Annotated in this window: 57 protein-coding genes and 1 tRNA gene (2 of these 58 only partly in view); 11 read left to right on the top strand and 47 right to left on the bottom strand. The window is 42.6% G+C overall.

The genetic code is table 11. The annotated features are described in order from the left end of the window. The 3 genes in view from C6W21_RS13010 to C6W21_RS13000 are tightly spaced (at most 17 nt apart) and all read right to left on the bottom strand, a layout consistent with a single transcriptional unit that may run on beyond the window. Positions 1–43, bottom strand: the start of a protein-coding gene (locus tag C6W21_RS13010) for an iron-hydroxamate ABC transporter substrate-binding protein (protein ID WP_189318200.1). 863 nt of this gene lie to the left of the window's left edge; 43 of the gene's 906 nt are visible here — the first part of the coding sequence; the start codon lies at positions 41–43; its stop codon lies beyond the left edge, outside the window. Between the two features lie 17 nt (positions 44–60). Next, positions 61–1062: a FecCD family ABC transporter permease gene (locus C6W21_RS13005; RefSeq protein ID WP_106050701.1), complete on the bottom strand. Its 1002-nt coding sequence runs from the start codon at positions 1060–1062 to the stop codon at positions 61–63. Continuing rightward, a complete protein-coding gene (locus C6W21_RS13000) occupies positions 1059–2087 on the bottom strand; it encodes a FecCD family ABC transporter permease (RefSeq protein ID WP_189318191.1) in 1029 nt (342 codons plus the stop codon). The genes C6W21_RS13005 and C6W21_RS13000 overlap by 4 nt, the downstream gene beginning before the upstream one ends. A gap of 322 nt (positions 2088–2409) precedes the next feature. On the opposite strand from C6W21_RS13000, the gene C6W21_RS12995 reads away from it, so the two are divergent. Further along, positions 2410–3819, top strand: coding sequence for a polysaccharide deacetylase family protein (locus C6W21_RS12995; RefSeq protein WP_106050699.1), 1410 nt, complete (start codon positions 2410–2412; stop codon positions 3817–3819). A gap of 15 nt (positions 3820–3834) precedes the next feature. Here the strand turns inward: C6W21_RS12995 and abc-f are convergent, their stop codons facing one another. From abc-f to C6W21_RS12950, 9 genes are all read right to left on the bottom strand, one after another. Then, a complete protein-coding gene (gene abc-f / locus C6W21_RS12990; RefSeq protein WP_106050698.1) occupies positions 3835–5424 on the bottom strand; it encodes a ribosomal protection-like ABC-F family protein in 1590 nt (529 codons plus the stop codon). A gap of 302 nt (positions 5425–5726) precedes the next feature. Beyond that, positions 5727–6497, bottom strand: a complete 771-nt coding sequence (locus C6W21_RS12985; RefSeq protein WP_106050697.1) for an ABC transporter ATP-binding protein — start codon at positions 6495–6497, stop codon at positions 5727–5729. Then, the gene (locus C6W21_RS12980) at positions 6491–7309 is read right to left on the bottom strand and encodes an ABC transporter ATP-binding protein (protein ID WP_106050696.1); all 819 of its coding nucleotides are present in this window, start codon (positions 7307–7309) and stop codon (positions 6491–6493) included. The genes C6W21_RS12985 and C6W21_RS12980 overlap by 7 nt, the downstream gene beginning before the upstream one ends. Further along, complete coding sequence (opp1C, locus tag C6W21_RS12975; RefSeq protein WP_106050975.1) at positions 7272–8159, bottom strand: nickel/cobalt ABC transporter permease; 888 nt, start codon at positions 8157–8159, stop codon at positions 7272–7274. The genes C6W21_RS12980 and opp1C overlap by 38 nt, the downstream gene beginning before the upstream one ends. A gap of 5 nt (positions 8160–8164) precedes the next feature. Further along, positions 8165–9094: a nickel/cobalt ABC transporter permease gene (gene opp1B, locus C6W21_RS12970; protein WP_106050695.1), complete on the bottom strand. Its 930-nt coding sequence runs from the start codon at positions 9092–9094 to the stop codon at positions 8165–8167. A 15-nt stretch (positions 9095–9109) separates the two neighbouring features. After that, positions 9110–10741, bottom strand: a complete 1632-nt coding sequence (nikA, locus tag C6W21_RS12965) for a nickel ABC transporter substrate-binding protein (RefSeq protein ID WP_106056413.1) — start codon at positions 10739–10741, stop codon at positions 9110–9112. A gap of 323 nt (positions 10742–11064) precedes the next feature. Continuing rightward, positions 11065–12234: a macrolide family glycosyltransferase gene (locus C6W21_RS12960; RefSeq protein WP_106050693.1), complete on the bottom strand. Its 1170-nt coding sequence runs from the start codon at positions 12232–12234 to the stop codon at positions 11065–11067. A gap of 264 nt (positions 12235–12498) precedes the next feature. After that, positions 12499–12963, bottom strand: a complete 465-nt coding sequence (locus tag C6W21_RS12955; RefSeq protein WP_106050692.1) for a DinB family protein — start codon at positions 12961–12963, stop codon at positions 12499–12501. A gap of 317 nt (positions 12964–13280) precedes the next feature. Beyond that, positions 13281–13356, bottom strand: a tRNA-Arg gene (locus C6W21_RS12950). Between the two features lie 252 nt (positions 13357–13608). Here C6W21_RS12950 and clpP point away from each other — a divergent pair. Continuing rightward, positions 13609–14205 (top strand): ATP-dependent Clp endopeptidase proteolytic subunit ClpP, encoded by a 597-nt coding sequence (gene clpP / locus C6W21_RS12945; RefSeq protein WP_003212962.1) that lies wholly within the window; start codon positions 13609–13611, stop codon positions 14203–14205. 58 nt (positions 14206–14263) lie between these two features. Here clpP and C6W21_RS12940 read toward each other — a convergent pair whose 3' ends face one another. Further along, entirely contained in the window at positions 14264–14842 is a 579-nt protein-coding gene (locus tag C6W21_RS12940; RefSeq protein ID WP_106050691.1) for an LOG family protein, read from the bottom strand. Positions 14843–14979: 137 nt separating this feature from the next. Here C6W21_RS12940 and C6W21_RS12935 point away from each other — a divergent pair, with 137 nt between their 5' ends. After that, positions 14980–15321 carry a MazG nucleotide pyrophosphohydrolase domain-containing protein gene (locus tag C6W21_RS12935; protein ID WP_106050690.1) on the top strand — a complete coding sequence of 114 codons (342 nt, stop codon included), beginning with the start codon at positions 14980–14982 and terminating at the stop codon, positions 15319–15321. A 29-nt stretch (positions 15322–15350) separates the two neighbouring features. Here C6W21_RS12935 and C6W21_RS12930 read toward each other — a convergent pair whose 3' ends face one another. After that, on the bottom strand, positions 15351–16973 hold the full coding sequence (locus tag C6W21_RS12930; protein ID WP_106056411.1) for a SulP family inorganic anion transporter: 1623 nt from the start codon (positions 16971–16973) through the stop codon (positions 15351–15353). 37 nt (positions 16974–17010) lie between these two features. Further along, the gene (locus C6W21_RS12925; RefSeq protein ID WP_106050974.1) at positions 17011–17592 is read right to left on the bottom strand and encodes a beta-class carbonic anhydrase; all 582 of its coding nucleotides are present in this window, start codon (positions 17590–17592) and stop codon (positions 17011–17013) included. Positions 17593–18145: 553 nt separating this feature from the next. Here C6W21_RS12925 and C6W21_RS12920 point away from each other — a divergent pair. Both C6W21_RS12920 and C6W21_RS12915 read left to right on the top strand, forming a co-directional pair. Further along, positions 18146–19123, top strand: coding sequence for a 2-hydroxyacid dehydrogenase (locus C6W21_RS12920; RefSeq protein ID WP_106056409.1), 978 nt, complete (start codon positions 18146–18148; stop codon positions 19121–19123). Positions 19124–19307: 184 nt separating this feature from the next. Continuing rightward, positions 19308–19796 carry a ribonuclease gene (locus C6W21_RS12915; RefSeq protein WP_106056407.1) on the top strand — a complete coding sequence of 163 codons (489 nt, stop codon included), beginning with the start codon at positions 19308–19310 and terminating at the stop codon, positions 19794–19796. Between the two features lie 51 nt (positions 19797–19847). On the opposite strand, the gene C6W21_RS12910 is transcribed toward C6W21_RS12915, so the two are convergent. From C6W21_RS12910 to C6W21_RS12830, 17 genes are all read right to left on the bottom strand, one after another. Next, entirely contained in the window at positions 19848–20591 is a 744-nt protein-coding gene (locus C6W21_RS12910) for an arylamine N-acetyltransferase family protein (RefSeq protein WP_106050686.1), read from the bottom strand. Between the two features lie 39 nt (positions 20592–20630). Further along, positions 20631–20888, bottom strand: a complete 258-nt coding sequence (locus C6W21_RS12905) for an HPr family phosphocarrier protein (protein WP_106043544.1) — start codon at positions 20886–20888, stop codon at positions 20631–20633. A 26-nt stretch (positions 20889–20914) separates the two neighbouring features. Beyond that, the gene (gene whiA, locus C6W21_RS12900; protein WP_106050685.1) at positions 20915–21865 is read right to left on the bottom strand and encodes a DNA-binding protein WhiA; all 951 of its coding nucleotides are present in this window, start codon (positions 21863–21865) and stop codon (positions 20915–20917) included. A 17-nt stretch (positions 21866–21882) separates the two neighbouring features. After that, entirely contained in the window at positions 21883–22842 is a 960-nt protein-coding gene (locus C6W21_RS12895; protein WP_106050684.1) for a gluconeogenesis factor YvcK family protein, read from the bottom strand. Then, the gene (gene rapZ, locus C6W21_RS12890) at positions 22843–23730 is read right to left on the bottom strand and encodes an RNase adapter RapZ (protein WP_106050973.1); all 888 of its coding nucleotides are present in this window, start codon (positions 23728–23730) and stop codon (positions 22843–22845) included. 39 nt (positions 23731–23769) lie between these two features. After that, the gene (locus C6W21_RS12885; protein ID WP_106056405.1) at positions 23770–24234 is read right to left on the bottom strand and encodes an 8-oxo-dGTP diphosphatase; all 465 of its coding nucleotides are present in this window, start codon (positions 24232–24234) and stop codon (positions 23770–23772) included. 356 nt (positions 24235–24590) lie between these two features. Continuing rightward, a complete protein-coding gene (trxB, locus tag C6W21_RS12880; RefSeq protein WP_106050972.1) occupies positions 24591–25541 on the bottom strand; it encodes a thioredoxin-disulfide reductase in 951 nt (316 codons plus the stop codon). A gap of 233 nt (positions 25542–25774) precedes the next feature. Then, positions 25775–27157 (bottom strand): C40 family peptidase, encoded by a 1383-nt coding sequence (locus C6W21_RS12875; RefSeq protein ID WP_106056403.1) that lies wholly within the window; start codon positions 27155–27157, stop codon positions 25775–25777. Between the two features lie 363 nt (positions 27158–27520). After that, positions 27521–28981, bottom strand: a complete 1461-nt coding sequence (locus C6W21_RS12870; RefSeq protein WP_106050681.1) for a tetratricopeptide repeat protein — start codon at positions 28979–28981, stop codon at positions 27521–27523. A gap of 130 nt (positions 28982–29111) precedes the next feature. Further along, positions 29112–29741, bottom strand: a complete 630-nt coding sequence (gene hisIE, locus C6W21_RS12865; protein ID WP_106050680.1) for a bifunctional phosphoribosyl-AMP cyclohydrolase/phosphoribosyl-ATP diphosphatase HisIE — start codon at positions 29739–29741, stop codon at positions 29112–29114. Next, positions 29738–30496, bottom strand: coding sequence for an imidazole glycerol phosphate synthase subunit HisF (gene hisF, locus C6W21_RS12860; RefSeq protein ID WP_106050679.1), 759 nt, complete (start codon positions 30494–30496; stop codon positions 29738–29740). The genes hisIE and hisF overlap by 4 nt, the downstream gene beginning before the upstream one ends. Beyond that, positions 30493–31230, bottom strand: coding sequence for a 1-(5-phosphoribosyl)-5-[(5-phosphoribosylamino)methylideneamino]imidazole-4-carboxamide isomerase (gene hisA, locus C6W21_RS12855; RefSeq protein ID WP_106056402.1), 738 nt, complete (start codon positions 31228–31230; stop codon positions 30493–30495). The genes hisF and hisA overlap by 4 nt, the downstream gene beginning before the upstream one ends. Beyond that, a complete protein-coding gene (hisH, locus tag C6W21_RS12850; RefSeq protein ID WP_106050677.1) occupies positions 31227–31865 on the bottom strand; it encodes an imidazole glycerol phosphate synthase subunit HisH in 639 nt (212 codons plus the stop codon). Before hisH ends, hisA begins: the two co-directional genes overlap by 4 nt. Further along, positions 31865–32449, bottom strand: a complete 585-nt coding sequence (hisB, locus tag C6W21_RS12845) for an imidazoleglycerol-phosphate dehydratase HisB (RefSeq protein WP_034316598.1) — start codon at positions 32447–32449, stop codon at positions 31865–31867. The genes hisH and hisB overlap by 1 nt, the downstream gene beginning before the upstream one ends. Next, entirely contained in the window at positions 32446–33735 is a 1290-nt protein-coding gene (gene hisD, locus C6W21_RS12840; RefSeq protein ID WP_106056400.1) for a histidinol dehydrogenase, read from the bottom strand. The genes hisB and hisD overlap by 4 nt, the downstream gene beginning before the upstream one ends. After that, positions 33732–34373, bottom strand: coding sequence for an ATP phosphoribosyltransferase (hisG, locus tag C6W21_RS12835; RefSeq protein WP_003213329.1), 642 nt, complete (start codon positions 34371–34373; stop codon positions 33732–33734). The genes hisD and hisG overlap by 4 nt, the downstream gene beginning before the upstream one ends. Beyond that, positions 34366–35541, bottom strand: coding sequence for an ATP phosphoribosyltransferase regulatory subunit (locus tag C6W21_RS12830; protein WP_106056398.1), 1176 nt, complete (start codon positions 35539–35541; stop codon positions 34366–34368). Before C6W21_RS12830 ends, hisG begins: the two co-directional genes overlap by 8 nt. A 233-nt stretch (positions 35542–35774) precedes the next feature. Between C6W21_RS12830 and C6W21_RS12825 the strand changes: the two genes are divergently transcribed. Next, positions 35775–36569, top strand: coding sequence for a C39 family peptidase (locus C6W21_RS12825; RefSeq protein ID WP_106050674.1), 795 nt, complete (start codon positions 35775–35777; stop codon positions 36567–36569). A gap of 223 nt (positions 36570–36792) precedes the next feature. Here C6W21_RS12825 and C6W21_RS12815 read toward each other — a convergent pair whose 3' ends face one another. The 7 genes from C6W21_RS12815 to hprK all read right to left on the bottom strand — a co-directional run bounded on the left by C6W21_RS12815 (position 36793) and on the right by hprK (position 41919). After that, on the bottom strand, positions 36793–37434 hold the full coding sequence (locus C6W21_RS12815; RefSeq protein WP_106050673.1) for an NAD(P)-dependent oxidoreductase: 642 nt from the start codon (positions 37432–37434) through the stop codon (positions 36793–36795). A gap of 86 nt (positions 37435–37520) precedes the next feature. Continuing rightward, complete coding sequence (locus tag C6W21_RS12810; RefSeq protein ID WP_003213266.1) at positions 37521–37949, bottom strand: Rrf2 family transcriptional regulator; 429 nt, start codon at positions 37947–37949, stop codon at positions 37521–37523. Between the two features lie 69 nt (positions 37950–38018). Beyond that, positions 38019–38537 (bottom strand): acyltransferase, encoded by a 519-nt coding sequence (locus tag C6W21_RS12805; RefSeq protein WP_106050672.1) that lies wholly within the window; start codon positions 38535–38537, stop codon positions 38019–38021. Between the two features lies 1 nt (position 38538). Beyond that, positions 38539–39189 (bottom strand): pyrophosphatase PpaX, encoded by a 651-nt coding sequence (gene ppaX / locus C6W21_RS12800; protein ID WP_106050671.1) that lies wholly within the window; start codon positions 39187–39189, stop codon positions 38539–38541. Beyond that, positions 39186–40130: a nucleoside recognition domain-containing protein gene (locus C6W21_RS12795; protein WP_106050670.1), complete on the bottom strand. Its 945-nt coding sequence runs from the start codon at positions 40128–40130 to the stop codon at positions 39186–39188. The genes ppaX and C6W21_RS12795 overlap by 4 nt, the downstream gene beginning before the upstream one ends. A gap of 20 nt (positions 40131–40150) precedes the next feature. Then, positions 40151–40975, bottom strand: a complete 825-nt coding sequence (lgt, locus tag C6W21_RS12790) for a prolipoprotein diacylglyceryl transferase (protein ID WP_106050669.1) — start codon at positions 40973–40975, stop codon at positions 40151–40153. 11 nt (positions 40976–40986) lie between these two features. Next, positions 40987–41919: an HPr(Ser) kinase/phosphatase gene (gene hprK, locus C6W21_RS12785; protein ID WP_003212943.1), complete on the bottom strand. Its 933-nt coding sequence runs from the start codon at positions 41917–41919 to the stop codon at positions 40987–40989. A 177-nt stretch (positions 41920–42096) separates the two neighbouring features. Here hprK and nagA point away from each other — a divergent pair, with 177 nt between their 5' ends. The 3 genes from nagA to C6W21_RS12770 are packed head-to-tail and all read left to right on the top strand — an operon-like array spanning position 42097 to position 44756. Then, positions 42097–43287, top strand: coding sequence for an N-acetylglucosamine-6-phosphate deacetylase (nagA, locus tag C6W21_RS12780; RefSeq protein ID WP_106050668.1), 1191 nt, complete (start codon positions 42097–42099; stop codon positions 43285–43287). Continuing rightward, positions 43287–44012 (top strand): glucosamine-6-phosphate deaminase, encoded by a 726-nt coding sequence (gene nagB / locus C6W21_RS12775; RefSeq protein WP_106050667.1) that lies wholly within the window; start codon positions 43287–43289, stop codon positions 44010–44012. Before nagA ends, nagB begins: the two co-directional genes overlap by 1 nt. A gap of 18 nt (positions 44013–44030) precedes the next feature. Then, the gene (locus tag C6W21_RS12770) at positions 44031–44756 is read left to right on the top strand and encodes a GntR family transcriptional regulator (protein ID WP_106050666.1); all 726 of its coding nucleotides are present in this window, start codon (positions 44031–44033) and stop codon (positions 44754–44756) included. Positions 44757–44813: 57 nt separating this feature from the next. On the opposite strand, the gene C6W21_RS12765 is transcribed toward C6W21_RS12770, so the two are convergent. The 5 genes from C6W21_RS12765 to C6W21_RS12745 all read right to left on the bottom strand — a co-directional run bounded on the left by C6W21_RS12765 (position 44814) and on the right by C6W21_RS12745 (position 50765). Then, positions 44814–48644, bottom strand: a complete 3831-nt coding sequence (locus C6W21_RS12765) for a lamin tail domain-containing metallophosphoesterase family protein (protein ID WP_106050665.1) — start codon at positions 48642–48644, stop codon at positions 44814–44816. Positions 48645–48738: 94 nt separating this feature from the next. Further along, entirely contained in the window at positions 48739–49125 is a 387-nt protein-coding gene (locus C6W21_RS12760; RefSeq protein ID WP_024423577.1) for a phage holin family protein, read from the bottom strand. After that, the gene (locus C6W21_RS12755; RefSeq protein WP_060597366.1) at positions 49126–49320 is read right to left on the bottom strand and encodes a PspC domain-containing protein; all 195 of its coding nucleotides are present in this window, start codon (positions 49318–49320) and stop codon (positions 49126–49128) included. It abuts the gene before it with no gap. Between the two features lie 6 nt (positions 49321–49326). Continuing rightward, on the bottom strand, positions 49327–50418 hold the full coding sequence (locus C6W21_RS12750) for a DUF4097 family beta strand repeat-containing protein (protein ID WP_106050664.1): 1092 nt from the start codon (positions 50416–50418) through the stop codon (positions 49327–49329). 11 nt (positions 50419–50429) lie between these two features. After that, complete coding sequence (locus C6W21_RS12745) at positions 50430–50765, bottom strand: DUF4870 domain-containing protein (protein ID WP_106050663.1); 336 nt, start codon at positions 50763–50765, stop codon at positions 50430–50432. 197 nt (positions 50766–50962) lie between these two features. Here C6W21_RS12745 and C6W21_RS12740 point away from each other — a divergent pair, with 197 nt between their 5' ends. Then, positions 50963–51193: a hypothetical protein gene (locus C6W21_RS12740; protein ID WP_034660106.1), complete on the top strand. Its 231-nt coding sequence runs from the start codon at positions 50963–50965 to the stop codon at positions 51191–51193. A 30-nt stretch (positions 51194–51223) separates the two neighbouring features. Here the strand turns inward: C6W21_RS12740 and uvrA are convergent, their stop codons facing one another. From uvrA to C6W21_RS12725, 3 genes are all read right to left on the bottom strand, one after another. Next, entirely contained in the window at positions 51224–54100 is a 2877-nt protein-coding gene (gene uvrA, locus C6W21_RS12735) for an excinuclease ABC subunit UvrA (RefSeq protein ID WP_106050662.1), read from the bottom strand. Between the two features lie 7 nt (positions 54101–54107). Continuing rightward, on the bottom strand, positions 54108–56093 hold the full coding sequence (gene uvrB / locus C6W21_RS12730) for an excinuclease ABC subunit UvrB (RefSeq protein ID WP_034660110.1): 1986 nt from the start codon (positions 56091–56093) through the stop codon (positions 54108–54110). A 294-nt stretch (positions 56094–56387) separates the two neighbouring features. Then, entirely contained in the window at positions 56388–56633 is a 246-nt protein-coding gene (locus C6W21_RS12725) for a CsbA family protein (protein WP_012011392.1), read from the bottom strand. Positions 56634–56917: 284 nt separating this feature from the next. Here C6W21_RS12725 and C6W21_RS12715 point away from each other — a divergent pair, with 284 nt between their 5' ends. Then, positions 56918–57671, top strand: partial view of a PEP/pyruvate-binding domain-containing protein gene (locus tag C6W21_RS12715; RefSeq protein WP_106050660.1) — the beginning only. 1778 nt of this gene lie beyond the right edge of the window; only the first 754 of its 2532 coding nucleotides appear in the window; the start codon lies at positions 56918–56920; its stop codon lies beyond the right edge, outside the window.

The following is a 57671-nucleotide window of genomic DNA, read 5'->3' as shown; positions in this document are numbered from 1 at the left end:
TGAAACAGAACGTTAAACCAAGCACAAGTAATTTTTTCATGATGAGTTCCTCTTTCACGTTTATTTCGTTTTTGTTAATAAATAGAGAAAATAAGGTGCCCCAATAAAAGCCACAACTACACCCGCTGGTATGGTATTTGGGGCAAAGATGGAACGTCCGATTGTATCGGCACTGACCAAAATCAACAAGCCAAGCAGCGCACTAACCGGTAAAAAATACTGATGCAGCGAGCCGACAAGCCGCCTTGCCAAATGCGGGGCGACAAGACCAATAAAACCAATACCGCCTGTCATCGAAACACTTGCACTCGCCAAACCAACAGCCAAGGTCAGCAAAAGGAGACGCTGACGCTGGACACGTACACCTACACTTGAGGCGACAGCATCTCCTAATGTCAATGCATTGAGCGTGCTTGACAGCATCAGCGTAAGCGGCACAAGGCATACAATCCAAGGCAGAAGCGCTAACACATGAATCCAGTCTCTCCCCCAGACATTACCGACAAGCCATCTTGAAGCAAATGTGTAAGTATCTTCATCTAGCTTCAATGACAAATATAACGTCAAAGCACTGAAGCCCGCCGCAACCGCAATTCCTACCAGAATCAGCCGGATGGGAACAAGCCCTTCATGCCGGTCATACGCCAGAAGCACGATGACCGCTGCCGCAAGAAGCCCGCCGCCAAATGTAAAGAGCGGAATAAGAAGAGATGGATTGCCTTCTAGTGCATGGAAATACGTCACAAACACGATTAAGCCAAATGCTGCCCCTGCATTCAGTCCAATAATCCCTGGATCGGCCAGCGGGTTACGGGATAAGCTCTGCAAAATGCCGCCCGCAATGCCAAGACCAATTCCCGCCAGCATCGTCACCACGATTCGAGGCAGACGATAGTCAAACAGCACCGTTTCACTTTGAAAATCTCCAAAGCCGAATAACGTTTTGATGACCACAAGAGGACTTAGTTTCAGCGTGCCGGTATTTAAGCTATACAGCACAACAGCCGCACTTAGACTAAGCAAAACGACTGTCACGACAAGAGCCCGCTGTTTCTCTCTCATGACAGGTTCCTCCCTTCTTTTCTGGCAATATACAAGAAGAAAGGAACACCGACAAGTGCCACCATCACGCCAATGGCAAGCTCTCGGGGCGGATTAACTGTGCGGCTGGCAAGGTCAGCAAAAACAAGCAGCACCGCGCCTAATATCGCTGACATCGGAATGACGAAACGATAGTTTACACCAACCAGCTTTCTTGCGATATGCGGGATGACAAGACCGACAAACCCAATCGACCCGACAGCTGATACAGAAACCCCTGCTAATAACACAGCAGCTGCCATTCCTAGTATTCGCACTTGTCGTGTTTTCACCCCTAAATTTGCCGCTACATCTTCACCGAGCGACAGTAGCGACAATGACCGCCCTAATAGCATCGCCCATACGATCACCAACAGAATGACTGGGGCAAGAATCGTCAGCTGCGGCCATTTCACACCAGCCACCCCGCCTGCATACCAAAATGCAAGGTCCTGACTCAAGTCAAAATAAATCGCGATCCCAGAGCTAAGTGCATGAAGCAAGGCAGCCACAACGGCTCCTGCTACAGTTAAGCGCAGCGGTGTCAAAACGCCACCAGCCGCCCCAATCGCAAAGATAAGCAGCGTACTAAGCACTGCACCAATAAAGGAAAAAAACATCAGTGCCGAATAAGGCATTCCTGGGAAAAAAGCAAAACAGAGAGCGACCACAAACATCGCACCGCCATTAATGCCCAAAATTCCCGCATCGGCCAGCGGGTTTCTTGTGATGCCCTGCATGAGCGCACCCGCTACGGCAAATGCCGCTCCAACAAGAGCTGCTCCTAAAACACGAGGAAGTCTTAATTCATGGATGATCTGCTGCTCTGTGACATCTGACTGATAGTCAAATACAGCTGTCCAAACCGTTTGCAGAGACAATGTTTTGGCACCATATGACACAGCCAAAAACATGGCAGCCGCCAAACCCATGACGGCGAGAAAAAATATCAAAAAGAACAGAATATGTGATGATCGTTTTTGTTGAGGTGTTCGCTTATCCTGCAAAATCGGTGTCATCCTTTTCTTCATTAAAAGTCAGTTTGAAAATGAGAATCATAATCATCAAAATTATAGCCGTCTGCCTCTGAAAAATCAATGTACGCCTTATTTTTTAATTAATGAAGGTATGTGCGTGGCAGCGAGGGTGAGGTGTCTTTTGCTTGTTTAGAATGGACTATCATTTTTTTCATAGTTTAATAGGAAAATAGTTGACATTCCGCCTGAACATCCTCTAAAATTACAAAAGTAAGTCAAATGTTATAAAAATATTACAAACAGATGTCAAACTAATAAAGAATGGCCCGTCATGAGAGGAGATTTGAACGTTGTGTCATTAAAGGGAAAATGGAGTATCGGCCTATTTGCACTTGCGATCATCATTGGAGTCGTTGCTTTCTTTCAAAATCAACAAGCAAGCGGTACAGAGAAGAAAAATGTAAAGCAGGATACGAACTATAAAAACGTGGAAATCGTCACTCTCGTAAATGACGGGAAATTTATGAGATATGCAGTCAACTATCCTCTTTTTCATCAAAAAGAGCTAGATGACAAGATTCAAAGCTACGCCAATTCAGCATTAGAGCATTTCAAAAAGACGTTTAGTGAAGCCAAGGACGTCGATGAAAACAAACGTTTTGAACTGAATATTGATTATGATATGGTGCATTATGCGAAGCAGTCTGCTGCTATTCGCTTTACGACTTATACCTACACAGGTCAGCAAAATGGGACCACCAATCATCTCACAATCAACTATGATTTTCAGAAAAAAACCTTTCTTGACACAAATGATTTATTTCTGCCTAAAACCAACTTTTTGAAGAAATTATCCTACATTACATATTCAGAGCTTCTAAAGGACAAAACCTTATCTAAGGATCAGACTCTCCTTCAGAAGGGAACAGCCCCTACTGCTCAAAACTTCAGTCAATTTGCCTTGAAAGAGAAATATGTAGAATTTTATTTCCCAGCATCTCAAGTAGCCGACGAGGATCTTGGTCCGCAAACACTCGCGATTAAAAAGACGCTGCTGAAAGATATATTAAAGCCAGAATATATGAATAAAACCAAAAACCAAAATGAAATGAAAGAACCGAATCCGAAAAGAAAAGCCGTCAAGCTGCCGCAAAAATCAAAGCTTGATCCAAATAAAAAAGCCATTGCTCTTACATTTGATGATGGTCCAAACCCAGCGACAACCTCAAGAATTTTAGATGCACTGAAGGCAAATAAAGGGCATGCGACCTTTTTCGTATTAGGCAGCAGGGTGCAGTATTATCCTAGTATGCTTGCAGATATTCTAAAAGGCGGGAATGAAATCGGAAACCATTCTTACAGTCATCCTTTATTAACAAGACTGCCTCTAAAGGAGGCGATGAAACAAGTGAAGGACACCCAGCTGCTGATTGAGAAAGCGAGCGGGTATACACCTACGCACTTTAGACCGCCATATGGCGGAACAAATCAAGACATCAATCAAGCGGTTGGGATGAAGGTTTCTTTATGGGATGTTGATCCCGAGGATTGGAAAATTCGCAACAGCCAGCAGATCACAAGCCACGTTCTCTCACATGCAGCAGACGGCAGAACGGTGTTAATGCACGATATTTATGACAGCTCGGCTCAAGCAGCAGTGAAGATCATCCATGAGCTCACCAAACAAGGCTATCAGCTCGTCACAGTCAGTGAACTTGATCAATTAAAAAAAGAACGGCATGAACAAACCCCTGTGCAATAAACACAGGGGTTTTCTTTATGACTCCAAAGACTTCTTTTGTTTCAATAATGCTTGAAATGTCTCTTCCAGCTCCTGAGACGGCTCAATACTTAAACGGCTGAGCACTTCAGACAGCTGCAAATCAATTAACAGAAGCTCCTCTTCTCTTTTTGTAACAGCTGGTTTGTCGTCCTTTTGTTTATACGCTTCATATGTTCCGTCAAATGCTTCAATTCGTTTTTCGTGAACATGGAAAATGCGAGTAGCCACCTTCTCAATCAGTCTGCGATCATGGGATACAAACACAACGGTACCCGGGTAATCCTTCAATAGACCTTCAAGCGCTTCAACTGCCGCCAGATCTAGAAAGTTCGTCGGTTCATCCAGCATGAGAACATTGGCATCACTGACAAGTAAGGACGCAAGCATAGTCTTCACCCGTTCTCCCCCGCTTAACACCCCAACAGGTTTATGCACATCTTCCCCTCGAAATCCAAGTCTCGCTAAAACCGTTCGTACCACTGTCTCATCTTGAACAGCCTCTTTCAGCGCATTTTGTAAAATAGATTCATCTACCTTCAATCCTGAAAGATCCTGACGAAAATAGCCGAGCTTGACCGCTTCTGAGCGAAAAACTCCGGGATGCTCCTTCACAAGCATTCGCAGAAATGTCGTTTTGCCGCTCCCATTCTTGCCGATAATGGCGACTTTGTCTCCGCCTCTCACTTCCACATTTGCCTGCTTCCAAAGCAATTGATCGCCCGCCTTGCCATCTACATTTTTCACTCGCAAAATGGTACGGCTCGCTACTTCCTTCATTGTATGCTGAGTCATTTGAATAGGCTGAATGTCTTTTACTTTCTCAACCTTTTCTAATTTCTCCATCCTTGTCTCAATGGATTTGGCTGTTTTTTGCAGCTTTTTTTGCTTATTTGCATAGTAGGGCTTTGCAATTTTTGGCCCTGAGGATTTCAGCTTTTGGGATGGCTTTGTTGCTTTGTCAGCTTTTTTCTTTTTCTTTTCCAGCGCTTGCTCTAACTGTTTTTTCTTTTGTGTATAAGCTTCGTACGCTTCCTTCTGCTGACGATGTGCCAGCTCTTTTTGCTGTGCAAAATACGTGTAGTTGCCTTTGTATTGATTAAGCCGTCCATGATCCAGCTCCCAAATCTCCGTACATACCGCATCTAAAAAAGCACGATCATGTGAAACGACAATAAGGGCTCCTTGATAATTGTGAAGCTTCTCTTCCAGCCACTCAATGTGCTCTGTATCTAAATGAGTCGTCGGTTCATCTGCTAATAAAAGAGCTGACGGACGGTTTAGCGCGCTTTCAATATAAGTCTGGGTCATCTCACCACCGCTCTGCGTGCCATCCGCTTGTTTCAGCTGAGGAAGCAGTGTGCATGTCGTTGTGGCAGCAAACGTGCCACTGTCTGGTTTCTCTTGCCCAGCCAGCACATGCAATAAAGTCGTTTTCCCGCTGCCATTTGTCCCCACAAGGCCGATGCGGTCACCTTGATGGATGGCAAGCTCTTCAATCTCAAATAACAATCGATCTTTTCGAAAAACCTTTAACTGATTGGCTTTTACTAACATCCAACCCTCTCCTTTCGTATCAGGAGACATGAAAAAGCCTCCCATTCTCAGAATAGGAGGCAAAATGGTGTACAAAAATAAGCGGATCAATTCAGGATGACGTGTCGTTCATATCTGAACACACACATCCCCCGTATCAATCACCTCATTGTTTGATTCCCAAGCTGTACCATCCTATTCCGAAGCTAAAAAATGAAAACGCAGCAAACATGGCAAACCAATCGTTTGCTCACTGCTTTCGTTTTTTCATTTTGCTTACAGGTCATAGGATTAGTACTTCATTGCATTGGGTCACCCTTCCGTCGTTTGTTACGTATACGATAAAAGATTGGTTATTTTTTGTCAAGCTGAAATGGCATAAGTGAGTTCATTAATTTCAGCGTAAATGGATGGACCGCATCAAGCAGATCATCCTTTTTGCATTCTTCTACTATGCATCCTTCATGTAAAAAAAGGAGACGATCACATAGATACACTGCCGCTTCTATATCATGAGTAATCATAAGGATGGTCATGTCTAGCTCTTGTTTTAATGTCTCAAGCAGCTCCAATATTTGCACCTGTACAGAGACATCTAGTGAGCTCAGGACTTCGTCTAGTATGAGAATGGATGGATGCGTTGATATGGCTCGGGCGATGCACACTCGCTGGAGCTGACCGCCGCTTAGCTGATGAGCATAATGATTCAGCAAAGAAGAGGGCAGTCTGACTTGTTCAAGCAACGATAAAACCCTCTGATCCACATTTTTTTCCTGCTTTAACAATCGCATAGGCTCAGCAACGATCTCTTTCACCGTAAAGGAGGGGTGAACAGAAGATCGATAATCCTGAAAGACAACACTCATTTTTCCTCGGTTCACCTTCCGCCATGTATCAGCTGACTTCCCATCAATCTGTACCTTGCCGCCATCTAGTTTTTCTAAACCGAGCAGGATTCGTGCCAATGTACTTTTACCGCTGCCGCTTTCACCGACTAACCCGGCACATTGTCCTTTTTCGATTTCAAACGAGACGTTTGATATGCGTGGTTTTGACCGCATTTGACGAGAGAAGAAACCTTTCTTCTCTCCAAGTTTGATGAGGCTATCAGCTGTGATCAACATGGAAATGCCCTCACTCTCTGCTGTTGCCGCAGTGCTTCAAGGGGTGCAGATAATCGGCGCCTCGTCTCAAGTAAATGCTTTGTTTGAGGATGCTCGGGCGATTTGAATACCTTCTCAGCTGGGCGATGCTCAAGCATCTCCCCTTGATGCATCACCAACACCTCGTCAGCGATCGCCTGAACGACGCCTAAATCATGCGAAATGATGATCAAGGCCGCGCCTGTTTCTTCTTTCAGCCTCTGTAATTGCATGATGACTTCACGCCGATTATATGCATCAAGCGACGCAGTTGGCTCATCGGCAATGATCACATCAGGAGAAAGCATCATCGTGATCGCAATCATCACACGCTGAAGCATACCGCCAGACAGTTCATAAGGGTATTGTTTCAACAATTCATATGGATTTTTTAAATGAACACGCTTCAGCCCAGTGATGGCATGTTCTTTCCCTTCTTTACCGCGTAAGCCCAAATGCTGCTGGAACGTTTCCAGCATTTGATGACCAATGGTTTCGATGGGATTGAACGCATTCATCGCATCCTGTGAGATGAAGCCAATTTGTTTGCCTCGCCACTGCTCAGCTGCTTGAGTTGTCAATGGCTCGCCGTCAAACATGATCACTCCCTCCACTTCTAGCGAAGAAGGAATCAAGCCAATTAGCGCTTTTGCGACGGTTGATTTTCCGCTTCCACTTTCTCCAATAACAGCTAAACAACGTTGTTGCTGTAGGGAGAACGTTATGTTCGCCACTAAATCCTTTTGCTGCACTGGATCATGTACGGACAGATTTTTTACGTCGATGAAAGGCAAATGGTCTCCCTCCCTTTTGATTGTTATGATGCATGGCAGGGGTCGTGGCCTGCTGAAGGCTGTCTCCTAAAAAGTTCAGCGCCATGACCACAAATAAGATGGCGAGTCCAGGCGCAAGCATATGGGCTGGATGTGTCACCATGACATTCTTCGCTTCGTTGAGCATCATCCCCCATTCCGGATTAGGTGCGCTCACGCCTAATCCAAGAAAAGACAGAGCAGATATATTTAAGATGACCCAGCCCGCATCAAGAGTCGAAAAGACAGCAATTTCTCCTGAAATGCGAGGGAATAGATGCTTCCTCAGTATGTAAATGGGGGACCCGCCAGATACTTTTGCAAACTGAACAGATGGTTCATTCGCATATTGCAGAACAGACGAACGAATCATTCTTGTATACCAGGCCCATTTCGCTAGGACATTCGCCAAAATAATATTGAATAATCCAGGCCCCAGTATCCCCACAACAGCTAGAATCATCACTTCTGCTGGAAAGGAGAGCATGACATCACACAGTCTCATCAACAAGCCATCCACCTTGCCTCGGAAAAAGCCCGCCATGAGTCCAAGTGTGCTGCCAATGAGCATCGTGATACACATCGTCAGCATGGCCGCAAGCATCGTAGTCCGAATGCCATATAAAAGCCGTGACAATACGCATCTCCCGAGCTGATCTGTTCCGAGCGGATAAGTCAGGCTGATGCCGGCATATTTTTGAAGAATGTTCGTTTCTGTTGGATCATGTGGTGCTAACACTGGTGCAAGCAGTCCTGCTAGAGCGATAAGTGCTAACAGCCAGATAGAAAGAACCGCCATACGGTCTTTTCTTAATTGATGCCATCCTATCATCATTCTCAGACCTCCTTTCGCAGCTGCGGATTCATGGTCATTTGCACAACATCAGCCATGAGGTTACACACAACAAATAGGAACCCCATCACAAATAAATAGGCTTGAATTATAGGGAAATCGGCATGGAAAATAGCTGTTACACACAAACGGCCAACCCCTGGCCAAGCAAATAAATTTTCAATAATCACTGTGCCAGCAATAAGCTTTGGAATAGACATACCAAGTGCTGTCACCGCTAATTGAAGCGCATGTCTCATCACTTTCAGTTGGACAGCCCGTTCCTTTAAACCGCGAGCTCTTGCATAAAAAACAAAAGGCTCGTGCTGAAATTTTAGGATTTGATTGCGGATCAGTCTCACATAGGTCGATAAGTAGCCAAGTGATAGTGTGAGAGCTGGGAGAAGAATCGATTTGAATCCTTCCATTCCACTCGTATTGACCCAATTGAATTTGACAGAAAAAAGCCAAATAAACAAAATCCCTAACCAAAAACTAGGCATAGAAGCAGCGATAAACACAAAGGCTCTCAGTACTCGATCCATCCAGGTATGAGCAGCATATGCACAGATCACTCCGAATAACAAACTCAATACAATGATGAAAAAGAGCGCTGCTCCTGCAAGCTGCAATGTGGCAGGCAGCGCCTCCATGATGAGATCAAAAACCGGCTCCTGTGTGACATAGCTCCTGCCAAAATCACCTGATAATCCATTTTTAAGCCATGTGGCATAGCGTATAAGAAATGGCTGATCTAAGCCTAGCTCCTGTCGCATTGATTCAATCATGTCTTCTGTTGGAGTGACTTGATTCACCCGCAAAGCGACCTCAGCTGGATCACTTGCCCGCATTGTCAGCAGTACAAAGGCAAAGAAGGTGATGAACATCATGAGCGGGATAAGCAGCAATATTCGTTTTAAGAGATAGCGTGTCATGTTTCCGCCCCCTCGTTATGACGAAAAATACATGCGGTCAAAGGGAATTTCATACTGTGACACATGAAAACCAATGCCTTTCAGGCGTTTATTATAAACGGCCTTTGTCACAGAATAAGAGATTGGGATGTAGACATTTTCATCATGAATATACGTCAAGATGTCTCGATACATTTGTTTCCGCTTTTGCTCATCTGGTTCTACCAATACTTTCGTTATCGTCTCGTCCAGCCATTTTTTCTTCTTCAACCCTAATTGGGCTTGATAATCAGCATGCGATGCTACGCGGAACGAAGAAACATAGGTTTGTGGATCATAAGGAAGTCCCCATGATAGTGAGTACATCAGATCGAATTTCCCTGTTTTTTGACGATCTAAAAATGCCTGTTTTTCTTCTCCTCTAATATCCAGTTTGACCCCAACCTGCTTAAAATCTTGTTGAATTGATTCACTTATTGTTCTTTCTCCTGCATTATCGGAATTATAGTAAATGGCGACACTCAGCCTTTTGCCATTTTGATAGCGGTAGCCGTCTTCTTTCAGCTTCCAGCCAGCCTCATCCAGTAATGCTTCTGCTTTCTTTTTTTGATAGGTTTTCTTTTTCAGCGGGATATCTGCGTAAGGAACTGACGGGGCAAGCAGCGTATGTGCCACCTGTTCCGTTCCATTTAAAATGCCTTTTGTGATCATCTCTTTTTGAATGGCATATTGAAACGCTTCTCTGACTTTCGGATCTTTTGTCATTGGCTGATTTGAATTGATGACGATCGATCTTGAACCAACTGGTGGACTCACGGTCACACCGTATTGACCTGCTTCTTTTAAAGCCTGGAATGAGTCTCCGTCGATCATGTCACCATCTGCTCCAAATAAGAGATCAATTTCTCCTTTTTGCAGGGCAAGTAAAATCGTTTGATGATCCGGCATGACTTTCCATTTCACTGTTGAAATGTTTGGCTTTTTCCCCCAGTAGTGGTCATTCGCTTTAAAAACGGCATATTGATTTTTTTTATGTTCCTTTAGCACATAAGGACCTGTGCCTGCATAGCTTTGAACTCCTTTTGCAGTCGTTCCATCTTTGAAGCTTTTTGGAGAAATAAAACGGAAGGGACGTGTTAAGCCCAGCTCTTCTAACGTAGGATAATAAGGCTCTTTTAACGTGAGAACAAAAGTATCTTCATCCACCGCCTTTGTGGATTTGATTTCGGATACGAGATTCAGCCAAGCGTTTTTTTCAATATTTTTAACGACAGCATCCACGTTCATTTTCACTGCCTTTGCATTAAAGGGCTCGCCATCTGAAAAAGTCACGCCTTTTCGAAGGTGAAAGGTGTAGGTCCTTCCATCCTTTGAAATGTCCCAGCTTTTCGCTAAGGCAGGCTGAACGCCTTTCTCTGTATTGACGACAAGCGATTCAAACACCATATTTTGAGCCGCCATCTCTCCGCCATATAAATGGGGATTGATGTCCCTTATATCTTTTGTACTTGCATACACCAGCTCATCTTCTTCTCTGTCATTCATGCTGGAAGATGCTTTATTTTCAGAGCATGATGCCAATAAAAAACAAGCCATGACTGAAAACAGCATCAAGGTGTATGTCACATAGGATTGCTTTTTCTTTATGTAAACAGGCTGATCACTCATATGTACGTCCCCCAAATTTTATATTATCGTAATCATTACGATTATTAATCGAAATGATTACGAATTGAATAATAGCATACAGAAATGAGGAATACAATCACTTTTTTTCATCAAAAAAACAGACTCATGATTGAGTCTGTTACAGATTGTTGACAAAGGGCTAAAATGATCTAGGTTTTAGCCCTTTGTCTTCTTTTCAGCGTGATAGAAAACCTTTGAAGTCTAGGAATGTCGAGTACTGGCGCGGAGGGAATTTGACATTCGTGAGCACCAGCACGCAGGACTGACACCGAATGCAAGGGTTTGCCTACACGCTGACCAACTCATGATTGAGTCTGTTTCGCTTGCAACAATTGATCAATTACCCGCAATGCTTTTTCTGTTCCACCTGCTGTTTGGAAGCTTTCCTCAATTTTTTCAATTCCAGCACGGTACGTGTCACTTCCAAGAACAGATTCCACGGTTTCTCTTAGCTGCTTTGCTGTCAGCTGATCTTTATCAAGTGCACGGGCAGCAGATAACTCTGTCAGTCTTTGTGCGACCATCGGCTGATCTTTGTCGACCGGAATGACGACCATCGGAACGTGATAATGAATGCCTTCATTGACACTGTTCATTCCGCCATGTGTCACAAACACATCTGTCAGCTCGAGCACTTCAAGCTGCGGTACATAAGGCTCGATCAGAAAATGAGAAGGCGCCTCTTTCAAGAGAGACCGATCCACTTTTTCACCTGTTGCAAGCACCACTTTTCCGTTAAAGTCAGCAAAGGCATCGATACACATATTAAAAAATGCTTCTGTATCTCCAAGAACGGTGCCCATCGAAATAAAGACGACCTTTTCTTGCTCAAGTGCTTCCAGCGGGAAATCATGCTGATCTGCCCTTTTTAGAAAGCTCGGTCCAATGAAAACAAACGAGTCGTTCACAGCATCGACAGACGGCTGAAAATATTCACTTGTATACACGATATTCAGTTCTCCGCGATTTTTCATGAATTGCATCAAACGCGTTGGCTGAACGCCAAAACGCTCTTGTATGCTTTCTAACAGATGATCGGCTTTCTCATCCTTTCTGTATAGAGGTGTATCAAAATGCGCCTCTTGCAGCACAAAAGATGGGTTTGAACCGATCCCTGGAATTTGTAAGTAATCTCGAACAAGCTCCCCTGCCCCAAACATATCAAAATAGACAAAATCAAATGAATGCTGCTGAGAAAGTGTTTCCACCACCTCTAAAATATCAAATGATGTTTGCAGCATGGCATGAAAGAACGGCTGCATGGAATCGAGATTTCCTTCATCCACATGTAATGTACGAATATAGTCTGGATGTTTATGTACGTGAGCGCCTAAGCGTTTGATTCGTTCCTCATAATGTACAGTTGTGACCGCATGCACTTCATCTCCTCGATCCGCCCATGCTTTGATGATCCCTAACATAGGATTCACATGCCCTTCAGCGGGAAATGTAATCAATAAAATCTTCGCCACAAAAAATCCCTCCTCATTGTCAATTCTCTTCCATGTTAATCATATACAGCCAGCATGCTCAACAAATACGCCTATAAAGGAAAGAAATGAGTCTTATGGCTAGTAATTTTAAGAAGATATCAAAAAAAAGACAAAGCCCCCTGTTCAGTGCTTTGTCTTTTTTCTATTATTTTTTTTGATCAGTATTTGTTTAAACGCAGCAGACTGTTTTTCAATAGAGATCGGATCAGCATAGATAAATTCATTGATTGAAGTTGAAGAACATTATTCAAACATTAAAATTTTGAGGTCTTTATTGTAACAGTGAACAAGCATAGCATGTAATTGTCCCCTATGATGATATACATGTGTTAATATTTCTAACAACCATTCATACCTTGTATATGTCACACCCCAATATGAAGTGGTACGAGACAGTAGTTCTGTGTCCGATAATTTCATATAATTATTTTTTAATGAATGAAAATTAGTCATTAAGCCTTTTTCTATCGACTTTAAAGTTTTATATGATACATTAGCATAAAACTTTTCCATCTCTTCTTGGGTAGCCTCATTAGCAATACGCCAGTCCGCTTCACAAATGATCGCAATGTGTTCCAGCAACTCTCCGATAGACTGCTTATGAGGTGTTGGTCTTTTTTGTAAATCATCTTCTTCTAATTGACTTACTATTTTTATTAATGTTTTAACAGCTACTTCAATTTGATGTAAAACACTTTCACAATTCATGAGTGCCTCCTTATTAAAGGATTCTGCCCTTTTAGTTGAACAAGCTTTGAGAATATTGTTGAATCAATGATTTTAGACTCCAATTATAGATTAACTTTACTTAATCACTAATCATAAAGAAAATTTGTCTTTTTAACAATTTTAATCTGTGCTTTTTGGTACAAAATGAACTCCTTCACTTAAACGATGATAAATAGTGAAGTTCCTCTCAATTTACTCACACAATACCACTCATAAAAAAACAAAAAACCCTTTATTTCAAAGGGTTTTCAGCTTTTTTCATAAATTATAAAACGAATCCTATCGGATACTATAGACGCGCTCGGAGGGATTCGAACCCCCGGCAGACGTGGTACCGGAAACCACCGCTCTATCCAACTGAGCTACGAGCGCACGATATGTTTTTGAACGTCAGCATATCAAATTATAAGGGAAATGCTGCAAGAAAGCAATGATTAATCATCAGTCCTGAACATGTATTTTCTTCTTTTGGAACCATAGACTAATATGATGGTTTGAAGTGGAATGATTTTGGGGAAAATGGATAGGGGTATTTGAATTTAGGTCAGCGTTTTGTTTGACCTTTATTGACCAAAAATGTATCATTGAATTACATACTTACCTAAAAGGTGAAGGAGGAACATTATGAATTTAATACCTACAGTCATTGAGCAAACAAATCGTGGGGAAAGAGCTTACGACATTTATTCTCGTCTTTTAAAAGACCGTATTATCATGCTTGGTTCTGCGATCGATGACAATGTTGCCAACTCCATCGTGTCACAGCTGCTTTTCTTAGAAGCTGAAGATCCAGAAAAAGATATTTCTATCTACATTAACAGCCCTGGCGGTTCGATCACAGCTGGTATGGCCATTTATGATACGATGCAATTTATTAAACCAAAAGTATCAACTATTTGTATTGGTATGGCTGCATCTATGGGTGCGTTCCTGCTTGCTGCTGGTGAAAAAGGTAAGCGTTATGCCCTTCCAAACAGTGAAGTCATGATTCACCAACCACTAGGTGGTGCCCAAGGTCAGGCAACAGAAATTGAAATTGCGGCAAAACGAATCCTTTCTTTACGCGATAAACTGAACCAAGTACTTGCTGAACGTACTGGTCAGCCAATTGAAGTGATTGAGCGCGATACAGATCGTGACAACTTCAAAACAGCGGAAGAAGCACTTCAATACGGACTCATTGACAAAGTCTTGACCCGTAATGCAGAAGAACAAAAATAATATGACAAAACAAACCGTCTGCTCCTTGAACAGACGGTTTTTTGTGATTGAACACGCTTTAAGACAGCTCCGTCCATTTCTGCTGAAGAGATGGTGTTTGATAAGAAGCCATCTGCGTGATTAATTCCTCCGGTTCGCTGGAAGCATGTAACAATTGAAGGTGTGATTCATTCGAAAAACCTTCCTGTACACTAAACTTCACCATGTCAATGAGCGGATTGAAATAGTCATTCACTTGATACAAACCTATTGGCTTTTGGTGGATGCCGATTTGTGCCCAGCATAGCACCTCAAATAATTCTTCATATGTACCAAAGCCGCCTGGCATCGCAATAAATCCATCAGCCAGCTCGCTCATTTTCGCTTTTCGTTCATGCATTCCTGTTACCTCGATTAATTCTGTCAGCTCTTGATGCACAACTTCTCCTCTAAAAAGCCCCTTAGGCATAACCCCAATGACTTGCCCGCCATGTCTTAAGACCTCATCTGCAATGGCACCCATTAATCCAATTCGTGAACCGCCGTATACAAGACGGATGTCTTGCTCTGCCATATAAGTTCCCAGCTCTACAGCCTTTTGTTTATAGACGTCCTTCACGCCTGGATTCGAACCAGCAAACACACAAATCGTTTTCATCAAAACAGCTCCATCTCTCTCTATGATTTTCTTTACCCACTCATTCTACTATAATTGGTTGTAAAGAAACAGCCGGTTCATCTATATATAGTGTAAAATGAAAAAATGAACACCATATAAGGAGCTGTATAAAGAAAATGCAAACAACTGAGATAGAGAAGTGGATCAAGGAGTTTTACGAAATGAGAAATTGGACAAAATACGGGCCGTTTATTCGGTTAGGCTTCCTTATGGAAGAAACGGGAGAGCTCGCTCGGGCCGTTAGAGCCGTAGAGATTGGGCGTGATCGGCCTGATGAGAAAATACAAGAGACACTAGAGTTAAAGAAAGACCTGATCGAAGAAATGGGTGATGTGTTAGCGAATCTACTCGTTTTAGCTGATCTTTATGATGTGACATTAGAAGAGATTTTCGCCTCTCATCAACAGAAACTCACAAAACGTTTTTCTACTGAAACAGAACAGGCAAAAAGCACGTGACCAAACCGTCACGTGCTTTTTTTACACCCTTATAGATGCTGTGGCGAGATATCATCTGTTCGTTCAAAGAAATGCTGTTTTCCAATATGATGGAAAAGACCTGTTCGACGCAAAAGCTCTTTCGGCTGTGATTGAAGTCCGACAATCATCAGCTTACCATTATGATGCTTTAAACGATTGGAGATATTCATCAGCACCGCTTCTGCTGATGTGTCCATATAATTGACTTTATTCATGAGTAGAATGAGTGTTTTCGGCTTTGTCTGAACATGGTCCAAAATCGAATTTTCCAATGAATCTATCGTTCCGAAAAACAGCGGCCCTTCAATGGAGTACATACTGATGCCTTGCTGGTCTGTCTGTTTTTCTAAAGCAGCTGCCGTTTCCATTTGGGGAACTGCAACATTTGGATGAATGCTGGTCGTCTGGCTCATTTTTTTGATAAAAGCGATAAATGCTAAAATGAGACCTGCGGTGACGCCAATAATCAAATCACCGATGACCGTCAGTAGGAAGGTCACAACAAGTACAAGTGAATCCGCATTTTTCACTTTTACAATATTGATAAACTCTTTTTTCTCACTCATATTCCAAGCAACAAACATTAAAATCGGTGCCATCGCAGCAAGTGGAATCATCGACGCATATGGCGCAAATAGCATTAAGATGAGCAGCACGACGACGCCATGCACAACACCAGAAATCGGGCTTGCTCCGCCATTTTTGATGTTTGTTGCCGTACGGGCAATCGCCCCAGTCGCCGGAATTCCTCCGAAAAGCGGTGCCGCCATATTGGCGATTCCTTGTCCGACGAGCTCCTTGTTGCTATCATGCTTAGTGCCTTTCATATTATCAGCAACCATTGCGGACAAGATCGATTCTACGCCGCCTAAAAGCGCAATGACAATCGCTGGAGGCAGGAGGTATATCATTTTTTCAACCGTTAATTCAGGAATAGCGAAGGTTGGCAGCTGACGAGGGATTTCACCATATGCAGAGCCAATCGTTTCAACTTGTCCTTGGAAAAAGAGAACAGCTAAAAACGTTGAAGCCAATAAACCTAATAGAGCACCAGGTATTTTGGGAATGTATTTTTGTGCCGCCAAAATCACGATAAGCCCAATAACGGCTGTGATGATAGCGAGACTGTTTGCGGTACCAAGATGGACCACAATTTCTCTCATATTGAGGAAAAAGCTTTCATGCTTTTCAACACCCTTTAATCCGAGGAAGTTGGCAATCTGTCCTGAAAAAATAATGACAGCAATGCCAGCAGTAAAGCCGATGATAACCGGACGAGGAATAAATTTCATGAGCTTCCCCAGTTTGAATATTCCGAATAATACAAGCATACAGCCTGCCATAAAGCCGGCAATGAGTAAGTTTTCAATACCGTACTGGCTGACGATACCAAATAAAATCGGAACAAACGCCCCAGTCGGCCCGCCGATCTGATACTTTGAACCACCAAACAATGAAATCAAAATGCCGGCAACGATGACTGTGTATAATCCATATTCTGGTCCGACACCAGATGCAATGGCAAAAGCCATTCCTAAAGGAATTGCCACAACGCCCACGACAAGCCCAGCGATTAAATCGCGTCTAAACTTTGATGAATCATATCCTTCAAATCTTCCATAAAAACGCATGGTATGTGTTGGCCTCCTTCAAGTATGTGTAGATGATTTAGGTATACTGCGCGTCAATCTGTTTATCTTTCACAACGACATCCAGCTTTCCCGTTGCTGGATGAATGACAAGTCCATGAACAGCCACATCACTTGGCATCAATGGATGCTCTTTGACCAATTTCACACTTTGGGACACGCTCTCTTCAACCGAATCAAAGCCTGTCAGCCACCCCTTTAAATCAACTCCTGAGTTTTTCACAATGCTCAAACATTTCTCTTCAATTCCACGTGCTATCGCCTTTTCAAGTAAAGGATCTGCCGCAAGACCTGCCATTCCGCATTCATGATGTCCTACAATGCATACCTCTTCTGCCTTTAGCTCATAGATGGCTAGTAGAATACTCCTCATCACACTGCCGAAAGGATGTGTTACGATGGCGCCCGCATTTTTAATGATCTTCGCATCACCGTTGCGCAGCCCCATGGATTGCGGCAGTAATTCTAAAAGACGTGTATCCATACAAGTTAATATGACGAGTTTCTTTTCAGGAAATTTCCCCGCTTTGTAAGGCTCATAATGTCTCTCATGTACGAACTCTGCATTGTGCTGAAGAATCTGTTCTAATTTTGATCCCATCTTGCCATCTCCCATCTTTTTATAAGTCACGTAAGTCCCTGCCTGTCCCCCTTTTCTTTCGTGTGTTCTCAAGCATAGAGAAGAAAAATGATAGAAAAAAAAGAAAAAAATGAGAAAACGATGAGAAAAAATGTTATCATTTTCTCTATTTTCCGCTTCATCATAGGGGAGACGCGGTCTTCTTTTCAATCTATCGTTCTCTAATCGCCAAAAGACGATGAAATGGTTTAGTAGAAAACGACCATCCCGTTTAATACATTTCAAATATAATATTTTTTCTATCAAAAAATCTCGATCTATTTCCCAATTTGTCAGATAATCTCTCAGAAAATCCGATACTTTCATATGTCACATCTCCCATTAACTGATTTTTATTTATATAAAAAATGCATCAGATGGCATATGAATATACTTTTTCACTAAGAAAACGTCTCTCTTTTCCGTTATTTTAGTATATTAAATATTGAGCAGATAACATTCAAACGTGTTCAGCCGAAATGGTTGCTTTATAATAAAAGGAGCAAGATGATCATGTGAAAGGAGCGAGTTGACTGTGACACCACACATTTTTGTCGCCAAACCATTACCTGCCCCATTTGAGGAAATACTAAAGGATCATTGTACATACGAGGTGTGGCAATCCAAAGACCCTATTCCAAAAGATATTTTGTTTCAAAAACTGCAGCATGCTGATGGTCTTTTAACGTCTGGAACGAAAATCGATCAAGAGCTATTAGATCACGCACCAAAACTCAAAGTAGTGAGCAATAACTCTGTTGGCTATGACAACTTCGATATAGAAGCGATGAGGCAAAGAGGCGTAATCGGAACGCACACGCCTTATACACTCGATCATACTGTTGCTGACCTTGCATTTTCACTCATTCTTTCCTCTGCGCGAAGAATTGCCGAGCTTGATCGTTTTATCCGTGAGGGAAAATGGACGAAATTTGTACAGGAAGAAGATATTTTTGGCATCGATGTCCATCATCAAACGCTTGGCATTATTGGCATGGGACGAATCGGAGAGCAAGTAGCCAAACGAGCTGCACATGGTTTTGATATGAACGTCCTGTATCATAACCGCAGCCGGAATGAAAAGGCTGAATCAGCATATGGCGCTATATATTGCACACTTGATGACCTGCTAAAGCAAGCCGATATCATTGTGTTAATTACACCGCTGACCGATGAAACGTATCATATGATTGGGGAACGAGAATTGAAGTTAATGAAGCAAACGGCTTTATTTGTAAACATCTCCCGCGGGAAAACAGTGGATGAAAAAAGTCTCATTCAAGCGCTTCAAGAGGGATGGATCAAAGGCGCAGGTCTTGATGTGTTTGAGCAGGAACCGCTTCAGGAGAATCATCCTTTCAAAGAAATGAACAATGTCACCCTTGCTCCTCACATCGGTTCCGCTACTGAAACAACACGGGATCTTATGCTGAAACGAGCCATTCATAATGTGATTCATGGAATTGATGGCAAAGCCCCTGTTGATATTGTGAAAGAGCTTGCCTCATCTTAATCGGAAAAGACGCAGGAAACGGAACTGCGTCTTTTTATTTATTTCATCAGGAGAACATCAGGAGAAAAGCCTCATTTTAGCAAAGATCCTGTTTCTTTACATTTCTTTCATGTTCGGGTGCTATAATATGAGGTAGACAAGCATCAAGAGGACAGCATCCGATTTCCTTTATAGGAGGATGAAGATGAAAAAAATAAGTTCGATTTTTACTATGTTCGCTCTGATCGCTGCTATTCTGTTTTCTGGATTTATCCCGCAGCAAGCTCAAGCAGCAACACCTCTTACACCAACAGCCACGAATGAACCGGCTTCCATTCAACTTGCATCAGATTTGCGTACCCTTGCCGTCATTAATACATTTGATGGGGTAGCAGATTATTTAATTCGCTACAAACGACTACCTGATAATTACATCACAAAATCACAAGCAAGTACTCTTGGATGGGTTGCATCGAAGGGAAATCTAGCGGAGGTTGCACCAGGCAAAAGCATCGGTGGAGATGTTTTCTCTAACCGGGAGGGACGTCTCCCTTCAGCCAGCGGCCGAACATGGCGTGAGGCAGATATCAACTACGTCTCCGGCTTCCGCAATGCTGATCGCCTCGTGTATTCAAGCGACTGGCTCATTTACAAAACAACAGACCATTATGCAACTTTCACACGTATTCGATAATGAATAAAGAAAACAGCCCCATTTGACCTAGGGCTGTTTTTTTGATGCCGCTTACGGCAAAAGAGTTTTCACGTATTCCTCAAAAGGCAGAGGCAGCGGTTTTTTCGACACTTCTTCATGTTCATGTGTGGTGACATGTTCCTCGGTGACGACTACACGTCCTGTTGGCGTGAGCTTTGACGCAAGCGGTCTTTTGTTAAAAGGAGAGGCTTCATTTTCATAAATCTCCTGTCTCATTTGGACCAATGTAGGCTCGCTCACCTCTTCCAATGTGAACGCATAGCCTGTTTCAGCGCCTTCTCCTCTGTCTAATTGGAGAAGGTGCGTTCCTTTTTCGGTTTCCTCTGCTTTGACTCGAAACCGAATAGACGCTCCTTCCACCCATTCTTCTGTAAAAGGTACAGGTTGAAGAGGTAAATTCACACCAAATCCCGCATCAATAAGAAACCGTTCGTTGTGATGGTTCAACGTCATGGCTACGTGCGTGCCATCAATTGCCCATGTACCCGCTTCTTTGTTATACACGGTCCCTTGAACGAGCTGTACAGCGAGTCCTGCCTCTTTTAACACATAATATAAGAGAGGATTGAGATCGTAGCAAAGACCTCCTCTGTTTCCTTCAAGAAGATGCTGCTTCAACCCTTCTTGATTCAAGGCATAGGATTGTTTGTTCAGCACAGATCTATTTTCAAATGGAAAGGTGTAGGCCATCTTTTTTAATAATGCAGGCAGGTCATCAAAGGTAATGGACTGCCCTTCGTATCCGATTTTCTGTAAAAAAGCTGATTGCATCATGTACATTCCCTTCTAAAAAAACTGAGTCTGTGAAGAGACTCAGTTTTCTTGATTGATAAAATCCGTTAACGCATCAATGGCTTCTTGTTCATCCGCACCATCTGCTATCAGTTTGACAGTGACCCCAGAACTGATCGCAAGACTCATGAGACCCATAATGCTCTTCGCATTGACTTTTTTTCCGTCCTTCTCTAGAAAAATTTCAGCCCCAAAGCGATTGGCTTCTTGTACGAACAAAGCAGCGGGACGTGCCTGCAAGCCTGTTTTCAACTGGATGGTGACCGTTTTTTCCACCATATGATCTGCCTCCCTTTTTCATTCTCCTATTTGAGTGTAACAGCTTGTCCGTTTCGTAATTGTTCTGCAATTTGATCTAGCTTTCTTAAGCGGTGGTTAATGCCTGATTTGCTGATCTTGCCGCTTTCCACCATTTCTCCAAGTTCCTTTAGCGTAACCTCTTGATAGTCGACTCGCAGTTTTGCAATTTCACGCAGCTTATCCGGCAGAGCATCAAGTCCAATTTTTTCATCAATGAATTGAATGTTCTCGACCTGGCGCAGTGATGCACCAATCGTTTTATTCAAGTTTGCTGTTTCACAATTGACGAGCCGATTTACGGAATTCCGCATATCACGGACGATCCGAACGTCTTCGAAGCGAAGAAGTGAATTATGCGCACCGACAACACTTAAGAATTCGGTAATTTTTTCAGCTTCTTTCATATATGTGATGTAGCCTTTTTTACGCTCAAGTGTTTTACTGTTGAGATGAAATTGGTTCATCAGCTCACAAAGGGCATCATTGTGTTCTTTATATAATGAAAAAATCTCAAGGTGATAGGAAGACGTTTCTGGATTATTCACAGAACCGCCTGCTAAAAAAGCACCTCTCATATAGGAGCGCTTGCAGCATCTTTTCTTGACAAGCTCTTCTGAAATATTACGCTCAAATACAAATTGCTCACCTAATATTTTCAAATCCTCTAAAATGGTTTTCGCTCGTTCTACCAGTCTGACAATATACACATTATTCTTTTTTAATCTCATTTTCTTACGGACGAGCAGTTCGACTGTGACATCATATTTCTTTTTGATCAGCGTATAAATCCGTCTTGCAATGGCTGCGTTCTCTGTCTGTATATCTAAAATCAATTTTCGATTAGAGAAAGATAATGAACCGTTCATACGGATGAGGGCAGAAAGCTCTGCTTTTGTGCAGCAGTCCTTCACGTCCAGATTAGTCAGCTCTTTTTTTGTTTCGGATGCAAATGACATCCTTGCCACCCCCATTCCTATTTTTTCTTATGCAGCAGGTCGACAAGCAGCGAGGCTACTTTCAGCGTGTCGTGACGAATCACATGCTGGTCATATGTAATGATTTCCCCAGGGATGACTTCCAGTCCCATTGCCTTGAGTACATCTGTGTCGAACTGTACAGGCTGTGCCTGTTCTTCTGCATATTTTGCTTTGATCTCTTCTGGAATTTCTTTATTGTTAACAAAAATGGTATCGATAAATGGACGAATCATATGATCGTTTAATGCCTGCACATGATCAGCTGCACTGTAGGAAAGCGTTTCCCCTGGCTGCGTCATGACATTGCAAATATACACTTTTTTCGCCTTTGAGCGAATCACTTCTTCGCCAATATGCGGTACAAGCAAGTTTGGCAAGATACTCGTATACAAGCTGCCAGGTCCAATGACAATCAAATCAGCTTCACGAATGACTTGTATCGATTCTGGGAGCGGTTCAATCGTATCGGGTGTGAGGAACACTCGTTTAATTCGCTCACCGTAGGTTGGGATTTTTGATTCTCCTGTCACCACTTGCCCATTTTCTAATTCTGCGTGAAGAACAACACTTGAATTCGCTGCTGGCAAGACTTTTCCTCTCACATTTAAGACCTTGCTCATTTCTGTGACGGCATGAAAAAAATCACCGGTTATATTTGTCATGGCCGCAAGAATGAGGTTGCCAAGAGAGTGGCCTGTTAAGTCATTCCCTTTGTTAAAACGGTGCTGAAATAAGTCTTCTACAAGCGGTTCAACATCAGAGAGAGCCGCAAGGACATTTCGAATATCGCCTGGAGGCGGAATATTCAAATCATGCCGCAGTCTGCCTGAGCTGCCTCCGTCATCAGCAACCGTTACAATAGCGGTAATATCCACTGGCTTTGTTTTTAGTCCTCTGAGCAAAACAGATAAGCCAGTGCCCCCGCCAAGGATGACCACCTTTGGAAGTGTCGTCATCTATTTTCTGCTTCTCTTTTCAATGTCCCGGTGAGTGACATGAGTATAGTAGTCATTTTTAAAATACTCCGATAAGTAGTTAGCTAGCGTCACTGATCGGTGCTGTCCGCCTGTACAGCCAATAGCGATCACAAGCTGGCTCTTTCCTTCTCGTTTATAGGCCGGAAGCATAAAGCTGAGAAGGTCGATTAATTTCTCTGTGAATTTTTGTGTCTCGCTCCATTTCATTACATAGGAGCGCACTTCTTCATCGTTTCCAGTCTGTGGACGCATGCTCTCAATATAGTAAGGATTCGGCAGAAATCTCACGTCAAATACAAGATCAGCATCAATCGGCAGACCGTATTTAAAACCGAAGGACATCACATTCACTGTAAACACCTGCCCTTGGCTTGTGGCAAAGTGTGCGACAATTTTTTCTCGAAGCTGTTTTGGTTTTAGATCCGATGTATCAAAAATCATTTGAGCCCGGCCTTTTAACTCTTCTAACAGATCGCGTTCCATCGCGATTCCTTCAAGGGGCAATCCTGTTGTCGCAAGAGGATGCGAACGTCTCGTTTCTTTGTATCTTGAGACAAGCACCTTATCGTTTGCATCTAGAAATAATATTTTTGGTGTGATCCAGCCAAGATCACTCATTTCATCTAAGGCTGCAATTAAGCTGTCAAAGAATTCTCGTCCGCGTAAATCCATCACAAGGGCAACCTTGCTCATCTTAGAAGTCGATTCCTTCATGAGTTCTAAGAACTTTGGTAAAAGTGATGGCGGCAAGTTATCTACACAGAAGTAACCTAAGTCTTCAAAGCTTTGTATGGCAACGGTTTTCCCCGCACCTGACATTCCTGTAATAATCACAAGCTGAATATCTTCTTGTTTGTTCGTATTCATGCCTGCTTCCTCTCCTTCTTTATGAAAACGGTTCATGTATTAGTCTCCTTGAGGATCTAACCGATAAGCAATCAATTCAAAATCAGGTGTATACGTAAAAGTACCGTGCAGAAGTCCTTTTCCCTTTAGCATGAAATCAAGAATATGGGAATCTCCTGGAGCCATCGGTAAATGAGGCACATCCTTTACATCATGCCACTTTAAAATGCCTTCCTCTGACTCTGTCACGTTTTTTCCAGTAAACGAATCTGCCATAAAGGTGAACATCATCCACTCTTGAACGATTTGATCGCCTTCTTTTATGATAAAGGTAAAAACACCTTTTAACTGAGGATTTAAAATATAAATTCCTGTTTCTTCTCTATACTCTCGAACGACTGAATCCTTGACCGATTCTCCGCTTTCCATTTTGCCGCCTGGCGCTACCCACCAGCCCCGTCTTGGCTTTTGCAGCAAGAGAACTTGATCATCGTGATGCAGCACACAATTGGTTACTCGTTGCATCAGCTGTCACCTACTCTTATATGTCTTTTTCTTATTATACAGGTTCATCCTGACTCCCACAATGAACATGCCCGTTCTTCACCGAAAACAGACAGGTTTTCGTCTGAAAGAGGTGGCGGGCAATTTCTCTACTCTTTATTTTACAGCATCTAACGGTTCTCCATGCGTCATTTGTGAACATCTCATGAATTTCTGATTTTAAGCAAAAAAAGGACACGGATTCTCATCCGTGCCAAACTTGTATTCCTTATAAAAGGGGGTCAATTACTAGTTTTATCATAACGGATAATTGTTTCACCCGTGTTACATTCCAGTTAAAAGCCCATGACGCTATATTAAGGATTTACGACAGCCATTTATTTCGCTGCTTTCAGCTTTTCAGCAAGCTCTTCTACATAATGCTGTGCGCTTTGTGCGGCAATACTTCCGTCACCTGTTGCTGTCACAATTTGACGGAGTGTTTTTTCACGAATGTCACCAGCGGCGAAAATGCCTTCCACTCTTGTTTCCATTCTTTCGTTTGTCTCGATATATCCTTCTTCATTTGTAATGCCGAGATTTTCAAATGGTTTAGATAGTGGGAGCATCCCGATATAGATAAAGACGCCGTCTGTTTTAAAGTCTTCTTCTTCACCAGTCACCGTATCAATCAAGGTCACACTGCCGACTTTACCGTTTTCTTCATTAATTTGTTTAACGGTTTTGTTCCACATGAAGTCGATTTTTTCATTATCAAAAGCACGCGCTTGTAAAATGCTTTGTGCGCGAAGTTTATCGCGTCTATGAACGATCGTTACTTTTGACGCAAAGCGTGTGAGGTACACACCCTCTTCTACCGCAGAGTCTCCTCCGCCAATGACCACGAGCTCTTTGTTTTTAAAGAAAGCACCGTCACATACTGCACAGTAAGAGACGCCTCGGCCGCCAAGTTCTTTTTCACCTGGTGCACCGATTTTTTTGTATTCAGCACCTGCCGCAACAATGACAGAGCGTCCTTTATATTCTTTTGAACCGGCTTTAACGATTTTGTACTCTTCACCGTCTACGATTTCTTTGATATCGCCATATGCATACTCAGCACCGAATTTCTTCGCATGCTCAAACATTTTATTTGAAAGTTCTGGCCCTAAAATGCTTTCAAAGCCAGGATAGTTCTCGACATCTTCCGTATTTGCCATTTGACCGCCTGGAATCCCTCTTTCAATCATCAATGTTGAAAGATTTCCCCGTGATGTATAAACAGCGGCTGTCATTCCGGCAGGTCCCGCTCCAATGATGATCGTATCGTAGATTTTTTCTTCTGACACAACTGTCACTCCCTCTTCAATTGCTGCTAGCATTTCTTATTAGAATGCCCTTGGGTGATGCTTCCATTCATGACAGAGAGCATCAATTCCACTCTTACTTTTATTCCTTACCCATATCCTATTAAATCTGCGGATAATAAGCGAATCATTTGCTCATATCTTCAAAAAAAGAAAAAGCTTCCTTAAACTGCTGTTTAAGGAAGCCTGTTTACGGTTATATAGTAAGTAATGATTTATTCAACGACTCTTCTCACAACGCCATTGAATGCTTTTTTCCAGTAAACATTGCTCATAGAGTCAACTGAAACACCGCGAGAGCTGTTATCGTTCAAGAATGTACCGTTTCCTAAGTAAATACCAACGTGTCCATTTACTTTATACGTATCAAAGAACACAAGGTCTCCGCGTTTCATGTCAGATGCACTTACAGCTCTTCCTTTACCTACAAGAGAATCTGTTGTTGTACCGCCAACTGGTCCAAGGTTGATACCTGCTGATGCGAATGCCCAGCGAACGAATGAAGAACAGTCAAAACGACGTGCATCAATATCGGCTTGTGATCTGCCGCCGCCCCATTTATATGGAGATTGTCCAACAATGGTAGAACCTGTGCTGATTGCACCTTCGATTCCGCCTACGTTACTGCTGACAGGTGATCCACCGCCAGAAGATGGCTTCTTGCTTGGTGAACTGCTGTTGTTATTATTATTTGAAGATCCACTGTTACTGTTATTTGAAGACGGGCTGCTGTCATTAGTTGAGCTGTTGTCTTCCGCTTGAACACTCGCTTGACGCTGCTGTTGTCTTTGTGCTTTTTCTTCTTTTGCTTTTTGAGCTGCTTCTCTCGCTTCTTTTTCAGCTTGTTTTTGTGCAGCAATTGTTGCGTCTTTTTCAGATGCAATGCTGTTAGCCTCACTGTTTAACTCGCTGATTTCAGAAGATGCACTTCCTTTTTGCTTTTTCACTTGCTTGAATAGCTTGTCTTTTTCATCAAGCTGTTTATTCAAGTCTGTTTGAAGCGTTTCAAGCTTTGCAAGTGTCTTTTGAACATCTTCAAGCTTTGTATTTAATTCGTTTTCAGACTTTTGAAGCTCAGCTTTGTCTTTTTCTTGCTCTTTAATGATTTCGCTGTCTGCGTTGATGAGTGTAGATACTGCACCTGCACGGCTGATGAAATCGCTAAAGCTTTTCGCTCCTAGTAATACATCTATGTATTTCGTAGAACCGCCGCTTTCTTGAAGCGCACGTACACGCTTTTTCAAGAATTTGTTTCTATCTTCAATACGTTTTTCAGTATCAGCAATTTCTTGTTTCAGTGCTTTGATTTCTTTTTTTGTTTTTTCATTTTCTTTTTGTTTTTCTTCGATTTGATCACTTGTTTTTAAAGCTTTCTCGTCAATTTCTTTTAGCTTTAGTGCAAGTGCCTCTTGTTTTGCTTCAAGCTTTGAAAGCTCATCTTTTTTCTTTTGAAGGTTTTTGTTGACCTCAGATTGCTTGCTGTCCAGCTCTTGTTTCTTTTGTTCAAAGTTCTGTGCGTTTGCTTCATGAGTAAATGGGATAAATAAACTGCTCGCTCCGATGACCGAAGCTAAACCGAAAGTAATAAACTTTTTCACGAATAGTTCCTCCTTTGACAATTTCCAAGCGACATGAGAAAGCAGCAAATTCTCTGCGACCAATCTGTGCTATCTATGTCTTTCTTCCTGATTGATCAGTCAGATGTTGACCAGATTGTTTCTATCACTAGGTGTTTCATTATGTATAGTAAAATATCTAAATATATATCTTTGTTTTAATCCACGATTTTCATTATACATGAGACATCGACAAAATGAGCTAATATTTTTATTACATTTATGTTTCAAAAACATGTCGTGATTGTCATACTTCGCCAAATCCTTGCAAATCCCACCTTTTTATCCAATAAAAAAGCATGACCTTTTCGGCCATGCTGCAATCTGCTGAATCTATTTACCTATTTAATCGATTAACGCACAAATGACTTGTTCATATTTAGACAGTGTTTGAACGCTGATTTGAAAAGAGGCTGCAATCTCTTTTTTGCTCACAGCTGATTCTTCTTGCTCCTGCATCCATAAATAATAAGATGCTGCTGCCCATGCAGGCGCATTTTTCTTATCTACGCCAGAAGCACGTGCCTGCTGAATAATATGGAATAACCAAAAATAAGGCATATGGCTGTCAGGCTGAACAGCTTCTTCCAAGCTGGATGCCGCCTGTTTTGCGAAAACCGCATCTTCTGAAAACGACCGTACTTCCATTTCATCTTCGTATAAGAGCAGTTCAATGAATTGCTGTTCGAAGGCTGTTTTCGCTGCGCGTGCATCAAGGACAGATTGAAGAACGTCACGTTCCCCTTTTTGTTTGCTCACATAGTACGCAGTCAGCCGCTCCTCAATGGAGACCATTGGCTCAGTCTCCTCAGGCTTATCCTGCCACGGCTTGATTTCATCTGCATCGATATCTTCTTCGACCATCTTATCCCAAACCGTCTGTGCAAGCGTTTTGTGGCCTGTATAATAAGCTGCGCTTGCGAGCCAGTATAAAAATGTACTATCTCCCTGAAAGCCTGTTTTGTACAAAGAATAAAGCCATTTAAAGGCCCATTCAAATTCTCCAACTAGGGCAAATGTTGCGCCAAGCTTATAACGCTGTTCACTTAATATTGGATACACGTGCGTTAATTGCTTTGCTAACGTATTGACCTTCTCTTCTTCTTTTTCATAATGATAGAAGACAAGCTGGTTGCAAAGGGCATGCAGATTACCCGGATTTTCATGAAGAACCCGGTTCAACATCTCTTTCGCCTGATGGATTTGACCAGAATAAAAATAGGCCAAAGCGAGATTATTATACGCTGACCAAAATTCTGGATACTCAACAATCATCTGTTCCAGCATTTCAATGGCTTCATCAAGCCTGCCGCTTTCTAGCAAGTGATTCGCTTGATCCTGCTTCACAATCAGGTCATCCTGATCGTAAGGAAAATCTTCGTCCTCTTCGTCGCTCATATCGAGCAGGTCGAGGAGATCTTCATTTTCATCTGCAAATTCCCCGTTCTCTTCCAATGAAGCATAGGCAGTAGCTGACTTATATGCCTCTTGAAAGAGTCCTAGATTGGCATAATTATTGGCTTTAAAATAGTGACACTCAGACATGTTTTCATCGATATGTTCAAGTATGAAATCAAGCAGTTCATTTGATTGTTGGTAATGACCCAATTCAGTATAAATAATGGCAAGCTGTGATAGCATTTCTACATTTTCAGGCTCAAGTACGATAGCCCGCTGTATCAGCTTACTCGCTTTAGATAGATTTCTTTCTCTATAAGCTTTTAGACCTTTATGAAAAAAGTAATGCCCATCTTGGAATAGCTGGACGACTTGTGTGTGATTATTTTGAGAAGTGTATTTACTCACCGATACCCTCCATTTCGAACAGTGTACCGTGTGTAGTATAACATACTTCATGAGTCGTCACATAGAACAAAAGAAAAGGAAGGATTTGTTTTTCACTCAAAAACAAAAAGCCAAAGGTGCCCCCGGCTTTTCATTCACCTTGATGACGCTTTTTTAATACCTTTAATACATCATCAAGCGGCAATTGCTGTTCACGTAATAACACAAGCAGATGATACAGAAGATCGGCTGTTTCCCATTTCAATTCTTCTTGATCCCGATTTTTCGCTGCAATGATGACCTCTGACGCTTCTTCCCCTACCTTTTTGAGGATTTTATCGACCCCTTTTTCAAATAGATAGGTTGTATAAGCGCCTTCTGGCATTTCTGTCTGACGTTTTGCAATCACCTGTTCAAGTTCATTTAAAATCGCAAAACGATCCTGCTCTTCCGTTTGACGCTTCACGCCTTCTTCCGAAAAGCAGCTATAGCTGCCAGTATGGCAGGCTGGCCCACTTGGTGTCACAAGAACAAGCAGAGCATCCTTGTCACAGTCATATCGAATGGTTGTGACTCGCTGAGTATGTCCAGATGTGGCGCCTTTGTGCCAAAGCTCGTTTCTTGACCGGCTGTAAAACCATGTTTCCCCTGTCTCCAGTGTTTTTTCATAGGATTCTTGATTCATATACGCCAATGTCAATACTTCCTTACTTTGAGCATCCTGTACAATCGCAGGTATCAGGCCTGCCTCATTAAAGGATAATTCGTTTGCCTGTTTCATCTGACCTTCACCCCGTGTTCTCTCAAGTATGTCTTTACCTCTTGAATTGAAGTCTCTTTATAATGGAAAATGGAGGCTGCTAATGCTGCATCAGCTTCTCCTTTTGTAAATGCCTCCAGCATATGCTCGGCATTGCCAGCGCCTCCCGAGGCAATGACAGGTACGGTGACGGCTTCTGATACAAGCTTTGTTAATCGATGATCAAAGCCTTTTTTCTCACCGTCGGCATCCATACTTGTCAGCAAAATCTCTCCTGCACCTCTCTGCACAGCTTCCTTCGCCCAGTCGCTGACCTCTAAATCTGTTTGACGGCGCCCTCCGTGTGTATAAACCATGTACGCTTTTTTCTCTTCATCATATTTTGCATCTATTGCGACGACGATGCACTGGGAACCAAAAAAATCGGCGCCTTCTGAAATCAGCTCTGGTCTTAAAACTGCCGCTGTGTTCACAGATACTTTGTCTGCACCCGCTCTTAATATGCGCTTCATGTCATCAAGGTGATTAATTCCGCCGCCTACCGTAAAAGGGATGGCAAGAGTGGACGCCACTTGCTTGACCACATCCACCATCGTTTTCCGGCCTTCATGAGAGGCAGAAATATCAAGAAAGACGAGTTCATCCGCCCCTTCCTCATCATACATCTGCGCTAATTCTACCGGATCACCAGCATCCTTTAAGCCGAGGAATTGCACCCCTTTGACCACACGCCCTTCCTTCACATCGAGACATGGGATGATTCGTTTGGTCATCATATGCGGTCAAGCCCTTCAAATGCTTCCGATAAAGTAAACTGCTTCGTATAAAGTGCCTTTCCAATGATCGCACCAGAAACGCCTAACTGTTTTAGCGCTGACAGCTTTTGAAGATCAGCTACCGCGCTGACACCGCCAGAAGCAATCACTTGTTTGCCGGTTGCTTCTGCTAAGCGAACCGTGCTTTCCACATTGGGACCAGACAGCATGCCATCCATTTGAATATCCGTGAAAATAAAGACCTCTGCACCTTCCTTTGCCAATTCCCTGCCGAGTTCCTCTGCCTTCACTTTAGACGTTTCAAGCCACCCCTCAGTCGATACAAAGCCATTTCGCGCATCGATCCCAATCGCTATTTTCTCCCCATATTGCGCCAGCATTTTTTTCACAAAGACGGGGTTAGAAACAGCAGAGCTACCAAGGATGACTCTAGCTACACCATTGTTTAAATAAAAGGCAACGTCTTCTTCTGTCCGAATGCCGCCGCCAATTTGTACATTCACATCTAAGGATGAAGCAATCGCCAGCACATGCTCATGATTGACGCGTTTTCCTGCTTTCGCACCATCTAGGTCAACGAGATGAATCCACTTTGCTCCTTCATTTGCAAACCGCGCAGCCATATCGAGCGGCGAATCTCCATAAATGGTTTCTTGATCATAATCTCCTTGCACAAGCCGTACACATTTGCCGTTTCTTATATCAATCGCTGGATACAATGTAAATTCACTCATTTGTTCACCCTCTGTTCATTTGCTAATTGAATAAATTGTTTGAGCAACGCCATTCCCGTTGTACTGCTTTTTTCAGGGTGAAACTGTGCGCCAAGCACATTCCCCTTGCCGACAACTGCTGGTACTTGAACGCCATAGTCCGCGCTTGCTAATTGCTCTTCTGGATTCATGTCACTCACATAATAAGAGTGAACAAAGTACGCAAATCCTTCCGATACCCCGTCAAACAATGGGGAGGGCTGATGAAATGTAAGCTCATTCCACCCCATATGAGGCACCTTCAGCCTTTGTCCGTCCTGGTCGCGACCCTTTAAAAGAACGACACGCCCTTTTAACAGCCCCAATCCTTTCGTACGTCCTGCCTCTTCGCTTTCTTCAAATAACAGCTGCATCCCAAGACAAATGCCAAATAACAGCTTTCCTTCCTGTACAACTTGGTGAATAAACGTCTCAAGTCCTGTCTGTCTTAACAGCTGCATCGCATCACGAAACGAACCGACCCCAGGCAAAATATAAGCATCTGCCTTTTTGAGCTCCTCCACATCAGAGGAGACGATATAACGGGCACCTGCTCGTTCCAGTGCTTTTGATACGCTGAACAAATTTCCCATTCCGTAATCAATGACTCCGATCATTAGAGCATCCCCTTTGTCGAAGGAATCCCTTTCACACGTGGATCAATGGTTGTTGCTTCATCTAAGGCACGTGCCATTGCTTTGAAAATGGCTTCAATCATATGGTGCGTATTGGTTCCGTAGTGAACGATCACATGAAGATTCATACGGGCTTCAAGTGCAAATTTCCAAAGAAACTCATGCACGAGCTCTGTATCAAAGGTACCGACCTTTTGACTTGGAAAGGCCGCTCTCATTTCCAAATGAGGACGATTGCTTAAGTCGACCACGACCTGGGCAAGCGTTTCATCCATTGGAACAAAGCTGGAGCCATAACGCTTGATTCCCTTTTTATCACCTAACGCTTCCTTAAACATTTGCCCAAGCACGATGCCGATATCTTCAGTTGTGTGGTGATCATCAACATCCGTATCTCCTTTCGCATCGACGGTCAAATTAAAGTGTCCATGCTTCGTAAATAAATCAAGCATGTGTGTCATAAAAGGGACATCTGTTTGAATATCTGCTTTTCCTTCCCCATCAATCTCTAACGCTAAAGAAATATTCGTTTCATTTGTTTGTCTCGCTGTTTCCGCCTGTCTCATGACGATTCCTCCCGCTTTCTCGATTCAATCGACCTTGCATGCGCTTCAAGCCCTTCTAATCTGGCAAAAGCCGCAATGCTATCCCTGTGTGTCTCAAAGGCTTCTTGACTATATGAAATAATGCTCGTTTTCTTTTGAAAATCGGTCACACCAAGCGGGCTGGAGAATCTAGCCGTTCCATTAGTAGGAAGAACGTGATTCGGTCCTGCAAAATAATCTCCCACCGACTCTGGACTATAGCGCCCTAAAAAAATCGCCCCTGCATGCTTGATTTGACCAAGAAGTGATTCTGGATATGCTGTCAGCACCTCTAAGTGCTCTGGCGCTAATTGATTGACGATGTCTACTGCACGATTCATGGAATCTGTCACGTATATACGGCCATGATTTTGTATGGATTGTGCGGCGATTGATTTTCTTGGCAAGGTATCCAGCTGCGTTTCCACCTCAGCCAGCACGTTTTCAGCAAGTGTCTTAGACGGTGTCACCAAAATACTAGATGCCAGTGCATCGTGCTCTGCCTGTGAAAGTAAATCGGCCGCCACCTCACGTGCCATTGCCGTATCGTCTGCTAGAACAGCAATTTCACTTGGACCGGCAATCATATCAATGTCTACCTGGCCAAATACCTCCCGCTTTGCCAGTGCGACATAGATGTTGCCTGGACCTGTAATTTTATCAACAGGCTGGATGCTTTCCGTTCCATAGGCAAGTGCCGCAATCGCCTGCGCACCGCCCATTTTATACATCTCAGAAATACCGAGCTCCTTCGCAGCAACGAGTACAGCGTCAGAGAGGCAGCCGTCTTTCCCAGGAGGTGTCACAAGGACAATTCGTTCAACACCAGCGACAAGCGCCGGAATCACATTCATTAAAACAGATGATGGATAAGCAGCTGTTCCGCCGGGGACATACACACCGACTGCATCGAGCGGTGTCACCTTTTGTCCAAGCATCGAGCCATCCTGCTGGTGATAAAACCAAGAGGATGTCAGCTGACGCTCATGGTATGTGCGAATATGACGGATAGCCGTTTGGATCACCTGAATCATGGCTGGGTCCAAGCGTTCGGAGGCTTTTGTCATTTCCTCCTCTGTAACAAGCGGATCTTCAATGAGCACCCCATCAAATTGCTTGGTAAAAGACTGTACCGCTTGATCACCATTTAGCCTCACTTCTTGTATAATCCGCTGAACAGCCTGACGCTGCTCTTCCGTGCCTGTTTCTAAAGTCCGCTTGAGCGAGAGTGTCTCTGTCTCACCTTCTTGTATGTAGGTGATGTTCATGATGTTTCCTCCCCTTCAATGATTCTTGCAAGGCGCTGCGCCATTTCATCAATCACCGCATCCTTCATCCGATAGCTCACAGGATTGACAATAAATCGTGACGTAATATCACAAATATGCTCCGTTTCAACAAGTCCGTTTTCCTTGAGTGTTTGACCTGTAGAGACAATGTCAACAATACGATCGGCGAGTCCGATGAGCGGTGCTAATTCAATGGAACCGTTAAGCTTAATGATCTCCACCTGCTCCCCTTGTTCTCTAAAATAGGAAGATGCGACATTTGGGTACTTTGTTGCCACACGCGGCGCGACACCGCCCCAGCTGGCTCCCGGCAATCCGGCAACCGCTAAATGGCATTTGCTGATGTTTAAATCGAGCACTTCGTACACATCACGAGCTTCCTCGAGCATGACATCCTTCCCTGCAATGCCAACATCTGCTACACCGTGCTCGACATAAGTCGTCACATCCATCGGCTTCGCTAAAATAAAGCGGAGGTTTTCTTCCGGTACATCAATGATTAACTTTCTTGAATCCTCGAATTCCTCTGGCAGCTGATAACCCGCCTGCCTTAACAGCCCAGCTGCTTCTTCAAATATCCGGCCCTTTGGCATCGCCATCGTCAACACTTTACCCATTTTGCTCTCCCTTTCTAGCGCCGATAAAATAAGTCACCTGCTCAAATGCCTTGGTCATCGCGTCAATATTTTCAATCCCTGCTAAGTCTTGCAGGACGATCTTTTTCCCTTTTGTCCGCTCCTTTTCTGCAAAAGCAAAAGCTTCCAGTCTTTGTTCTTTACTAAAAATCACTGCCTCCTGCGGCTCATTGATTTCTTTTGCATCAAGCGCTTCAAGCAGACGGTCTAATCGAAGCCCAAACCCTGTAGCTGGTGCAGGTGCATCAAAATGAGCAAGCAATTGGTCATATCTGCCGCCGCTTCCGATGACTGACCCAACATGATCTGCAAATACTTCAAACAAAATGCCCGTGTAATAGCTCATATGACTCACCATGCTTAAATCTAGACGGATATATTCTGTACAGCCGTAATCTTCAAGTGTCTCCCAAAGCGACTTTAACTGAGTGAGCACCTCTTTTCCCTCTTGTGAAACGACGATTTCCTCTGCCCGCTCTGTGACTTCCCGGCCGCCTCTTAACTCTAAAAGCTGTAACAGCCTCGTTTTATCGATGGAGGAGAGTGGCAATTGCTTCACATGATGACGGTATCCTACATAATTCTTTTCATATAAGAATCGGCGAAGGACGTTTGCACGCTCTGTATTTCCCAGTACATCTACAAATAACGTCTCTGCTAAAGCGACATGACCGATCGCGATTTTGAAGGACTGAAGCCCGGCATTTTTTAATGCAAATACGACAAGCGCAATCACTTCAGCATCTGCACTAATCGAACCGTCACCAATCAACTCAATTCCGACCTGTTCAAATTCTGATGGCCTTCCGCCTTCTCTTTCCTGCGCCCGGAACACATTAGCCGCATACCCAACGCGAAGCGGATACGCCTGTTCATGAAGCTTTGAAGCCGCCACTCTCGCAATGGGTCCCGTCATATCAGGTCTGAGTACAAGGGTTTGCCCGTTCTGATCTAAAAGCTTAAAGAGCTGTGTATCTGTAATCGCCGATTGAACACCGACTGTATCGTAAAATTCAAGCGTTGGTGTGTCCATCAACCGGTAACCCCAACCATTCATGACCTCTGTTAATGAATGTCTCACTTTTTTCTTTGTCTCATACAATCCTGGTAATGAATCCCGCATACCATATGGTTTCTCAAACATAAACATGTTCTTCTGCACCTCCAACACATTAAAACAAAAAATTCCGAATCCTTTAGTTCGCTAATATGATAATATGCTAACAAAATAAAGTGATTAAATCAATCATTTTTATTTTCTCTCTATTTTCATGAAAAATTTGTGGAATTATTACATTCAAGTGACACCTGTCCCTTTTCTGCATGTTTGGTAAAAGAACGTGCTATAATACTTAAAAATATTGAATAACACAGGAGATTACAGTGAAGTTCATCCAGACATTAATCTTAACTTTGTTGTGCGCATGCCTTGTTTATTTCGGCTTTATATACGTGACACAAATCGACCAAGTCAAGAAGACAGCTTCACCACACGAAGCAGCCAAAGAAAAAGAAAACGATACGGCACTCGCAGCTGAAGAAACACGATCAACGAAAAAAACAGACGCCACATATTCTTCTTTAAAAGGAAGCAAAAAAGCCATGGACGTCATCCTCTACAATCAAATGGATGCCCCAAAGCTTTATAATGGATGCGAAGTCACAAGCTTAGCGATGCTTCTTCATTACAGCGGCTATGAGCAAGTGACGAAAGACGCATTGGCAAATGAAATCAAACGTGTTCCGCTCAATTATGAAAATGGCTTAAAAGGAGACCCGCATGACGGGTTTGTAGGCGATATGGAGAATGGACCAGGTCTTGGTGTTTACCATGAACCTATTTATCAGCTTGCGAAAAAATATGCGGGCGCTCAAGTCGTCGACTTAAGCGGAAAACCTGTCAAAAAGGCCATCTATCAATCACTTGAAAAAGGGTATCCTGTTTGGGTGATTACCACATCCACCTTTGACAAAATAGATAACATCGAAACATGGAATACACCCAATGGCAAAATAGATGTGAGCTTTAATATGCATAGCGTGGTCATCACGGGCTACGACAAGGAACATGTCTACCTAAATAACCCATACGGTGAAAAGAATCAAAAAGTCGATCGCGATCAGTTTGAGGATTCTTGGGAACAGATGGGCCGGCAGGCGATTATCATTAAAGCGTAGAACACCTTTCTCATTGAAAACATGAAAAAACATCCTCTAGCCGTATAGAGGATGTTTTTTTCATGATGATCTTTCTAGTATTTCCTTCAGGCGGTCTTCAAGCTTTTCAGCTGTCATTACTCCTCCGCCTACACTGAAGTATTCAACCTTTTTTAATAAAAATGAGAGATAATTCTTGATCGTTAGACTCCTCACTCATCTTTTTTAGCGGCAGTGAAACGACTTATTCTGCTTCAGATACAACGGTAAAACGTTCTCCAACATGGGCAGCCTGCTCCATTTCATCGACAAGGGCAATGGCGTAGTCGGCATAGCTCACATAGCTGTCACCTTTAGAATTGACAATCAGCTGGTCTTTCCCTTTCACATAAGAACCTGTGCGTTTGCCTGCTGGATCAAAGAATGCAGCAGGGCTGAGGAATGTCCATTTTAATCCTTCGGTCTGTTGAAGATCTTTTAGGTTTTCACCTTGCTGTGAAGCAGTAGGCACATACTCCTTTGGAAATTCTGGTGTATCCACAAGTCTTGTTGTTAGGGCTTCATCAACAAATAGACTGCCTGCCCCACCTACAACAATTAAACGAGTCTCTGGAACCTCTTTCAAGATATCAATGAGCTTTTTCCCAGCTTCTACGTGAAGGTGCTCTTGTCCAGCAGGTGCGCCAAATGCATTGACAATGACATCAAAGCCTTTGGTGTCTTCTGCTTGTAAATGAAACACATCCTTCTCGATAACAGCTACGGATGAATTTGTCACCTTTTGTGCATTTCGGACGATGGCTGTCACTTCATGTCCTCTTGATTGAGCCTCTTTGACAATTTCCTGTCCTGCTTTACCTGTTGCGCCAATAATACCAATCTTCATATGAATTCCTCCTGTAAAATGATTTTATTTGATAAACAAATGTGTAACCGACATAGTTACAACAGAGGTAAAAAAAATTGAATAGATTATCCAATTTTTTTGATTAACACCTGCGTTAGTTCACTTAATTTGATCTCAGCAAGCACTTGCTCCATCGCACTTTGAGCGCGGCACAAGATTAACTCAAGCACAGCCTGAATATTTGCACCGATTGGACAGTCAGGATTTGGGCTTTCATGGATTTGAAACAATTCTCCCTCATCTACCACTTCAACCGCTTTATACACATCAAGTAGCGTGATGTCGTCTTCACTGCGGTTCAGCTGAGAACCACCTTTGCCAAGACTCGTTGAGATTAGGCCTGCTTTTTTTAATTTACTCATAATGCGGCGGATGACCACTGGGTTTGTATTCACACTTCCCGCGATATCCTCCGATGTCTGTAATGATCCTTTTTCAAGTGATAGCAAGGCCAGAATATGGACAGCGACAGTAAATCTGCTGCTGATTTTCATGTTTTCTCACCTCTGTTGTAATCATTATAGTTACACCATAACATATTGTCAACTAAAAAGTCTGCCGAGCTACTCAGCAGACATAGATTGACGTGCTTTCATTTCTTCTTTCGTATAAATCATGCGCATTGGATTTCCTCCAACAAATGAGCCTGCTGGCACATCCTTATGAACAAGTGTACCAGCTGATACGATCGCCCCATCCCCAATGGTCACACCAGGTAAAATGGTTGAATTGGCGCCAATTAAGACTTCATCACCAATATAGACTTCCCCAAGTCTGTATTCTTTAATCAAATACTCATGGGACAAAATGGTCGTGTTATAGCCAATCACAGTATTTCGACCAACTGTGATTTTCTCAGGAAACATAAGATCCACCATGACCATTAAGGCAAACGCCGTATCCTCGCCGACCTTCATACGAAGAAAGGTTCGGTATATCCAATTTTTCATTCCCATAAAAGGCGTGTACCGTGCTATTTGAATGAGAATAAAGTTTTTCACCACTTTGAAAAAAGGGACAGTCCGATAGACTTGTCGTAACGAATTGACCCCTTTTACAGGATAACGATCTGTTTTTCTCAACTTAATCAGCTCCAACAATCGCCAGGAGATCACTCATTTTCTTCAGCATGAAATCAGGGCGATGCTTTAAAAGGGTCTCTTCTCCCTTAATCGACCAAGCAACACCTGCCGTTTTTGTTCCTGCCGCTTGACCAGACAAAATGTCGTGATAATTATCACCGACCATCACCGCTTCATGTGGATCACTGCCAAGCTTGGATAATGCCAGCTGGACAGGTTCTGGATGCGGCTTCTCATTTTGGACATCATCGAGCGTCACAATCACCTCAAAGAATGGCTCTAAACCTGTCAGCTTCAAACCCATTAAAACCGTATCACGTATTTTTGTTGTGACTATCCCAAGTTTAAATCCTTGATCCTGCAGGACTTTCAATGTATCTAAAACAGTCTCATATTCAGTCACAAGCAGATCATGTTGTTCATGATTAAACGTTCGGTACATCTGAATCATATCATCCGTTAGATCAGGGTCCATCGCAGAGAATGTATCAAACAATGACGGACCAATGAAATGAAGGATCTCTTCACGGCTGTACTGACCAGGATAATAATGATCAAGCGTATGCTGAAATGAAGCAATAATTAATTCATTCGTATTGATTAATGTGCCATCTAAATCAAATAGCACGGTGTTAATAGTTGATTCGTTCATATGGCTTCCTTTCTAACAGCTGCAAGCTCCCGCTTCCGCCAAAAATAGCTAATGGCAGCTGTTAATAAAATAGCAGATACCAGGCGGATGACAAGAAGCGGCCACACTGGAATCCCAAGTGGAATAAATATCAGCGTATCTTCGACCACCGCATGGCAGGCAACAAGGAAAATAAAGGCAAGGGTTAAATCCTTTTTACTCACGCCGTCCTCTTCCACTGCTTTCATCATCACACCGGCCCCGTACGCCAGACCAATGGTTAATCCAGCTACCATCGTCATCGACGTATTTTCTTTCATTCCAAGCATTCTCGTAAATGGAGACAGCCACTTAGACAGCGTATGGAGCCACCCTAAATCTCTCATGAATTGAATGATGATCATGAGAGGGATGACGATACAGGCGAGCTGGAGCACACCGAGTACGGCTTTTTGTAAAGCGAGAAGGACGATCATGTACCAGCTGGAAGGCACATCAGCCGTCTGAGCTGCCGTCAGCAGTCCATATTGTGCAGGCTCCTGACCTCCCTGCCAAACAAGATGAATGACAATAGCCGAAACAACGGCAAGGCTGATTCTGACCAGCAAAATGACAGACACTCTCAGTCCAACCTTTGCTGCCACTGTTGATTCGATGATCAGGTTATGGCAAAAGGACAGCATCACGGCCAAAATGAACACTTCCTTCACAGGAAGATCTAGTGTCAGAATGGCAGCTATGCCCGCATACAAATTCAGCACATTTCCTAATACAAGCGGAATGGCCGCTTCTCCTGAAAGACCAAACAACCCCATAAATGGCCGTATGAATTGAATGATCCAATCCATAACAGGCGTATGCTGCAAGATACTGACGAGAATGGTAACCGGAAAGATGACTTTTCCAAGTGTCCAAGTTGTCGATAGCCCTGCTTTTAAGCCGTTTTTCCATGTCTCCCCCATCTCTTCTGATCCCCCCTGCTTTAATTCGATGAGTTGTTCTCTTTATACGGAATCGATGCGTAACCTTTTATTCTTCTAAAGATTATCAGCAGAACAGCTACTGTAAAAATGGCAATCGAAATCATTTGAGCGATTCGAAGATGTTCTGTCAGCATTAAACTGTCCGTTCTCATTCCTTCTATGAAGAAACGACCGATTGAATACCAAATTAAATAAGACAAGAAGATTTCGCCTCTACGCAGCGATGTTCTGCGTAATAAAATCAAGATCACAACACCAGCAAGATTCCATAATGATTCGTATAAGAACGTTGGGTGATAATAGGTCCCATCAATATACATTTGATTAATGATAAACTCTGGCAAATGCAAATTCTCTAAAAAGGCTCTTGAAACAGCCTCACCATGCGCTTCCTGATTAATAAAGTTCCCCCAGCGTCCAATTGCCTGCGCTAGCAAAATACTAGGTGCTGCTACATCGGCTATTTTCCAGAAGGACACCTTTTTCACTTTTGTAAAGACGATCGCTGTCAGCACAGCACCTATCAGCCCGCCATGAATTGCAATTCCGCCATTCCAAATCTTAATGATTTCATTTGGATGCTGCTGATAGTAATCCCATTCGAAGGTTACATAATAAATTCGTGCACAAATAATAGCTATTGGTATGGCAAATAAGATTAAGTCAATAAACGTATCTTTATTGATTCCTCTTTTCTCACATTCTCTCAGTGCGAGCCAGAGTCCTACCAAGGCTCCGACCCCAATGATCACACCATACCAATGAACCGAAAGAGGTCCGAGCTGAAAAGCAATCGGATCAATTGGCTGAATCGCTTCGTTCATATAGACAACTCCTATTCATCCTGGCCATTGTCTTCAATGACATCGGCAAGTTTACTTGTAAATTGTTCCGCCGCATTATGTCCCATGCGTTTTAACCTGAAGTTCATCGCAGCCACCTCAATAATGACCGCTAAGTTTCGTCCTGGCCGTACAGGAATGGTCAGCTTCGGTACATCTGTATCGATGATTCGCATCTTCTCTTCTTCAAGTCCTAAACGATCGTACTGTTTGCCTTGTTCCCAAAGCTCAAGATTCATCACAATCGTAATTCTCTTATAGCTTCTGACAGCACCGGCTCCAAATAAGGTCATCACATTAATAATGCCTAACCCGCGGATTTCTAAAAGATGTTCAATCAGCTCTGGTGCGCTTCCAACTAACGTATCCTGATCCTCTTGACGGATTTCCACGCAATCGTCTGCGACCAGCCTGTGTCCCCTCTTCACTAGTTCTAAGGCTGTTTCACTTTTTCCTACTCCGCTTTTTCCAATTAACAATACACCTACACCATATACATCTACGAGCACACCATGAATCGCGGTCGTTGGTGCAAGCTTACTTTCTAAAAAGTTGGTCAAACGACTCGAAAGTCTTGTCGTTTTTAGACTTGAACGTAACACAGGTACGCCATTTTCATTTGAAGCTTCAATTAATTCCTTTGGCACTTCACGATCTCGTGACAAAATAATTGCAGGGGTAATATCAGTACAAAGAGACATCATTCTCTGCTTTCGTTCGCGTTCTGGGAGTTGTTCAAAAAAAGAAAGCTCTGTTTTCCCTAAAAGTTGAACTCTTTCTTTTGGGTAATATGTAAAATAACCAGCCATTTCAATACCTGGTCTGGAAAGATCACTGATTGTAATGGGACGATTAATCCCTTCTTCCCCACTTACCAGTTCAAGATGAAATTGTTCCATTATGTCCTTCGTACGAACTTTCGGCACGCTTCTTCCTCCTTTTATCACAGGCGATTCAGAAATACAGCTCTATTTTATCACTTTCAATGATGATCCCAAAACAGTATTTTATCCTGATCCTGTTTCAGTTCATTTACTGGTATAGACAACTATACTTAAAAAGAGTAAACTAAGTCAAAGACAATGACTAAAGGGGGCACAATCATGAGCAGCTCTTTATTACTCTCCAATATTCATATTGTGACAAAGACTGAAATGATTACAAACGGTTTTGTCGGTTTACGCGGCGGCAAGATTGACTATATTTCAACATCACCACCGACAGGAAATTATGAAAAAGTATATATTTCCCGGGAAAACTTTTATTTACTTCCCGGAATGATTGATATTCACATTCATGGCGGGTATGGAGCAGACATGATGGATGCGACATCAGAAGCCATGAATACACTCGCTGCCAACTTACCGTCAGAAGGAACGACAAGTTTTTTAGCAACAACCATCACTCAAAACCATCATGAGATTGAGCAAGCACTTAAAAATGTCGCTCAGTGGAAACAATATAATGAAGAACAAGCCGGAGTTCAGGCACAATGTTTAGGTATCCATCTTGAAGGTCCTTTTATTTCTAAAGATAAAGCAGGAGCACAGCCTGTTCAATGGATAAAGCAGCCCGATCGCCCTCTTTTTGAAAAATGGCTGGATGCTTCTGAACAGCTTATTCGAATTGTCACGTTTGCACCTGAGGAAGACCCTGACTTTGCTTTTCTTTCCCTGTTGCAAGAAAAAAACATCATTCCTTCTATTGGACATACGAATGCCCATCATGACATGATTGAATTAGCAGCAAAGCATGGTGCACGTCATGTCACGCATCTTTATAATGCACTGAGTTCGTTTCAGCATCGTGAACCAAACGCTGTAGGTGCTGCTCTTACGAACGAGCATCTTCATACTGAGCTGATTACGGATGGAATACACTCCCATCCACTTGCCATCAAGCTGGCGTATTTGGCAAAAGGAAGTGATCGTTTGATTATGATCACAGACTCGATGCGCGCAAAAGGACTCGGGAATGGGACGTACGAATTTGGCGGTCAAACAGTCACAGTCAGCGGCGAAAAAGCGTTACTCTCAGATGGTACACTTGCAGGATCGATTCTGCGAATGAAAGATGGCGTCAAACGGATGAAACAGATCACACATTGTGAATGGACAGAGATTGCGAAAATGACCTCAACTAATGCAGCCATTCAGCTAGGACTTGATCAGCAGCTCGGGTCGATCGAAGTTGGAAAACAAGCAGACCTTGTGATTTGGGATGAGTCTGGCGAACTAATGATGACGATCTGCCGTGGACAAATCGTCTTTGAGAAAAAGGAGGCCAACCACTAATGAACATCATCGAATTTGAAGATAAAGAACAATTAGGAAAAGAAGCAGCAGCCCTTATTGCGCGCACAATCGCTTCTAAACCGGATGCCGTACTCGGCCTGGCAACGGGCGGTACACCTCTTGATACGTATCAAGAGTTAATTCACCTTCATCAAGCACATCAATTGTCTTTCAACCAAACAAAAACAGTCAATTTAGATGAATATGCAGGACTTGATCCAGATCATGAAAATAGTTATATGACCTACATGAAACGTCATTTGTTTGATCATATTGATCTCCCTCAGGATCAATATTTCCTTCCAAATGGCGCTGCATCTGATTTAGAAAAAGAATGCTTAAGATATGAGCAGCTCATTCAAGATGTAGGCGGCATCGACCTTCAGCTACTTGGAATCGGTCAAAATGGACATATCGGTTTTAACGAGCCCGGTACCCCATTTAACTCAAAGACTCATATCGTGCAACTAGATGAAAACACCCGGCAGGCCAATGCAAGATACTTTTCTTCTATTGATGAGGTGCCTACACACGCCATCACCATGGGAATTGCGAGCATTCTTTCAAGTAAAAAGATTCTCCTTCTTGCATCAGGAAAATCAAAAGCGAAAGTGATACAATATTTAGAACAGACTGAGATACATCCAGACTTCCCAGCATCTGCTCTAAAACTTCATGAAGATGTGACGATTTTGATTGATCGAGAAGCTGGTTCACTACGCTAAACACGAGAGGATTTTCACATGTTTATTGATAAGCAGTCACCTATTCCGATGTACCATCAGATTATGGAGAACTTGAAAAAACAGATTGAGGATGGAACATTAGCACCTGATACACTCATTCCTTCTGAAAGAGAATATGCCGAACGCTTTGGTATAAGTCGAATGACTGTCAGACAAGCCTTATCGAACCTTGTGAACGAAGGATATTTGTATCGACAAAAAGGAAAAGGCACCTTTGTTAGCCGAAAAAAATTTGAACAGCCGCTTCAAGGCTTAACAAGCTTTACAGAGGATATGCGTCAGCGTGGGCTTAAAGCTTCAAGCCAGCTGATTGACTTCAAAAAAACCGTATGTCCAGAGCACTTGCTGCCTGTCTTACAACTGTCAAATAGCGATGCTATATTTGAACTCAAACGGATACGCCTTGCAAATGATGAACCGATGGCAATTGAAACGAGCTATCTACCTGAAGCATTTGCAGGAGATTTAACAAAGGAACATTTAACTGGCTCTATATATGAATATATAGAGACTCAAACAGGCCTTGCAATTGCTCATGCAAAACAAGAGATTGAAGCGAATGTAGCTTCAAAGGAAGAAGCACACGTGCTGTCTATTTCAACAGGCGATCCCGTGCTCTCAATCGCAAGAACGACTTATTTTCAGAATGACATTCCATTTGAGTATGTCCTTTCCGTTTATAGAGGGGATCGTTACAAGCTCATTCATACAATGGAAAGATAAACAGTGCCCTTATAAAAAGAGCACTGTTTTTATTTCCTAAGAAATGTTGCTTCATGATCATTTTTTTGTATGAATTTTCCATATCGGTGAAATCGCTTTTCCTTGAAAACGATCTTTTGCTACAGTGTACCAATAATAGTCTTCATTTGGCTTTAAGCCTTTCCACTCAAAGCTTGCTTTTTTGCCGCTTTTTACGCCGCGCGCTTCTCCTATCAGAACATTTGTGTACACATTGAGTTCAAAATAATTGGTTTTGACAGATTTCATTTTCGGCGTCAAATCCACATCGATTGAAAATTCATCCTGATCTCCATACGTTTTAGGATCATAGAAATGCTCTTGATTCATATAAGGTGAGTATGTCGTGAAATGTAGCTGGTTTTTTTCTTGATCGGCTGTTATCAACCGCATAAACCCTTGTCCACCTTCAGGTCCTGACTGATAATCAGCGAGTATTTGATATACTTTCCTATCTACTTTGCCATCCTTGTCATCGTCAAGCTCATCTACTTTCCTGCTCGCTCCGTGATAGTGACCGCTAAATACTGCCACAATATTGGGATGGCGCTTCACTACCTGATGGAAGATGAGGTCGCCAATCGGACTGCGGTTGCCACTCACCAACAAATACTCATGGAAATTTAACATGACGATGCGGTCTGGATGCTCAGAAATCACACGGTTTAACCAATCAATTTCATCTTGCTTAATCCCCCAGCCCATGTATACCATCATATAATCATTGCCACCGGCAGAGATGAGATCATAATGACCTCGATTGTTTTGATAGGATTCGCCATAGTAAGGTTTATTTGCAAAGCGTTTCTCCCCGAAATATTTCCCATATTCCGCATAAAAACCGTCCTTATGTCTAACATCATGATTTCCTGCTAAAACACCATAAGGAATTTGATGCTCATCTAACACACGCATAAACGTATCGGCACGATGCCATTGTTTATCCTTGGAATCATCCACAATGTCACCTGTATGGAACACATATTGAATGTTTAACTTCTCTCTCTGGTCTCGAATCCACTCGACCATTTGTTTAAAGATATGAGGATAGCTCTTTGCATAATATTGTGTGTCAGACATCCAAACCATCTTATATGGCTTTTGCGCTTTGCTGATTTCATCTTGTACAATCAAATCAAACGTATGATTCTTCATGTACTGTCTTACTGAAAGCAGTCCTTTCAGGTAAAATTCTTTTTGATCTTTAGCAAAATGATGAGTGATTTTATCCCACTTTTCTTGCTGATGATTCCATGCATACATGGTCACCTTTCTCCCTGACAATGAACTCCCTTTCCATATCGCTTCGACGACATCCTTTTCACGTACATCTTGATGAACCTTGATTTGAAAACGATGATAGGGAAAACGATTCAAATCCTTCGTTTCAACTGACTTACCATCAGTAAATGCAATGCGATTCCTTTCTTGATTAGAAAAAATCATTTCTCCTTTTTCGTTAAAGCTTTTTGGCGGTTCTGTCTCCGCTGCATATTTCAAAATCTTCATTGATGGATGCAGTGATGTATATTGATAGGCACGGTAAAAGGAGTAATCCAGCTTATCATTTGTTGGGTCTTTGGTGAGTACAGTTTGCTTAGTCGATTTCATTTTCGTCTTATCTGCTACTCGTTCAGGTGTCTCAGGGTGTTCATGTACCGTCTTGAATACTTTTTTCACCGTCGTCATGTTCCCTGCTGCATCTTTTGCTTTGATGATCAACGTGTGCTCCCCTGGGTCTAATTCACTAGAGGACGTCTGATATGGCAAGGAAATTGGCTTGCTATCTACATATGCCTTCATCTCCTCTATGTCACTCCAGCGATCCGTTACCTTTGCTTTTAACGTAAAGGCTCCTTTATATGGATTCTTTGTTTGGACATTGGTCTTAATTTTCGGACCTGTATTATCGACGTTCACATGTACAGTTGTATGCTCGTCTGAGGTTCTGGCCTCAATCAGGTGCGGCCCCTCTTTCAGCCTTCTTGTATCCCACTTCATATACGTTGAAACATAAGCTTCTTTTGGAATTTCAAATTGAAATGTTCTTACCTTTTTGGCGTTACCGCTGTCTCCCATTCTCCATTCTTTTTGCGGCTTTGCATTGATTGGACGAATTTGTGTTCCATTCGACAGAATCATCCGGACGTTTTTTAATTCAAAATCATCGTGATTCTCTCCAGGAAGCCGATCTACTGGGGAAGTCTTCGTTCCAGCATGGAAGGAGATCGTTTGGAGACCTGCTTTTTTCATCTCTGCTTCTGGTATTGGCATTGTATAGGTACGATACACTTTTGTCGAATCATCAAAAATAGAAAGTAAGTGCTTACCTATGGAGACACCATTTTTAAAATACAAATTTGTCCCTTTGACATCAAATGCGATATATGGATCTGCTTCAAGGGCAGAAAAGACTTGCTGATTCCGCTTTCCATCTATCAATAATTCAATGCTTTTTTTCCGATCAAACGTTGCCTTTAATGGAAATAATCCTGAAACCGTATCTCCTTCTTCTACATTGAATCGAAGGCCGTGGGCTTTGCTAACCTGCTCCACATCAATCGTTTTTTTCATCGTCATTGCTGTATTTTCGCCGTCTGACACTTCAAGCTGATATTCCAATTGTTCTTTACCAATCAACTCGGGTGAGTAAATAATATGATGAAATAACCGGTCGTTATGATCTTTTTGAAGCAGTATTTCCTTGAAATCATCTTTCCGATTTGTTCGATAGCGAAGCTTGACGGTTTTGACGACCTGATCATCCTGTACATCCGTTTTAATCTCTATGCTTTCAGTTGGTTTCACTGGTTTCCTTACTGTCATATCTTCAATCACAGGTTTATGGATATCTTGAGAAATTTCTTTTTTCTCAGATGGAATTTGTGCTTTTAGCACTTTTCCAGGAGTAGGCTCTTCCTCAATTTTCGAGATCAGCTTCATTTGCGGAGTACCGTCCATTGGATATTTGAACAGCAAAGATTTATGCTCACTAAACCATGATGGCTTCAAACGAAATGCTGCTGAAGAAACCTCCTCCCCTATATTTGTTGTGATTGAAACAAGACGAGATTTAGAGTTGGACAGCCCTTTGCTCTCGATAACAGATACATGCTCTCCCTCTTTTAATTGACTTTTGTACATGGCATTGAAGTCCGCTAAAGTTAAATGCTCCTGCCCTTTTTTCCTCAGCCAGAAAACATAAGGTTTTCCAGGTGAAATGGTGACTGGATTTGCGTGAAAGGAATACACATCATCCATTTCGGTTCCTTGTGCAGGATTGCGGTAGCGAAGCTGATAATGTTTAAGAGAGATAGGCTCATGTGTCGTGTTATACACCTCGATAAATTCAAATGCATCTTTGCCTTTGCGATTTTTTGAATTGACGACAATTTCCGTGATGACTAAGTCCGGAATGCGCGAAAGATCCTCTTCAAATCCATTTAAGTGGACAGATTGTTCTGCCGTTTTGATCACGGACTTTTGCGTAAGAAACTCTGTATAGTAACGAACGGTTGAATTCCATAATTGATCTGGCGGAATTTTCGCTGTAAATTCTGGCTTCATACCTGGCAGCCGTTCCATTGGGATCAAACGGTACCCCAGTTCATCACTTTGTTTATAGTACAAGTTCGCAGACAAAATTTGTTCCGGATTCGTAATAGACGCACGAAACTGGAGATCACGGCTTTTTTTCCCTAGAACTGGACGGACATCCACATGAAATGGGTCAAAGATAAAAGGAGAAAAAGGCTTGTCTGGTATATTGACTTGTGTTTGAATAAAAGGCCCTGCTGAAGCAGGCTGACTGAAACAAAAAAGAATGATAAAAAAACATAAAAGCATGATTTGTCTGCTCACGTTCACCATCGTGCACCGCCTCCCTTCGGATATTGTGTCTCCTGAAGGAAGTTTTTATGTCAGGTGAAACGGAGAAACGATACAAAATTGCACAAAAAAACCGTTAGCTTTTTTTCGCTAACGGCTCCACAATTCCTTTTTGTATCAACAGATGGAAAATGGATAAAATGACAGCCATCCAAATGGCCGTTCCGAATCCATCAATGTTAAAACTATCCCCCATAAAGCTCGATGTCATCATGAGTGTGATGGCATTAATCACAAATAAGAACAATCCTAGTGAAAGGACAGTCACTGGAAGCGTCAAAATGATCAAAAACGGCTTCACTAAAATATTGAGCAAGGACAAAATGATACTTGCGACAATGGCTGCGCCAAATCCCTCAATATACACGCTCCCAAGCCCTGGCAGAATGCCTGAATCAAAATATCCAGCAATGACGATTAAAAGTAATGCATTTACTAAAATACTGACGATCCATCTAAGCATTTAGTTAGTGCCTTCTTCCGGAACAACAAAATACCAGATGAAGTAGACCAGGAAGATTGGCATAAATGCTGTCAAAAATCCGATAATGACCGTTAAAATGCGAAGCAGGGATGCATCGACACTTAAGTATTCGGCAAGTCCACCAACAACGCCCGCTATTTTTTTATCTGTTGCTGAACGATAAAGCTTCTTCATGTAGAATCACTCCTTGTCTGATTGGTGCTTTACTTGTATTGAACCTGTTTTTGTTTCTGCAAAAATGGATATACTGTTCACTGCCTGTTGATTGGCTTTGATCATTTTCTCTTTTTGTAATGTTTCATTCTTCTCTTTAATCATCTCTGCATCAAGCAAATCGTGAGAGATAGACCCAAGATTGCTTTTCAACTCAGCGGTCACTGCACACGCACGCGGGATCTGGACGTCCACACTGCCTGTTGTCGTTTTCGCATAGATGGAACGGCAATTTTCATCCGACAGTTGAACAGCAATGTTTCCGTTAAAGCTTTGAGCATCAATTGATTCACTTTTCCCGCGTAGGTCAATGAGCCCATTGATGGTTTCTACTTCAATCATACCACACTCGTGATCCGCCAGTTTAATTTGTCCGTTTGCTGTTTCAATTCCAACCTTTTCTGCCTGTAATGAGGCAAAGGAGACAACACCATTTGTGGTTTTCGCAGCAAGTTCTTTTGTCTTTAGCTTTTCCCCGCGAATCGGACCATTAAACAGTTTCACCTTGATCTTATCGTATTGGATACGCGGTACATATAAAGTGACATTGACTTTCATCGTCTTCTTTTCGGTCCGTATAAAAAATTTATCCCCTTCCAGACCGCAGTCCAATTGATTGAGAAACTGCTGTCTTGCCTGCTCTCCGTCCTCTGCACGGTAGATTTTGGCATGGCACTCTGCCCGAATATCTCCATCGTCCCAAGGCATCACATTGAGACTGCCGTTCGCCAATTGAATATCTAAATGAGAGAGCTTGGCGTCTTTGAACTGAAAAATGTGCTCAACGTCGACCGACTGTCCAAAGTTTAAATCAAGATCTACGTCTTTCACCTTTTTCACCGCAGAATCTAACCAGCCAAACAGCTTTGCACCAAGATTTTCGGTACCAGTTCCTTTGCTCTCTGTGCCAGCTTTTTCTTCATGAAAGGTGTGATCGGCCGTTGATTTTTCTAATGAAACAGACTGACTTTCTTCTAGTTTTTCAAGCAGCGTAATCGCTTCTTTTGCCGATAACGTCCCGTCTTCTACTAATTTTAAAATGCGTTCTTTTTCATTCATACAAAGCCCTCCTACGATTTGATGGATTGAAGTACTTTAATACCTTGAATGATATTCCAAATGACAGAGATCAAAAAGCCAATGGCGACTAAAAAGGACAAGATGAGTACCGTGATCACTGGAATGAGCGAGTCACTTGCCTGTGTCGCCAATAAAAATGGGATAGATCCAAAAACAAGTATCACGCACGCTGCGACTGGCAAAAGATGTGACCACAATGCCCGCATCGCGTGCCGTTTCGGTTCCTTTTGGTCAACTACAAAATATGCCACGATCGGTACAATAAACGGCATAAAAAATACACTAAAATAACAAATAGATGCAATGATCGACTGATCTCTATTCATATATATTCGCTCCTTCATGATGAAAATTCCTTTCTAACTCATACGTTTATTGCGTATCAAAAGTTTCAAAATCATTCGATTTACATATGACCTTAGACACAAATTATATCTTTTTGCACCTAAGTGTAGATTCTTCACGGATTACCCTTTAAAATATGTTGAAAAGATGGTGATTATCATTATAGGGGGTAATTATTTTGACAGATCATCATAATACTAACCACACGGCTCAAACGCTTTTAGACCTTATACAGAAACAGAAAAGCATGAACAGCGATATGATCAGGGAGCTTGAGACCATTCATCCGTCTCATCCAAAGTATGGTGATATCCGTTATTTAAAAGTACTGCTCGACAGCAGCAGCACCCATATTTTAAAGGATTTAACGCAACTCAGTCATTTAATGCCGAAGGAAGATGCGCAATAAAAGAAAAACCCCTCTTAACGAGGGGATTTTTTATGATGAAGTCACACTTTCTGTTTCTTTGACCAACTGTTTCATTCGTTCACGGTCACGCTCTAAAATAGGCTTCAAGTATTGACCTGTGTAAGAGGCTTTTTCTTTTGCAATCTGCTCAGGAGTTCCAGACGCAATGATCGTTCCGCCGCCTGCACCGCCCTCTGGTCCGAGATCAACGAGGTAATCAGCAGCCTTGATGATATCAAGATTATGCTCAATCACTAGCACCGTATCTCCGTTTTCGACCAAACGCTGAAGCACTTTTAATAAACGGGCAATATCATCCACATGCAGACCTGTTGTCGGCTCGTCTAAAATATAAAGAGACCTTCCGTTTGAACGGCGGTGAAGCTCAGATGCCAATTTCACACGCTGCGCCTCTCCCCCGGACAATGTCGTCGCAGGCTGCCCAAGTGTAATGTATCCTAGTCCAACATCAAAAATCGTTTGAAGCTTCCGCTTAATTTTCGGGATATTCTCGAAAAATTGAAGCGCGTCCTCTACAGTCATTTCAAGAACATCGGCAATGTTTTTCCCTTTATATGTGACCTCAAGTGTCTCACGGTTATAACGTTTCCCGTGGCACACCTCACAAGGCACATACACATCAGGTAAAAAGTGCATCTCGATCTTAATAATGCCATCTCCACGACACGCCTCACAGCGTCCGCCTTTGACGTTAAAGCTGAATCTGCCTTTTTTATAGCCACGTACCTTTGCTTCATTGGTTTGTGCAAACACATCCCGCATATCATCAAATACGCCTGTATACGTGGCAGGGTTGGATCTCGGCGTACGGCCGATTGGAGATTGGTCAATATCAATCACCTTATCTAAGTGATCCATTCCTTTGATTTCTTTGTGCTGTCCTGGCTTCGCCTTCGCTCTGTGCAGTTTTTGCGCAAGTGATTTTAATAGAATTTCATTCACAAGCGTACTTTTCCCTGAACCTGACACACCGGTCACAGCTGTAAAGACGCCTAGAGGAAACTTCGCATTGACGTTTTTCAGGTTGTTTTCTTTTGCACCTTTGATCTCAATGTAGCGGCCGTCAGGCTTTCTTCTTTCGATCGGCAGCGGAATAAACTTCTCACCAGATAAATATTGTCCTGTCAAAGATTTTGGATCCTTCATGACTTCTTCTGGCGTTCCAGCAGAAATCACTTCTCCTCCATGAACTCCTGCTCCAGGTCCAATATCAATCAAATAATCAGCGGCAAGCATCGTATCCTCATCATGCTCCACGACAATGAGTGTGTTCCCGATGTCGCGCATGTTTTTCAATGTTCCGATCAACCGGTCATTATCACGCTGATGCAGACCAATGGATGGTTCATCTAATATATAAAGAACACCTGTCAGCCTTGACCCAATTTGAGTCGCCAGACGAATCCGCTGCGCCTCTCCGCCCGATAGTGTGCCAGCCGACCGGCTCAAAGTCAGATAATCTAATCCCACATTATTTAAAAAGGACAAGCGCTCTTTGATTTCACGTAAAATGAGCTGGGCAATCTGCAAATCTTTCTCAGACAGCTCGATTTTTTCATATAAATCAAGGGCATCAGAGACAGACAAGTCTGTGGTTTCTCCGATATGTTTGCCATTGATCAGAACCGCAAGCGTTTCTTTTTTCAGACGATATCCTTTACATGTCGGACATGGCTGATTGGCCATATATTTTTCCATTTGCTCACGAATATAATCAGAGCTGGTTTCCTTATAACGTCTCTCAATGTTACGAAGAACGCCTTCAAATTCAATTTCATTTTCACGTACCTGACCAAAATCATTTTCATATTTAAAATAAATCCGTTCAGAGCCGCTGCCGTATAAAATTTTATCAAATAAATGCGACGGTATATCTTTCACTGGAATGTCCATGTCGATGCCGTAATGTGTACATACTGCCTCAAGAAGCTGAGGATAGTATTGTGAGCTTTGCGGCTCCCATGGGGCAATGGCATGCTGTCGTAACGTCAAATCCTTATTAGGAATGACGAGCTCAGGATCAACTTCTAGTTTAGAGCCAAGTCCATCACAGCTCGGGCAGGCACCAAAAGGACTATTAAATGAAAACATTCTCGGCTCAAGCTCACCAATAGAGAATCCGCAATGCGGACAAGCATGATGTTCACTGAATAACAGCTCTTCTTGTCCAATCACGTCAATCATCACACGGCCTTCACCTAGCCGCAGCGCCGTTTCAAGGGAGTCAGAAAGCCGAGCCGCAACGCCTTCCTTCACCACGATTCGATCAATCACGACTTCAATGGAATGCTTCTTGTTCTTTTCAAGCTCGATCTCTTCTGACAGATCTTCCATCTCTCCATCGACTCTTACTCGAACATAGCCCTGCTTTCGAATTTGATCAAGTACTTTGACATGTGTTCCTTTGCGGCCAGATACGACTGGCGCAAGCACTTGCAATTTCGTTCTTTCTGGATATTCTAAAATACGATCTGTCATCTGTTCAATCGTTTGGGACGTAATTTCAATCCCATGTATCGGACAAATAGGTTTCCCGACTCGGGCATACAAGAGGCGTAAATAATCATAGATTTCAGTAACGGTTCCAACCGTTGATCTAGGGTTCCGACTCGTCGTCTTCTGGTCAATACTAATCGCCGGAGAAAGACCTTCAATGGCATCTACATCCGGTTTATCCATTTGACCGAGAAATTGGCGCGCATACGCTGAAAGAGATTCAACGTATCGGCGCTGCCCCTCTGCATATATGGTATCAAAGGCAAGAGACGATTTTCCTGAACCAGATAAACCCGTGATGACCACTAGCTGGTCACGCGGGATATTCACATCAATATTTTTAAGGTTGTGGGCTCTAGCACCTTTCACCTCTATTCGTTCCATAGCCATCAGGCAATCATCCTTCCGCTTTTAGCTCTAGCAATAGATCTCTTAATTCTGCTGCTTTTTCAAAATCAAGCGCTTTTGCTGCATCTTTCATTTCCATCTCGACTTTTTCGATCACTTTTTCTCGTTCTTTTTTGCTCATTTTTGACAGCTTTGGAGCTGCATTTGTTTCATATTCTTCCGATTCCTCATGTATCTTTGTTGCCTTAATAGCATCTCGGATTTTCTTATGGATGGTTTGCGGAGTAATCCCAAATTTCTCATTATACGCTTCTTGCTGCTCTCGTCTACGCTTCGTTTCTTGAATCGCAATGTCCATTGATTTGGTCATTTTATCTGCATACATAATGACCCGGCCTTCCGAATTTCTCGCTGCACGGCCAATCGTCTGGATGAGGGATCTTTCAGAGCGTAAAAAACCTTCTTTATCCGCATCTAAAATCGTCACGAGCGACACCTCTGGAATATCAAGTCCTTCACGAAGAAGGTTGATTCCAACAAGCACATCATATTTTCCAAGACGTAAATCGCGAATAATCTCAATCCGCTCAAGGGTCTTAATTTCTGAATGCAGATAATTGACCTTGATTCCAATCTCTTTTAAGTAATCTGTGAGATCCTCAGACATTTTCTTCGTCAGCGTAGTCACGAGCACACGCTCATTTTTCTCAATCCGCGCATGAATTTCTCCAATTAAGTCATCAATTTGACCTTCAATCGGACGCACTTCAATGATTGGATCAAGTAAACCTGTTGGACGAATAATTTGTTCCACAACCTCTGGGGTTTTCTCAAGCTCGTAAGGACCAGGAGTGGCAGATACATGCACAATATGGTTGATATGCTTTTCAAACTCATCAAAGGTGAGCGGTCTGTTATCAAGTGCTGAAGGCAGACGGAATCCGTGGTCAACCAACACTTGCTTTCTTGCTTGGTCCCCGTTGTACATCGCGCGGATTTGTGGGATCGTCACATGTGACTCATCGACAACAATCATAAAATCATCCGGGAAATAATCAAGTAATGTGTAAGGTGTTGAACCGGGAGGACGCAAAGTCAGATGTCTTGAATAGTTCTCGATCCCTGAACAAAAGCCCATCTCTCTCATCATCTCGAGGTCATATCTTGTCCGCTGCTCAAGACGCTGCGCTTCTAGCAATTTTCCATTATCTCGAAGCTTTTCGAGCTGCTCCTCAAGCTCTTGTTCAATATTGATAATCGCTTTTTCCATTTTTTCTTCTCTTGTGACGAAGTGAGATGCTGGGAAAATAGCCACATGTTCACGATCACCGAGTATTTCTCCAGTCAGTGCATCTACTTCACGAATACGTTCAATTTCATCACCGAAAAACTCCACTCTGATACAATGCTCATCTCGTGAAGCAGGAAAAATTTCAACGACGTCTCCTCGTACTCGGAAGGTTCCGCGCTGAAAATCTATATCATTACGAGAATACTGAATGTCCACCAGCTTACGAAGCAGCTGATTGCGTTCAATCTCCATTTCAGTACGTAAAGACAGCACAAGCTCTCGGTATTCCTCTGGCGAACCTAAGCCATAAATACAGGACACACTAGCAATGATGATGACATCTCTCCGCTCAAATAACGAGGACGTAGCGGAGTGTCTCAGCTTATCAATCTCATCATTGATGCTGGCATCCTTTTCAATAAATGTATCAGTCTGAGGCACATACGCCTCTGGCTGGTAATAATCATAGTAACTCACAAAATATTCGACAGCATTATTCGGAAAGAATTCCTTGAATTCACTGTATAACTGACCGGCAAGTGTCTTGTTATGCGCAATGACAAGTGTCGGTTTGTTCACTTCTTTGATCAGGTTGGATACAGTAAAGGTCTTTCCCGTGCCTGTAGCACCTAACAGCGTTTGATGCTGTTTTCCCTGATGGATCCCCTCAACAAGCTTTTCAATCGCCTTCGGCTGGTCTCCTTGGGGCTGATAGTTAGAAACTAATTCAAAGCGGTCACTCACATCAAAGCCTCCGTTTCGTTACGAAATCTATCTAATGAATATATTATCATAAAAGAACACAAAAATACGAACTAAAGTTCGTGTTCGACTTGATTTTTATTTCCAATACAGTCATACCCTCTCTCCCATGGGAAATAACCCTCTTACGAAAACCTTCCTTTCAGTATGGAACATTTTGGTGAGGGATATTCGATGAGCAGAAAAAGAGCACAAAAAGAAAGCTGCACTCACTACAATTCGTAAGCACAGCTTAAAAAACGTCACCTTTCGGCCTAACACGCTCTTGATGATGAATCAATGATGTTTTTCAGCCTTTTCTCTTTTTTCAATTTCTTTTTTAGCCATATATAATGCCCCAGCTACTAAAGAAATAATATCTAATCCCACAATAAAGTAGGTTTCTGTATAGCCCTTCATGTACGAGGCAAATAAAAGAGCTGCTGTTAATGCAATGCCCACATAATGATTATAAGTAACCTTTGAAAATAAAATAACGAGCAGGAAAGGAAAAACAAGTGCAAATATGGCTTTTGTAATCACAAAAACCCTCCCTCTTCTTTGTCTACTCCCTTGATTATAGTAAAGATTGGCATATTGAACAATTCACAGTTTTCAATTTCACCTATTTTTCTTTCTGTTCGGAGACTTTTGTTATAGATATAGAAGAAAATTAGTGAGAATGTCCCCTTTGTAAAGATAGGTCTTTCCGTCTTTGACAGTAACATCCAATAAATCCTATGATTAAAATGATAGTGCGCACTATCATTTTAAAAACCATAGAGAGACATACAAACCATTGGCTATTTGGATAAGGGGGCATTCCCATGTATTCAGTTTTATTTCATGCGGCTGAAGAATCCGCAGCACTCGCAGGGGCAAAAGGCCTGAATTTAATCAAATTAAACAATCACGGCCTGCCAGTCCCAGATGGATTTATTATCAAAACCAACAGCTTTTCAAGCTTTCTTTCATATCACAACCTGCATCCAACTGAACAAAACCTTGCTCAAAAAATCAAAGAAGCATCGTTTCCTTCTCAAATGGAAGCAGAACTCCTTTCGTCCTTTCAATCATTGCGGAAGACTTATCCCTCAGTTGCAGTTCGATCCTCTTCTGTTGCTGAAGATCTCGAAGGCGCCTCATTTGCAGGACAGTACGAGACCTATTTAAATATCAAAACAAATGAAGAATTCTTACAGGCTATCAAAGAATGCTGGTCTTCTTATTTTGCAGCGAGAGTGACAGAATATAAGGAAGAGATGGATGAAAACGAGGAAGAGATGCCGCTCATGGCTGTTGTCGTTCAAGGATTGATCCATTCTGACGTCTCAGGTGTCATCTTTAGTGAGAATCCCGTATCGGGAAAAACAAATGAAATGATGCTGACAGCAAGCTACGGACTAGGAGAAGCAATCGTCTCCGGGCTTGTGACACCAGACACATTTATTGTAGACAAAGAGACACTTTCTATTGAAAAATCACTTGGAACGAAAGAACTGCAAATTGTACCTTATCAAGAAGGTGTCATTGAACAATCAGTAACTGAGGAAATGGCTGGTCAGTTTTGCCTGAATGATG

It is taken from the genome of Bacillus sp. NMCN1 (genome assembly GCF_002998085.1).
Lineage (GTDB): Bacteria > Bacillota > Bacilli > Bacillales > Bacillaceae > Bacillus.
Note: the sequence above shows the minus strand (reverse complement) of the source record. Positions and strands in the feature narration are given on the sequence as shown.

What these genes read in the sequence shown, in the direction of transcription:
- C6W21_RS13005 (WP_106050701.1), bottom strand. Translation starts at nt 1,062, where the DNA reads ATGAGAGAGAAACAGCGGGCTCTTGTCGTGACAGTCGTTTTGCTTAGT.
- abc-f (WP_106050698.1), bottom strand. Translation starts at nt 5,424, where the DNA reads ATGTCTCCTGATACGAAAGGAGAGGGTTGGATGTTAGTAAAAGCCAAT.
- C6W21_RS12985 (WP_106050697.1), bottom strand. Translation starts at nt 6,497, where the DNA reads ATGTTGATCACAGCTGATAGCCTCATCAAACTTGGAGAGAAGAAAGGT.
- opp1C (WP_106050975.1), bottom strand. Translation starts at nt 8,159, where the DNA reads ATGATAGGATGGCATCAATTAAGAAAAGACCGTATGGCGGTTCTTTCT.
- opp1B (WP_106050695.1), bottom strand. Translation starts at nt 9,094, where the DNA reads ATGACACGCTATCTCTTAAAACGAATATTGCTGCTTATCCCGCTCATG.
- nikA (WP_106056413.1), bottom strand. Translation starts at nt 10,741, where the DNA reads ATGAGTGATCAGCCTGTTTACATAAAGAAAAAGCAATCCTATGTGACA.
- C6W21_RS12955 (WP_106050692.1), bottom strand. Translation starts at nt 12,963, where the DNA reads ATGAATTGTGAAAGTGTTTTACATCAAATTGAAGTAGCTGTTAAAACA.
- clpP (WP_003212962.1), top strand. Translation starts at nt 13,609, where the DNA reads ATGAATTTAATACCTACAGTCATTGAGCAAACAAATCGTGGGGAAAGA.
- C6W21_RS12940 (WP_106050691.1), bottom strand. Translation starts at nt 14,842, where the DNA reads ATGAAAACGATTTGTGTGTTTGCTGGTTCGAATCCAGGCGTGAAGGAC.
- C6W21_RS12935 (WP_106050690.1), top strand. Translation starts at nt 14,980, where the DNA reads ATGCAAACAACTGAGATAGAGAAGTGGATCAAGGAGTTTTACGAAATG.
- C6W21_RS12930 (WP_106056411.1), bottom strand. Translation starts at nt 16,973, where the DNA reads ATGCGTTTTTATGGAAGATTTGAAGGATATGATTCATCAAAGTTTAGA.
- C6W21_RS12925 (WP_106050974.1), bottom strand. Translation starts at nt 17,592, where the DNA reads ATGGGATCAAAATTAGAACAGATTCTTCAGCACAATGCAGAGTTCGTA.
- C6W21_RS12915 (WP_106056407.1), top strand. Translation starts at nt 19,308, where the DNA reads ATGAAAAAAATAAGTTCGATTTTTACTATGTTCGCTCTGATCGCTGCT.
- C6W21_RS12910 (WP_106050686.1), bottom strand. Translation starts at nt 20,591, where the DNA reads ATGATGCAATCAGCTTTTTTACAGAAAATCGGATACGAAGGGCAGTCC.
- C6W21_RS12905 (WP_106043544.1), bottom strand. Translation starts at nt 20,888, where the DNA reads ATGGTGGAAAAAACGGTCACCATCCAGTTGAAAACAGGCTTGCAGGCA.
- whiA (WP_106050685.1), bottom strand. Translation starts at nt 21,865, where the DNA reads ATGTCATTTGCATCCGAAACAAAAAAAGAGCTGACTAATCTGGACGTG.
- C6W21_RS12895 (WP_106050684.1), bottom strand. Translation starts at nt 22,842, where the DNA reads ATGACGACACTTCCAAAGGTGGTCATCCTTGGCGGGGGCACTGGCTTA.
- rapZ (WP_106050973.1), bottom strand. Translation starts at nt 23,730, where the DNA reads ATGAATACGAACAAACAAGAAGATATTCAGCTTGTGATTATTACAGGA.
- C6W21_RS12885 (WP_106056405.1), bottom strand. Translation starts at nt 24,234, where the DNA reads ATGCAACGAGTAACCAATTGTGTGCTGCATCACGATGATCAAGTTCTC.
- hisIE (WP_106050680.1), bottom strand. Translation starts at nt 29,741, where the DNA reads ATGAAACAGGCAAACGAATTATCCTTTAATGAGGCAGGCCTGATACCT.
- hisF (WP_106050679.1), bottom strand. Translation starts at nt 30,496, where the DNA reads ATGATGACCAAACGAATCATCCCATGTCTCGATGTGAAGGAAGGGCGT.
- hisA (WP_106056402.1), bottom strand. Translation starts at nt 31,230, where the DNA reads ATGAGTGAATTTACATTGTATCCAGCGATTGATATAAGAAACGGCAAA.
- hisH (WP_106050677.1), bottom strand. Translation starts at nt 31,865, where the DNA reads ATGATCGGAGTCATTGATTACGGAATGGGAAATTTGTTCAGCGTATCA.
- hisB (WP_034316598.1), bottom strand. Translation starts at nt 32,449, where the DNA reads ATGAGACAGGCGGAAACAGCGAGACAAACAAATGAAACGAATATTTCT.
- hisD (WP_106056400.1), bottom strand. Translation starts at nt 33,735, where the DNA reads ATGAACATCACCTACATACAAGAAGGTGAGACAGAGACACTCTCGCTC.
- hisG (WP_003213329.1), bottom strand. Translation starts at nt 34,373, where the DNA reads ATGGGTAAAGTGTTGACGATGGCGATGCCAAAGGGCCGGATATTTGAA.
- C6W21_RS12830 (WP_106056398.1), bottom strand. Translation starts at nt 35,541, where the DNA reads ATGTTTATGTTTGAGAAACCATATGGTATGCGGGATTCATTACCAGGA.
- C6W21_RS12815 (WP_106050673.1), bottom strand. Translation starts at nt 37,434, where the DNA reads ATGAAGATTGGTATTATTGGCGCAACAGGTAAAGCAGGACAGGAAATT.
- C6W21_RS12810 (WP_003213266.1), bottom strand. Translation starts at nt 37,949, where the DNA reads ATGAAAATCAGCAGCAGATTTACTGTCGCTGTCCATATTCTGGCCTTG.
- ppaX (WP_106050671.1), bottom strand. Translation starts at nt 39,189, where the DNA reads ATGAACGAATCAACTATTAACACCGTGCTATTTGATTTAGATGGCACA.
- C6W21_RS12795 (WP_106050670.1), bottom strand. Translation starts at nt 40,130, where the DNA reads ATGGGGGAGACATGGAAAAACGGCTTAAAAGCAGGGCTATCGACAACT.
- lgt (WP_106050669.1), bottom strand. Translation starts at nt 40,975, where the DNA reads ATGAACGAAGCGATTCAGCCAATTGATCCGATTGCTTTTCAGCTCGGA.
- nagA (WP_106050668.1), top strand. Translation starts at nt 42,097, where the DNA reads ATGAGCAGCTCTTTATTACTCTCCAATATTCATATTGTGACAAAGACT.
- nagB (WP_106050667.1), top strand. Translation starts at nt 43,287, where the DNA reads ATGAACATCATCGAATTTGAAGATAAAGAACAATTAGGAAAAGAAGCA.
- C6W21_RS12770 (WP_106050666.1), top strand. Translation starts at nt 44,031, where the DNA reads ATGTTTATTGATAAGCAGTCACCTATTCCGATGTACCATCAGATTATG.
- C6W21_RS12765 (WP_106050665.1), bottom strand. Translation starts at nt 48,644, where the DNA reads ATGGTGAACGTGAGCAGACAAATCATGCTTTTATGTTTTTTTATCATT.
- C6W21_RS12760 (WP_024423577.1), bottom strand. Translation starts at nt 49,125, where the DNA reads ATGCTTAGATGGATCGTCAGTATTTTAGTAAATGCATTACTTTTAATC.
- C6W21_RS12755 (WP_060597366.1), bottom strand. Translation starts at nt 49,320, where the DNA reads ATGAAGAAGCTTTATCGTTCAGCAACAGATAAAAAAATAGCGGGCGTT.
- C6W21_RS12750 (WP_106050664.1), bottom strand. Translation starts at nt 50,418, where the DNA reads ATGAATGAAAAAGAACGCATTTTAAAATTAGTAGAAGACGGGACGTTA.
- C6W21_RS12745 (WP_106050663.1), bottom strand. Translation starts at nt 50,765, where the DNA reads ATGAATAGAGATCAGTCGATCATTGCATCTATTTGTTATTTTAGTGTA.
- uvrA (WP_106050662.1), bottom strand. Translation starts at nt 54,100, where the DNA reads ATGGCTATGGAACGAATAGAGGTGAAAGGTGCTAGAGCCCACAACCTT.